This is a genomic window from Corynebacterium sp. UMB8791 (assembly GCF_054166365.1).
Genome location: NZ_JBSZCG010000062.1, coordinates 1 through 51,191 on the forward strand (window position 1 = coordinate 1; position 51,191 = coordinate 51,191).

General features: G+C 61.3%; 53 protein-coding genes and 1 pseudogene. 37 read left to right on the plus strand and 17 right to left on the minus strand.

The window, feature by feature from the left end:
• The 7 genes from ACXIUA_RS01575 to ACXIUA_RS01605 form a co-directional block, all read left to right on the plus strand.
• Positions 1 to 1,593: sulfurtransferase TusA family protein (locus ACXIUA_RS01575; RefSeq protein ID WP_070363095.1), on the plus strand; the 1,593-nt coding region annotated here is incomplete at its 5' end.
• Positions 1,586 to 1,810: a sulfurtransferase TusA family protein gene (locus tag ACXIUA_RS01580; RefSeq protein ID WP_070363094.1), complete on the plus strand. Its 225-nt coding sequence runs from the start codon at positions 1,586 to 1,588 to the stop codon at positions 1,808 to 1,810. The genes ACXIUA_RS01575 and ACXIUA_RS01580, both read left to right, overlap by 8 nt.
• A 27-nt stretch (positions 1,811 to 1,837) precedes the next feature.
• Positions 1,838 to 3,439, plus strand: coding sequence for an HlyD family efflux transporter periplasmic adaptor subunit (locus ACXIUA_RS01585; RefSeq protein ID WP_457975951.1), 1,602 nt, complete (start codon positions 1,838 to 1,840; stop codon positions 3,437 to 3,439).
• On the plus strand, positions 3,436 to 4,698 hold the full coding sequence (locus ACXIUA_RS01590; protein WP_284804090.1) for an ABC transporter permease: 1,263 nt from the start codon (positions 3,436 to 3,438) through the stop codon (positions 4,696 to 4,698). Before ACXIUA_RS01585 ends, ACXIUA_RS01590 begins: the two co-directional genes overlap by 4 nt.
• A 23-nt stretch (positions 4,699 to 4,721) precedes the next feature.
• Positions 4,722 to 6,224 carry a SulP family inorganic anion transporter gene (locus ACXIUA_RS01595; protein WP_288792419.1) on the plus strand — a complete coding sequence of 501 codons (1,503 nt, stop codon included), beginning with the start codon at positions 4,722 to 4,724 and terminating at the stop codon, positions 6,222 to 6,224.
• A 52-nt stretch (positions 6,225 to 6,276) separates the two neighbouring features.
• Positions 6,277 to 8,145, plus strand: coding sequence for a glutamine--fructose-6-phosphate transaminase (isomerizing) (gene glmS, locus ACXIUA_RS01600; RefSeq protein ID WP_071572781.1), 1,869 nt, complete (start codon positions 6,277 to 6,279; stop codon positions 8,143 to 8,145).
• Positions 8,146 to 8,162: 17 nt separating this feature from the next.
• Positions 8,163 to 9,206, plus strand: coding sequence for an LLM class flavin-dependent oxidoreductase (locus ACXIUA_RS01605; RefSeq protein ID WP_288792420.1), 1,044 nt, complete (start codon positions 8,163 to 8,165; stop codon positions 9,204 to 9,206).
• Here the strand turns inward: ACXIUA_RS01605 and ACXIUA_RS01610 are convergent.
• The gene (locus ACXIUA_RS01610; protein ID WP_288792421.1) at positions 9,203 to 10,069 is read right to left on the minus strand and encodes a carbohydrate kinase family protein; all 867 of its coding nucleotides are present in this window, start codon (positions 10,067 to 10,069) and stop codon (positions 9,203 to 9,205) included. The genes ACXIUA_RS01605 and ACXIUA_RS01610 overlap by 4 nt on opposite strands.
• Before the next feature lie 23 nt (positions 10,070 to 10,092).
• Here ACXIUA_RS01610 and ACXIUA_RS01615 point away from each other — a divergent pair, with 23 nt between their 5' ends.
• Both ACXIUA_RS01615 and ACXIUA_RS01620 read left to right on the plus strand, forming a co-directional pair.
• Positions 10,093 to 11,397: a glycoside hydrolase family 32 protein gene (locus tag ACXIUA_RS01615; protein WP_288792423.1), complete on the plus strand. Its 1,305-nt coding sequence runs from the start codon at positions 10,093 to 10,095 to the stop codon at positions 11,395 to 11,397.
• Positions 11,398 to 11,466: 69 nt separating this feature from the next.
• Entirely contained in the window at positions 11,467 to 13,449 is a 1,983-nt protein-coding gene (locus ACXIUA_RS01620; protein ID WP_288792424.1) for a sucrose-specific PTS transporter subunit IIBC, read from the plus strand.
• Positions 13,450 to 13,548: 99 nt separating this feature from the next.
• Here ACXIUA_RS01620 and ACXIUA_RS01625 read toward each other — a convergent pair whose 3' ends face one another.
• Positions 13,549 to 14,355 carry a formate/nitrite transporter family protein gene (locus ACXIUA_RS01625; RefSeq protein WP_288792425.1) on the minus strand — a complete coding sequence of 269 codons (807 nt, stop codon included), beginning with the start codon at positions 14,353 to 14,355 and terminating at the stop codon, positions 13,549 to 13,551.
• 256 nt (positions 14,356 to 14,611) lie between these two features.
• Between ACXIUA_RS01625 and rplN the strand changes: the two genes are divergently transcribed.
• The 4 genes from rplN to ACXIUA_RS01645 all read left to right on the plus strand — a co-directional run bounded on the left by rplN (position 14,612) and on the right by ACXIUA_RS01645 (position 16,834).
• A complete protein-coding gene (gene rplN, locus ACXIUA_RS01630; protein WP_070363083.1) occupies positions 14,612 to 14,980 on the plus strand; it encodes a 50S ribosomal protein L14 in 369 nt (122 codons plus the stop codon).
• Between the two features lie 2 nt (positions 14,981 to 14,982).
• Entirely contained in the window at positions 14,983 to 15,297 is a 315-nt protein-coding gene (gene rplX, locus ACXIUA_RS01635; protein ID WP_070363082.1) for a 50S ribosomal protein L24, read from the plus strand.
• A gap of 2 nt (positions 15,298 to 15,299) precedes the next feature.
• The gene (gene rplE, locus ACXIUA_RS01640; RefSeq protein WP_070363081.1) at positions 15,300 to 15,878 is read left to right on the plus strand and encodes a 50S ribosomal protein L5; all 579 of its coding nucleotides are present in this window, start codon (positions 15,300 to 15,302) and stop codon (positions 15,876 to 15,878) included.
• A 173-nt stretch (positions 15,879 to 16,051) separates the two neighbouring features.
• The gene (locus ACXIUA_RS01645; RefSeq protein ID WP_070363080.1) at positions 16,052 to 16,834 is read left to right on the plus strand and encodes a formate/nitrite transporter family protein; all 783 of its coding nucleotides are present in this window, start codon (positions 16,052 to 16,054) and stop codon (positions 16,832 to 16,834) included.
• On the opposite strand, the gene fdhD is transcribed toward ACXIUA_RS01645, so the two are convergent.
• The 3 genes from fdhD to ACXIUA_RS01660 are packed head-to-tail and all read right to left on the minus strand — an operon-like array spanning position 16,831 to position 19,175.
• Positions 16,831 to 17,658 (minus strand): formate dehydrogenase accessory sulfurtransferase FdhD, encoded by an 828-nt coding sequence (gene fdhD / locus ACXIUA_RS01650; protein WP_256007712.1) that lies wholly within the window; start codon positions 17,656 to 17,658, stop codon positions 16,831 to 16,833. The two genes, ACXIUA_RS01645 and fdhD, sit on opposite strands and share 4 nt — an antisense overlap.
• Positions 17,645 to 17,932, minus strand: a complete 288-nt coding sequence (locus ACXIUA_RS01655) for a DUF6457 domain-containing protein (protein ID WP_070477557.1) — start codon at positions 17,930 to 17,932, stop codon at positions 17,645 to 17,647. The genes fdhD and ACXIUA_RS01655 overlap by 14 nt, the downstream gene beginning before the upstream one ends.
• 10 nt (positions 17,933 to 17,942) lie before the next feature.
• A complete protein-coding gene (locus ACXIUA_RS01660) occupies positions 17,943 to 19,175 on the minus strand; it encodes an amidohydrolase (RefSeq protein WP_288792293.1) in 1,233 nt (410 codons plus the stop codon).
• A gap of 323 nt (positions 19,176 to 19,498) precedes the next feature.
• Between ACXIUA_RS01660 and rpsH the strand changes: the two genes are divergently transcribed.
• The 6 genes from rpsH to rplO are packed head-to-tail and all read left to right on the plus strand — an operon-like array spanning position 19,499 to position 22,182.
• Positions 19,499 to 19,897, plus strand: coding sequence for a 30S ribosomal protein S8 (rpsH, locus tag ACXIUA_RS01665; RefSeq protein ID WP_070363078.1), 399 nt, complete (start codon positions 19,499 to 19,501; stop codon positions 19,895 to 19,897).
• An 18-nt stretch (positions 19,898 to 19,915) separates the two neighbouring features.
• Positions 19,916 to 20,452, plus strand: coding sequence for a 50S ribosomal protein L6 (gene rplF, locus ACXIUA_RS01670; protein WP_070477559.1), 537 nt, complete (start codon positions 19,916 to 19,918; stop codon positions 20,450 to 20,452).
• 2 nt (positions 20,453 to 20,454) lie between these two features.
• The gene (gene rplR / locus ACXIUA_RS01675) at positions 20,455 to 20,859 is read left to right on the plus strand and encodes a 50S ribosomal protein L18 (protein WP_070363076.1); all 405 of its coding nucleotides are present in this window, start codon (positions 20,455 to 20,457) and stop codon (positions 20,857 to 20,859) included.
• 40 nt (positions 20,860 to 20,899) lie between these two features.
• Complete coding sequence (rpsE, locus tag ACXIUA_RS01680) at positions 20,900 to 21,535, plus strand: 30S ribosomal protein S5 (RefSeq protein WP_070363075.1); 636 nt, start codon at positions 20,900 to 20,902, stop codon at positions 21,533 to 21,535.
• A gap of 5 nt (positions 21,536 to 21,540) precedes the next feature.
• On the plus strand, positions 21,541 to 21,726 hold the full coding sequence (gene rpmD / locus ACXIUA_RS01685) for a 50S ribosomal protein L30 (protein ID WP_070363074.1): 186 nt from the start codon (positions 21,541 to 21,543) through the stop codon (positions 21,724 to 21,726).
• Between the two features lie 6 nt (positions 21,727 to 21,732).
• Positions 21,733 to 22,182, plus strand: coding sequence for a 50S ribosomal protein L15 (gene rplO / locus ACXIUA_RS01690; RefSeq protein ID WP_457975952.1), 450 nt, complete (start codon positions 21,733 to 21,735; stop codon positions 22,180 to 22,182).
• Between the two features lie 79 nt (positions 22,183 to 22,261).
• On the opposite strand, the gene ACXIUA_RS01695 is transcribed toward rplO, so the two are convergent.
• From ACXIUA_RS01695 to ACXIUA_RS01710, 4 genes are read right to left on the minus strand one after another with little or no spacing between them, the layout of a single operon-like run.
• Positions 22,262 to 22,864, minus strand: coding sequence for a TorD/DmsD family molecular chaperone (locus ACXIUA_RS01695; protein ID WP_457975953.1), 603 nt, complete (start codon positions 22,862 to 22,864; stop codon positions 22,262 to 22,264).
• A complete protein-coding gene (locus tag ACXIUA_RS01700) occupies positions 22,864 to 23,805 on the minus strand; it encodes a dimethyl sulfoxide reductase anchor subunit family protein (RefSeq protein ID WP_070363071.1) in 942 nt (313 codons plus the stop codon). The genes ACXIUA_RS01695 and ACXIUA_RS01700 overlap by 1 nt, the downstream gene beginning before the upstream one ends.
• A 3-nt stretch (positions 23,806 to 23,808) precedes the next feature.
• Complete coding sequence (locus tag ACXIUA_RS01705) at positions 23,809 to 24,453, minus strand: DMSO/selenate family reductase complex B subunit (protein WP_070363070.1); 645 nt, start codon at positions 24,451 to 24,453, stop codon at positions 23,809 to 23,811.
• A gap of 25 nt (positions 24,454 to 24,478) precedes the next feature.
• On the minus strand, positions 24,479 to 26,848 hold the full coding sequence (locus ACXIUA_RS01710) for a DMSO/selenate family reductase complex A subunit (RefSeq protein WP_457975954.1): 2,370 nt from the start codon (positions 26,846 to 26,848) through the stop codon (positions 24,479 to 24,481).
• On the opposite strand from ACXIUA_RS01710, the pseudogene rpoB reads away from it, so the two are divergent.
• Positions 26,829 to 29,606: pseudogene (gene rpoB / locus ACXIUA_RS01715) on the plus strand (DNA-directed RNA polymerase subunit beta); the annotation flags it as partial. The gene ACXIUA_RS01710 and the pseudogene rpoB overlap by 20 nt on opposite strands.
• 71 nt (positions 29,607 to 29,677) lie before the next feature.
• On the plus strand, positions 29,678 to 33,676 hold the full coding sequence (locus tag ACXIUA_RS01720; protein ID WP_070477529.1) for a DNA-directed RNA polymerase subunit beta': 3,999 nt from the start codon (positions 29,678 to 29,680) through the stop codon (positions 33,674 to 33,676).
• An 80-nt stretch (positions 33,677 to 33,756) separates the two neighbouring features.
• On the opposite strand, the gene ACXIUA_RS01725 is transcribed toward ACXIUA_RS01720, so the two are convergent.
• Positions 33,757 to 34,419, minus strand: coding sequence for an anaerobic ribonucleoside-triphosphate reductase activating protein (locus ACXIUA_RS01725; RefSeq protein WP_457975955.1), 663 nt, complete (start codon positions 34,417 to 34,419; stop codon positions 33,757 to 33,759).
• Positions 34,385 to 36,169 carry a ribonucleoside triphosphate reductase gene (locus ACXIUA_RS01730; RefSeq protein ID WP_288792841.1) on the minus strand — a complete coding sequence of 595 codons (1,785 nt, stop codon included), beginning with the start codon at positions 36,167 to 36,169 and terminating at the stop codon, positions 34,385 to 34,387. The genes ACXIUA_RS01725 and ACXIUA_RS01730 overlap by 35 nt, the downstream gene beginning before the upstream one ends.
• A 406-nt stretch (positions 36,170 to 36,575) precedes the next feature.
• Between ACXIUA_RS01730 and rpsL the strand changes: the two genes are divergently transcribed.
• From rpsL to tuf, 4 genes are all read left to right on the plus strand, one after another.
• The gene (rpsL, locus tag ACXIUA_RS01735) at positions 36,576 to 36,947 is read left to right on the plus strand and encodes a 30S ribosomal protein S12 (RefSeq protein ID WP_070363116.1); all 372 of its coding nucleotides are present in this window, start codon (positions 36,576 to 36,578) and stop codon (positions 36,945 to 36,947) included.
• A gap of 6 nt (positions 36,948 to 36,953) precedes the next feature.
• Positions 36,954 to 37,421, plus strand: a complete 468-nt coding sequence (rpsG, locus tag ACXIUA_RS01740) for a 30S ribosomal protein S7 (protein ID WP_070363115.1) — start codon at positions 36,954 to 36,956, stop codon at positions 37,419 to 37,421.
• Positions 37,422 to 37,661: 240 nt separating this feature from the next.
• Positions 37,662 to 39,782, plus strand: a complete 2,121-nt coding sequence (gene fusA / locus ACXIUA_RS01745) for an elongation factor G (protein ID WP_070363114.1) — start codon at positions 37,662 to 37,664, stop codon at positions 39,780 to 39,782.
• Positions 39,783 to 40,095: 313 nt separating this feature from the next.
• A complete protein-coding gene (gene tuf, locus ACXIUA_RS01750) occupies positions 40,096 to 41,286 on the plus strand; it encodes an elongation factor Tu (protein ID WP_070363113.1) in 1,191 nt (396 codons plus the stop codon).
• Between the two features lie 675 nt (positions 41,287 to 41,961).
• Here the strand turns inward: tuf and ACXIUA_RS01755 are convergent.
• The 6 genes from ACXIUA_RS01755 to ACXIUA_RS01780 are packed head-to-tail and all read right to left on the minus strand — an operon-like array spanning position 41,962 to position 44,954.
• Positions 41,962 to 42,522 (minus strand): Asp23/Gls24 family envelope stress response protein, encoded by a 561-nt coding sequence (locus ACXIUA_RS01755; RefSeq protein WP_070477533.1) that lies wholly within the window; start codon positions 42,520 to 42,522, stop codon positions 41,962 to 41,964.
• Positions 42,523 to 43,116 (minus strand): hypothetical protein, encoded by a 594-nt coding sequence (locus ACXIUA_RS01760; RefSeq protein ID WP_070477535.1) that lies wholly within the window; start codon positions 43,114 to 43,116, stop codon positions 42,523 to 42,525.
• On the minus strand, positions 43,103 to 43,888 hold the full coding sequence (locus ACXIUA_RS01765) for an Asp23/Gls24 family envelope stress response protein (protein ID WP_070477536.1): 786 nt from the start codon (positions 43,886 to 43,888) through the stop codon (positions 43,103 to 43,105). Before ACXIUA_RS01765 ends, ACXIUA_RS01760 begins: the two co-directional genes overlap by 14 nt.
• Positions 43,888 to 44,088 carry a hypothetical protein gene (locus ACXIUA_RS01770; protein WP_070363109.1) on the minus strand — a complete coding sequence of 67 codons (201 nt, stop codon included), beginning with the start codon at positions 44,086 to 44,088 and terminating at the stop codon, positions 43,888 to 43,890. The genes ACXIUA_RS01765 and ACXIUA_RS01770 overlap by 1 nt, the downstream gene beginning before the upstream one ends.
• 57 nt (positions 44,089 to 44,145) lie before the next feature.
• Positions 44,146 to 44,457, minus strand: a complete 312-nt coding sequence (locus tag ACXIUA_RS01775; protein WP_070363108.1) for a hypothetical protein — start codon at positions 44,455 to 44,457, stop codon at positions 44,146 to 44,148.
• Between the two features lie 2 nt (positions 44,458 to 44,459).
• The gene (locus ACXIUA_RS01780) at positions 44,460 to 44,954 is read right to left on the minus strand and encodes an Asp23/Gls24 family envelope stress response protein (RefSeq protein ID WP_070363107.1); all 495 of its coding nucleotides are present in this window, start codon (positions 44,952 to 44,954) and stop codon (positions 44,460 to 44,462) included.
• Positions 44,955 to 45,520: 566 nt separating this feature from the next.
• Between ACXIUA_RS01780 and rpsJ the strand changes: the two genes are divergently transcribed.
• The 12 genes from rpsJ (at position 45,521) to ACXIUA_RS01840 (ending at position 51,184) form a co-directional block, all read left to right on the plus strand.
• Entirely contained in the window at positions 45,521 to 45,826 is a 306-nt protein-coding gene (rpsJ, locus tag ACXIUA_RS01785) for a 30S ribosomal protein S10 (RefSeq protein WP_003848085.1), read from the plus strand.
• A 43-nt stretch (positions 45,827 to 45,869) separates the two neighbouring features.
• The gene (gene rplC / locus ACXIUA_RS01790; protein ID WP_070363106.1) at positions 45,870 to 46,526 is read left to right on the plus strand and encodes a 50S ribosomal protein L3; all 657 of its coding nucleotides are present in this window, start codon (positions 45,870 to 45,872) and stop codon (positions 46,524 to 46,526) included.
• A complete protein-coding gene (rplD, locus tag ACXIUA_RS01795; RefSeq protein WP_070363105.1) occupies positions 46,523 to 47,179 on the plus strand; it encodes a 50S ribosomal protein L4 in 657 nt (218 codons plus the stop codon). The genes rplC and rplD overlap by 4 nt, the downstream gene beginning before the upstream one ends.
• Entirely contained in the window at positions 47,180 to 47,485 is a 306-nt protein-coding gene (gene rplW, locus ACXIUA_RS01800) for a 50S ribosomal protein L23 (protein ID WP_070363104.1), read from the plus strand.
• A gap of 25 nt (positions 47,486 to 47,510) precedes the next feature.
• Entirely contained in the window at positions 47,511 to 48,350 is an 840-nt protein-coding gene (gene rplB / locus ACXIUA_RS01805; RefSeq protein WP_070363103.1) for a 50S ribosomal protein L2, read from the plus strand.
• 16 nt (positions 48,351 to 48,366) lie between these two features.
• Complete coding sequence (rpsS, locus tag ACXIUA_RS01810) at positions 48,367 to 48,642, plus strand: 30S ribosomal protein S19 (protein WP_070363102.1); 276 nt, start codon at positions 48,367 to 48,369, stop codon at positions 48,640 to 48,642.
• 3 nt (positions 48,643 to 48,645) lie between these two features.
• Positions 48,646 to 49,005: a 50S ribosomal protein L22 gene (gene rplV / locus ACXIUA_RS01815; protein WP_070363101.1), complete on the plus strand. Its 360-nt coding sequence runs from the start codon at positions 48,646 to 48,648 to the stop codon at positions 49,003 to 49,005.
• Positions 49,005 to 49,748, plus strand: coding sequence for a 30S ribosomal protein S3 (rpsC, locus tag ACXIUA_RS01820; RefSeq protein WP_070363100.1), 744 nt, complete (start codon positions 49,005 to 49,007; stop codon positions 49,746 to 49,748). Before rplV ends, rpsC begins: the two co-directional genes overlap by 1 nt.
• 3 nt (positions 49,749 to 49,751) lie before the next feature.
• Positions 49,752 to 50,168, plus strand: coding sequence for a 50S ribosomal protein L16 (gene rplP / locus ACXIUA_RS01825; protein WP_070363099.1), 417 nt, complete (start codon positions 49,752 to 49,754; stop codon positions 50,166 to 50,168).
• Positions 50,168 to 50,398, plus strand: a complete 231-nt coding sequence (gene rpmC / locus ACXIUA_RS01830) for a 50S ribosomal protein L29 (protein WP_070363098.1) — start codon at positions 50,168 to 50,170, stop codon at positions 50,396 to 50,398. The genes rplP and rpmC overlap by 1 nt, the downstream gene beginning before the upstream one ends.
• A 2-nt stretch (positions 50,399 to 50,400) precedes the next feature.
• Positions 50,401 to 50,685: a 30S ribosomal protein S17 gene (gene rpsQ / locus ACXIUA_RS01835; protein WP_070363097.1), complete on the plus strand. Its 285-nt coding sequence runs from the start codon at positions 50,401 to 50,403 to the stop codon at positions 50,683 to 50,685.
• Positions 50,686 to 50,815: 130 nt separating this feature from the next.
• Positions 50,816 to 51,184, plus strand: a complete 369-nt coding sequence (locus ACXIUA_RS01840; protein WP_218160230.1) for a DsrE family protein — start codon at positions 50,816 to 50,818, stop codon at positions 51,182 to 51,184.
• The last annotated feature ends 7 nt before the right edge of the window (positions 51,185 to 51,191 follow it).

Genomic DNA, 51,191 nt, shown 5'->3' on the forward strand with positions numbered 1-51,191 from the left:
ATGTCTCAGTCCGAGAATCTGCACCCGTACGCCCCAGACGCCAGCTTCGACGGTGGCGATCTGGACTGCGGTAACGGGTTGCTGTTATTGATCCGAAAGAACATCGATCCGCTCGAGTCTGGCCAGCTGCTGGAGATCATCTCCTACGACCCCACAGTCAAGGTGGACCTGCCTTCCTGGTGTAACTTGACTGGCAACGACCTGGTCAACGTGGTTGAGGAGCCAGAGCACAAGCGGTGGCGCTTCCTTGTGTCGAAGGGGGCGTTCACGAAGCCCGTGGAGGTTGCTGATATCCCGGCCGCTCCCGAGGCTGTGCGCCCGAAAAAGAAGAAGGGGCCGCGCAAGCGCCCGCAGATGCCGGTGACGCAGGAGGTCGTGGAGCCGACGATCGCCAAGGAACTGCCTGAGCCAGCTCCCGCGCCGGAGATTCCGGCGGGATCTGTGCTGACGATGGGCTCTTGGCCACGGTCTCCGTGGTTGTTGGATGCGCTGCACCGCCACCTCGAAGAGCGGATGGATGAAGGCACGTTCCAGGCCACAGCCGACGACGCAGTGCGCCTTGTGCTTGCGGCGCAGGAGCGGGCCGGAGTGGACGTCGTCACGGATGGTGAAATGCGACGCGACAACTACTCGAGCTTCGTCGCGGGGCGTCTGCAGAACTGCCAGCTGATCCCGATTACAGACCTGCTGCCGTACGTGGATGACCCTGAGGAGTTCGAGCGCGAGCTTCGCGCGTTGGACGTCCCGGCGGGCGAGGTGCGCCACCCGGCGGTCTTTGGCCCGCTTGGTCGCGATAAGCCACTGGTTGCGCACGAGGTTGAGTTTGTGCAGCAGCTTACCGACCGCCCGGTGAAGGTGTGCCTGCCAGGGCCGTACCTGCTCACGCGCACGATGTGGATGGAGTGTGTCTCCGACCGCGCGTACGAGAACCGCGAGGAGATGTCGAAAGACATCGTTCGCGTGCTACGCGAGGAGCTCCACGAATTGCTGGCGAAGGGAACGTCGCTGGTGCAGATCGATGAGCCGGTGCTTACTGAAGTCGTGTACGGGCAGGCAGGCGGGGGCGGCCGCACGTTTATGTGTGGCGCGCTCGACGGCCTGGAGGGCACGGTGGATGAGGAGCTGGAGTTCGCGAAGTCGTTGCTCGATGAGCTCACTGAGGGGCTGCCGAAGGAGCGGTTGGCGTTGCACGTGTGCCGCGGCAACTGGACCACGGATGAGTCCGCGGCGTTGACGGGCGATTACGCTCCGTTCGTTGAGCTGTTCGCCTCGCTGAACGTGGGTATGTTGTCCATGGAGTTGGCGACGCCACGTGCCGGCGATATCCGAGCCCTCGAGGGAATCCGCGACGACCAGCGCATCTGCGTTGGCGTGCTGAACCAAAAGCTCCAGGAGCTGGAGCCGGTCGAAGCAGTGGAGGAGCGCATCGAGCGCGCCCTGGACACGTTCGGAGCTGACCGAGTGGTCTTCTCGACGGACTGCGGTTTTGCAACGTTTGCGGATAACCCAATCGTGGCCGCGAACTTGGCTGAGCAGCAGCTCGCGCTCATTGTGCAGGCCCGCGACAACGTGATGGCACGCCGCAATGCATGAGGATCATTACTGGGACGCCCAGGACATCGCGTGCGGTGATGTCCTGGTGCGCCTCTTCCTCTTGTTCCGCGACCAGATCAAGGACGGGGAAGTGCTGCACTTGCGGTCCACGAACGAGGCGATCGATATCGATATTCGTGCCTGGTGCGGCCTGACTGGCAACACGTTGCTGCGCGCGGATCACCCGGAGTTTTATATCCGTAAAACTTCTGATTGATGTGAAACTTCGGCTATCCTTAGCGCTGTGAATAAAGGACTGCGCCGAACGAACCATGTCGTTTCCCGGACCCTTGCCACCGTGGGGCTCGGGCTTTGTATTCTTGCCTCTACCGCTGCGTGCGGGTTTGGGGGCGGTCAGCCGGTCATGGCAGCTGATACGACAGAGCTCGCTCCTCGTGATGTTGCTGCCAAAGTGCCGGTCACCGCGACGGTGGAGGCTGCCACGGTGACCGCGTTGACGACGCACCTGACCGGCCCGGTCACAGCCCTGAACGTGAAGGTGGGACAGCGTGTCGAGGCGGGCCAGGTCGTCGCGGTCCTGGATACGTCGGGGGTCCAGCGTGAGATTGATACGCAGCGGGCACAGCAGATTTCGGCGGATGTCGCGGCGCAGAACCAGCTTGAGCAGGCCCAGCAGGCCTACCAGCAGTCGAGCGACGCGATGCAGCGTGGCCTGAACCCACAGGTGACGCAGGCGGAGGCGGCGCTTCGCCAGGCTGATGGCCAGTTGCAGGAGGCTACCGCAGTCTTCGAGCAGCGAAAGAAGGCAGTTGCGGCGGGCCTGGACAGCACGCTGCTCACGCAGGCGCAGGGCGTGGACTCGGCGCGTCGTGACGCGCTGACGGCGGCCCTGGAGTCTGTGCGCGGCAACCATGGCATCTTCCAATCTGGGATGGCGCAAGACGATGCTGTGCAGCCGTTGCTGAGCAAACTGGAGGCCGACGAACGCTACCGAGGCGCGAAGCACAACCTTTCTGCGGCGCAAAAGGCGTACGACGCCGCCCTCAACGACACCGATGCGGATCTTGCGGCGAAGCAGCGCGCGGTTGCCCAGGCATTTGACGCGAAGGCGGAGGCTGCGGTTGGGCTCGAGGTGGCGAAGCTTGCCGCCCAGCAGCAGCTCGATTCCCAGGCGGCGGCTGTGCAGCAGGCACAGCGTGGGGTGCAGGCGGCGCAGGCGGCAGCTGGCCAGTCAATCGCGCAGCTTGAGGTCGATGTGGCGTCGGGCCAGGTGCGTGCTCCGATCGCGGGTGTGGTCGCGGAGGTAGCGGTGAAGCAGGGGCAAACGCCGACGGGCTATCTGCTCTCGGTGGCGGACCCGAACCGGCTGGTGCTGCGCGCGAGCGTCAAGGAGCTGGACTCGGCGAAGATGAAGCCGGGCGACGCCGTCACGTTCACCACGCCTGGCACCGGCGCAAAGAAGTTCAAGGGCCGTGTGCTGGATGTTTCCTCGGTTGCGGAAGCGCAGCCCGCGGCGGAGGGGGCGTCGGCACAGGCGGCGCGCCCGGAGTTCCCCGTGGAGATCGAGGTTCTGGGTGATACCGAGGGCCTGAAGATCGGCGGGACGGCCAAGGCGCAGATCACCACGGAGTCCGCGAAGGACGCGCTCGCTGTGCCGCGGGAGGCCGTCGTCGACGAGAATGGCAGCTACTCGGTGTACACGCTTCGCCCGAAGGATGACGGGGACAAGTTCGAAGTCGTGAAGACGGCGGTCAAGGTTGGGCTTGTGTCGGATTCGGATGTGGTCGTAGAGGGCGTCGAGAAGGGGACGCGAGTGCTGAACAAACCTGCCGAGTATCGCGAACGCGTCGGTGCCACCGTGACCTTGGTTGAGGAGCAGGAGTGAACCCGCGCGAATCTGTCAGACTCGCTACGGTGAGCCTGCGGGCGAACAAGATGCGCTCGGCGCTGACGCTGCTCGGGGTGATCATTGGCATCGCCTCGGTGATTGCGATTATGACGCTGGGTAAGGCGATGCAGAAGCAGACGCTGGACAGCCTGGAGCAGTTCGGCATTCACGACGTCCACCTTGAAGTCAAGCCCCGCCAGGAGGACGACAGCGAGGCCGCCCGCTACATGTTCCAAGAAATTGACGACGCCTCGAAACTCACCCCCGACATGATCGAGGACCTGCGCGCCGAACTCGGGACGCGGGCGAAGGGTATCGCGTTTGAGTTGGATAGCTCGACAGCTCAGGCGACACGCGGGCTGGCGCACGGCACCACGATGGTGAGTTTTGTCAACGCTGACCAGCTGGAGATGCAGAACCTGCCGCTGACCGCCGGGCGATTTCTGACCCAAGACGACATTGAGGCGAACCGCGCCGTGGCGGTGGTCTCGCCGGAGGTTGTGGAGCAGCTGTTCAATAACGACCCCGATTCGGCGATCGGGCAGGAAGTCGAGCTGGACATCGGTGGGCAGTACGCTTCGGTGCAGGTGGTCGGCGCGTACGGGCACTTTGAGAAGCAGGGAGTGCTGGTCGGGGACTTTTCGCAGTCGATGATGGCGGTGCCGTACACGGTGCAGCCGGACATGATGCGCACGCCGGTGCCTGGCGTGGACAACGTGAGCGTGCGCGTCGCGGACGGCGCCGACACCGATCAGGTGGCCAAGGACGTCCAGGCGTGGGCGGACCGCGCCTATGAGGATGACCCCGATTACAAGGGGAAAGTGGCCGACATGAAGCGTGACATCGATCAGCTCAACCAGACGTTGACCATGATGAGCGTGGTGGTCTCCGCAATCGGCGGTATCTCGCTACTCGTCGGCGGTATCGGCGTGATGAACATCATGTTGATTACCGTGACGGAGCGCACCCGTGAGATCGGTGTGCGCATGGCGCTGGGCGCGACGCGTCGGATGATCCGCACGCAGTTTGTTACCGAGGCGATGATCGTCTGCCTCATCGGCGGGCTCTTCGGCGTGGTCGTGGGCGCGGGCTTCGGCATGCTGGGCGCCCTGCTGCTCAACGCCTTCGTGTTTCCTCCGATCTCGGCAGTGCTACTCTCACTGGTATTCGCGCTGCTGATTGGCCTGTTCTTCGGCTACTACCCGGCCAACCGCGCCTCGAGAATGAACCCGATCGAAGCCCTGCGCTACGAATAACAACAACGTTTGGAGTGACACATATGGCAGCCACCGTGCTGACCACGGAAAACACGCGCCGGTACAAGCCCGAGCCATCAGTGGCGACAGCGCTGAAGACACCGCGCATCCTGACGAAGGAGGTCCTCGCCGGGCTGGTTGTGGCGCTGGCGCTGATCCCAGAGGCGATCAGCTTCTCCATCATCGCAGGAGTGGACCCGAAGATCGGGCTGTACTCCTCCTTCATCATGGCGATGGTGATCGCGATTACGGGTGGGCGCCCCGCCATGATCGCGGCCGCCACCGGTGCAGTCGCCCTGGTGATTGCGCCACTGGTGAGGGATTACGGCTACGACTACATGGTGGCGGCCATCATGCTCGCCGGGGTGTTCCAGATTGTGTTGGCGGTAGCTGGCGTCGCAACGCTGATGCGCTTCTTGCCGCGCAGCGTGATGATCGGCTTCGTGAACGCGCTGGCGATCCTCATTTTTGTGGCGCAGCTGCCCGAAATCATCGGCATTCACTGGGCGGTATACCCGCTGCTGGCGCTGGCCATCGTGATCATGGTGGTGATGCCGAAGTTTACGCAGGCGGTCCCGGCACCGCTCATTGCGATTCTGGTGGTCACGCTCATCGCAGTCGCAACGAAGGCACCCGTGCCGACGGTCGGGGACCGCGGCGAGCTGCCGAGCAGCCTGCCCGAATTCTTTATCCCACACGTGCCGCTGACCTGGGAGACGCTGCGGATCATCGCACCGTACTCGCTCGGCGTGGCGCTTGTTGGCCTGATGGAGTCGCTGATGACCGCGAAGCTGATTGACGAAGTCACGGACACGCACTCCAACAAGACTCGCGAGAGCTGGGGGCAGGGCGTCGCGAACATTGCCACCGGCCTGTTCGGCGGGATGGGTGGCTGCGCCATGATCGGCCAGTCCATGATCAACGTGAAGGTCTCCGGGGCTCGCACCCGGATTTCCACCTTCCTGGCGGGCGCGTTCCTGCTGATTCTGATGCTCGCGTTCGGCGAGTACGTCGCCATGATCCCGATGGCTGCGCTGGTTGCCGTGATGGTGATGGTGTCGGTGGGCACGTTCGACTGGCACTCGGTGATGCCGAGCACGCTGCGCAAGCTGCCGGCTTCGGAAACCGTCACGATGCTGATCACGGTTGCGGTGGTGCTGGCGACGAACAACCTGGCTATCGGCGTCGTGGTGGGTGTGCTTGTGGCGTCGGTCATCTTCGTGCGAAACGTCGCCCACCTGGTGGAAGTGACCCGCGAAGTTGTCGACGGCGTGGCCCACTACGTGGTGTCCGGCCAGCTGCTGTTTGCCTCCTCCAACGACCTGACCACTCTGTTCATGTACTCGGAGGACCCGGAGGAGGTTGTCGTGGACCTGCACCGCGCGCACGTGTGGGACGCGTCGACGGTCGCGGCGCTCGACAGCATTGAACAAAAATACGAAGAGCGCGGCAAGCACGTGCGCTTCATCGGCATGAACCCGAGTACCACGGAGTTTCACAGCAAGCTCACGGGCTCGCTGGGATAGGGTTCGGCGGTGTCACTTTTTCAGGAACTACGCCGCGTGTAAAATTCGCCCCATGTGTGGAATCGTTGGATACATAGGTGGCGAGCGTGCACGCGAGCACGACGCCCTCACCGTCATTATTGATGGGCTTCGCAGGCTCGAATACCGCGGTTATGACTCGGCCGGGGTAGCAGTCATGCAGGGCGACACCATCGCGTGCAGGAAGAAGGCAGGCAAGGTCGCGGACCTAGAGCAGGCCATCGCAGAGGCGCCGCTTGCGCCTTCCAACCTGGGCATCGGGCACACCCGGTGGGCAACCCACGGCGGGCCTACCGACGCCAACGCCCACCCCCACGTCGTCGGCGACGGCGCACTGGCCGTGGTGCACAACGGCATCATCGAGAACTTCGCGGCACTCCGTGCTGAGCTGAGCGAGAAGGGCTACACGTTCCGCTCCGAAACTGACACCGAGGTAGCAGCCACGCTGCTGCTGGACATCTTCAATACTGAGGCGAACAAGGACCTCACCGAGGCAATGCGCTTGACCGCCCTGCGACTCGAGGGCGCGTTCACGCTGCTGGCCATCGAGCAGGAATTCCCGGACCGTATCGTTGCGGCGCGCTGGAACTCACCGCTGGTGATCGGCCTGGGCGAGGGTGAGAACTTCCTCAGCTCTGACGTCTCCGGCTTCATCGAGTTCACCCGCGACGCGGTGGAGATGGACAACGGGCAGATCGTTACCCTGACCGCCGACAGCTACGACATCATTGACTTCGAAGGCAACCATGCCGAGGGCAGCCCGTTCCGCGTCGAGTGGGACGTCACCGCCGCAGAAAAGGGTGGGTTCGATTCCTTCATGGCGAAGGAGATCCACGACCAGCCGGCCGCCGTTCGCGACACCCTCTACGGCCGCTTCGACGCCGAGGGAAAGCTCACGCTCGACGAACTACGTATCGACGAGTCCGTGCTGCGCAGCGTCGACAAGATCATCATCGTGGCCTGCGGTACCGCTGCGTACGCGGGGCACGTGGCGAAGTACGCGATTGAGCACTGGTGCCGCATCCCGACGGAGGTCGAACTGGCGCACGAGTTCCGCTACCGCGACCCGATCGTCACCCCGAACACCCTGGTTGTAGCAATTTCGCAGTCCGGCGAGACCATGGACACCCTCATGGCGGTGCGTCACGCGCGCGAGCAGGGCGCGAAGGTCATCGCGATCTGCAACACGGTCGGCTCCTCCATCCCTCGTGAGGCCGACGCCTCCCTGTACACCTACGCTGGCCCAGAAATCGCAGTGGCGTCGACGAAGGCGTTCATCTCCCAGATCGTGGCGTCCTACCTGTTGGCGCTGTACCTGGCGCAGGTTCGCGGCAACAAGTTCACCGACGAAATCCAGACCATCATTGCTGAGCTGGAGGAGATGCCGGAGAAGATCCAGTGGATCCTGGACAACGAGGCAGAAATCCAGGAACTTGGCCGCGAGCTCGCCGACGCGAAGTCGGTGCTCTTCCTCGGCCGCCACGTCGGCTTCCCAGTCGCGCTCGAGGGGGCACTGAAGCTCAAGGAGGTCGCCTACCTGCACTCCGAGGGCTTCGCCGCAGGCGAGCTCAAGCACGGCCCGATTGCGCTGGTTGAGGAGGGGCAGCCGGTGTTCGTCATCGTGCCGTCGAAGCGTTCGCGCCACAACCTGCACGCCAAGGTTGTCTCGAACATCCAGGAAGTCCGCGCGCGTGGTGCCGTCACCATCGTGATCGCGGAGGAGGGCGACGAAGACGTGAACCGCTTCGCCAACCACGTGATCCGCATCCCGCAATCGGCCGGCCTCATGCAGCCCCTTTTGTCGACGATCCCGCTGCAGATCTTCGCCTGCACCGTTGCGCAGGCACGTGGCCTGAACGTGGACCAGCCGCGCAACCTGGCGAAGTCCGTCACGGTGGAGTAGCGCGCTAGAGTGGCCGCATGAAGAAGTTTGGGTTCCTTTCATTCGGCCACTACGCACCGCCCGGACGTCAGGGGATGACCGCCCGCGAGGCGCTACAGGACACTGTGGAGCTCGCGCGCCAGGCGGACGCGATTGGTGTCAACGGCGCCTACGTGCGCGTGCACCACTTCGCGCCGCAGTTCGCGTCTCCGATTGCTCTGCTCGGCGCGATGGCGTCGGCGACGAAGCACATTGAAGTGGGCACTGGCGTCGTGGATATGCGCTACGCCAACCCGCTGCAGCTCGCGGAGGACGTCGCGGCGCTCGATTTGCTAAGCGACGGCCGCCTTGCCTTCGGCGTCTCCCGCGGGTCACCGGAGCCTGCGGACCGGGGGTGGCGCGCTTTCGGCTACGAGTCGGAGGCCGCGAACGGTTCTGACCTGGCGCGTGCACATTTCCAGCGTTTCATTTCCGCGCTGCGCGGGGACCCGATGGCGCTCGCCGCATCCCTTGAGGAGCAGTACCCGCAGATGTACCCGCCTGCCAGCCCGCTTGCGGTACTGCCGCACTCCGAGGGTGCGGCACGCCGGGTGTGGTGGGGAGCAGGTACCTTCGCCAGCGCCGAGCAGGCTGCCCGCGACGGCGTGAACCTGATGAGCTCCACGCTGATTTCGGAAGCCGACGGCCGCAGCCTCGGGGAGCTGCAGGCGGAACAGATCCAGCACTACCGGAAGGCGTGGGCGGACGCGGGCCACGACTGGGAACCGCGCGTTTCTGTTTCTCGTTCTATCTTTCCGATCGTGGACGAGGACACCGAGCGGCTCTTCGGACTGCTGGATACCGAGGAACAGATCGGACAGATTGAGCGTGGTGTGTACACCACGTTTGGCAAGACGTACGCCGCAGAGGCCGACCAGCTTATCGAGGAGCTCGGTAATGACCCAGCAATCCAGGCCTCGGACACGCTGATGCTCACCGTTCCGAACCAGGCCGGGGTGGACGTGTGCATGCAGATCCTGCGCGGGTTCGCCGAGCACGTCGCGCCGGCGCTTGGGTGGGAGCCAGCGTACGCGGCTTCCTAATCCAGCTCGTGGGCGAAGGGGGTGTCTGCGCCGGTGCGCGACACCGTGATCGTGGCCGCGCGGGTGGCGAACGTGAGGATCTCGCGCCACTCCTCCTCGTCCAGGGCGAGCAGGCCGTCGCGGTCCAGGCCGCGGGCGTCGAACTGGTGGACCAGCGCCGCCATCACTGTGTCGCCGGCCCCAATCGTGTCCACGACCGTGACCTTCGGTGAGGGGACCGTGACCGTGCCGAACGGCGCGCGTACCCGCAGGCCGTCGGCGCCGAGCGTGGTCACCACGACTGGCACGTGGGAGGTGTCACCGAGGAACTCGACTTCCTCGTCGGAGAGTTTGAGCACCGTTACGGAATCGAGCAGCCCCCGCAGGAACAGGCGGTGTTTCTCGGAGGCGAACGCCGGGCGGATATTCGGGTCCAGGCAGACGATCGCGCCGTGCTTTGCCGACTCAGAGGCGGCCTCCGCGTAGCGCAGCGACGCCGGTTCCAGCGCCAGGGACAGGGTCCCGAACACCGCGTAGCCCTCCTTTACTGGGACCGGCTGTGCGAAGCGGTCGGCGGTGCCGTCGACGTAGAACGTGTACGTTGCCGAGCCGTTCTCCGCCAGGGCAGTGACAGCCAGGGTGGTGGGCTCGTCCCCGCGACCGCAGTTGGTGAGGTCCACGTGGGCGTCGAGAAGCGATTGGGCGAGTGCCTCCCCGAAGTTGTCGCGAGACAACCGTGACTGGAAGGAGACGTCTGCGCCGAGTCTGCCCAGCGCACGGGCCACATTGAACGGGCCGCCACCGAGCGCGGGCACCAGCGGCGCGAGCGGGGAACGGTCCTGGGGGACAAGGTCAACGAGGGCTTCGCCGTACACAGTGATCATGGTTCCACCGTAGACTAAGTCGCATGACGTACCGGCCAACATTTCACCTGTCCCCGCCGCAAGGGCGCCTCAACGACCCGAACGGCGTCACGCTCATCGGCGACCAACTCCACGTGTTTTACCAGCATGATCCGTGCTTTCCGCACGCTGCGAAGCGCACCGGTTGGGGCCACGCCGTCACCACAATTGGGGGTGAGGAGGGCCTGGGCCAGTGGCGCCACCTTCCGGACGCGCTGTATCCGGACTTCCCGTACGACACGCACGGGTGCTACTCCGGGTCCTCCGTGGTCCACGACGGTGAGGTCATGCTGTTTTACACCGGCAACGTGAAGGAGGATGGGTGCCGCCTGACCACGCAGAACCTGGTCCGCGTTGAGGACTTGGAGGGCCCGATGGGCGGTGTGTACCACCGTGCGCCGGAGAATCCGCTCATTGACGGCCCAGCCCTCGGCTTTACCGCCCACTACCGGGACCCGCACGTCACTCAGAATGAGGACGGCTCCTGGCGCATGGTGCTCGGTGCGCAGCGTGAGGAGGAGCGCGGCGCGGTGGTGCTCTACGAGTCACCGGACCTGCTGAACTGGTCGTTTGCTGGCGCGCTGCAGTTCGAGGGGCTGGACCCGCGCGTTGAGGCCGCCTACATGTGGGAGTGCCCGAACCTGCTGCGGATGCGTGACCACGCGACGGGGCAGTGGCGCGAGGTACTCGTGCTGTGCCCGCAGTACCCGGGCTCGGACGAGTGCGGCTACGTCGTCGGTTCGCTTGATGGCCTGTGGTTTCGCGTGGAGTCGCAGTTTCGCCCGCTCGATTTCGGGCATCAGTTTTACGCGCCGCAGATGGTCGCCGAGGGCGATGGCGATGCGCTGTTGCTCGGCTGGATGGGACTGCCTGCCCGCGATGACACCCCAACGCTTCAGGCAGAGGGCTGGGTACACCAGCTGACGTTGCCTCGCAGGCTCCAACTTGTCGACGGCCAGCTTCGCACCGAACTCCTCCTCCCAGCCGATCCCGCGGGGATGGTCGTGCACCGCGAAGTTCTCAGGGGACAGCCGTGGGAGGCCGACCTGGTCGACGATGCCGGTGGCGTTGGTGCTCACGTGGCGTGGCGGCCTGGCGAGGCCGGGCGTGGAACGCTGAGCGTGACGGTCGGCGGTGACGAGCGCCGCGCCGAGTGCGCGCAGGGCGAACTCGTGGTGTGCGCTGACGGGGCGGCGCTCGAAGTTGTTGCCGGAGACGGGGAAGTGGCGTTCTCCTCGGCGGTCTTCGGTACTGAGGGAGCCCCATGGGTCGCTGTGGAAGTACGTGAAATCGGCCACAACCGGGGGTAATCGGACGCAAGTAAGCTGATTTATGCCCGTATAGATGTTTGACTGTGTGGGAAGAGAAAGGATTCCCACATGGACCACAAGGAAGTAGCCCGGCGGGTCCTCGCCGGGGTAGGGGGCGAGGAAAACATCGTTGGCGTCGCCCACTGCGCGACGCGACTGCGTTTCGTGCTTAAGGACGTCGACAAGGTTGCGCAGGATACGCTGGAGAACGACCCTGATTTGAAGGGCACGTTCGCAACCGGCGGCATGTTCCAGATCATCGTCGGCCCCGGCGACGTAGATATTGTCTTTGATCAGCTCAACGGCATGACCAGCAAGAGCATCGCCGTCTCCACGGAAGACCTGAAGGAAGTAGCGGCGAACCAGGGCAACTGGTTTACGCGCTTCATCAAGGTCTTCTCTGACATCTTCGTGCCGCTGATCCCAATCCTGGTCGGCGGCGGTCTGCTCATGGCACTCAACAACGTCCTGACCGCCGAGGGGTTGTTCGGGGAGAACTCCCTGGTGGGGATGTTCCCGCAGATCCAGGGTCTGACGGAGATCATCAATGTGCTGGCCTCCGCACCGTTCGCGTTCCTGCCGGTGCTGGTGGGGTACTCCGCGACGAAGCGCTTCGGTGGCAACGAATACCTCGGCGCCGGCATGGGCATGGCGATGGTTCACCCGGCGTTGGTCAACGGCTACGACGTGGCGAACTCCGTTGCCGACGGAACGATGCCGTTCTGGGACCTGTTCGGCTTGCCAGTCGCGCAGGCGGGTTACCAGGGTGCGGTGCTGCCGGTGCTGGCGGTCGCGTGGATCTTGGCAACGATCGAGAAGTGGTTCCACAAGCGTCTGAAGGGTACGGCGGACTTCCTGATTACTCCGCTGGCAACCCTGCTGATTACGGGCTTCATTACCTTCATCGCCGTCGGCCCGTTTGTCCGCTGGCTCGGCGACCTGCTGATTGTCGGCCTCTCCAGCCTGTACGACTTCGGTGGCCCAATCGGTGGCCTGCTCTTCGGTCTGGTGTACTCGCCGATCGTGATCACTGGCCTGCACCAGTCCTTCCCGCCAATCGAGCTCGAGCTGTTTAATCAGGGCGGCTCCTTCATCTTCCCGACGGCCTCCATGGCGAACATCGCGCAAGGCGCAGTGGCCCTTGCCGTGTACTTCCTGGCGCGCAACGCAAAGCTCAAAGGTCTAGCTGGTTCCTCGGGCATCTCGGCCGTATTTGGTATCACGGAACCCGCCATCTTCGGCGTCAACCTGCGCCTCCGCTGGCCCTTCTTTATCGGCCTCGGCGCGGCCGGTATTGGTGCAATGCTGATTGCGATCTTTGATGTCAAGGCAGTTGCGCTTGGTGCGGCGGGCTTTATCGGCGTGGTCTCCATCCGCGCGAATGACATGGTGACCTTCCTGATCCTCGGTGTCATTACGTTCGTGATCGCCTTCGTGGCGGCCTACGGGTACGGGCGCTACCTGGTGGGCAAGCATGGCAGCATCGATCCGGACGCAACCGAGGATCCAGCCGCCGATGCCGCTGTCGAGCAAGCGCTGCTCGAGGCGTCCGACGAGGCGCTCCACGTCGTGGCGCCACTCGAGGGCAACGCCGTGCCGCTTGCGACGGTCAGTGACCCGATGTTTGCCCAGGGCAAGCTGGGGAACGGCGTGGCAATCGTGCCGACGGTTGGAGAGCTGCGCGCACCCGTCGCCGGTACGGTTGCGGTCACGTTCCCGTCCGGCCACGCCTACGCAATCCGCGCCAAGGGGACCGATGGCAAGAACGTGGACATCCTTATGCACATCGGCTTCGACACGGTGAACCTCAAGGGCGAGCACTTCACCGCACACGTGGAGAAAGGTGACGTCGTGGAAGCAGGCCAGCTCCTCGCGACGTTCGATATCGATGCCATCCGCGACGCAGGATACGAAGTGACGACTCCGGTCGTTGTCTCGAACACCAAGCGTGTTGGGGAGATTGGGGCGTCGAGAATCCTTCCTGCAGACACGAAGTTTGGCGACGCCCTCTTCTTCGTCGAGCCGAAAAAGATAGCCGAAGAAGCAAAATAAAAGTTGTTGGAAAACTGGCAACAACCATAAATTAGTTTGCCGCTTCTGTTGCGCCCCTTCCCTTCGCGGGGAACGGGGCGTTTTCTTTCTGCTTGGGGGTTAGCGGCGTGTCGCCAGCGGGGTTGCCGGGGTGCCGCCCTTGTTTAGCCAAGCATAGACGCCGCCCATGATGAGGCCACCACCGATGTAGTTGCCGACCCACACGATGAGCCAGTTCATCAGGCCATTCGTCAGTGTGAACCCGGCGAAGTGCTCGGCGCCGATGCCGTAACCCGCCAGGGAGAAGACGACGAAGCTGGCGATGGAGTGCTCGTACCCCATTGCGGCGAATGCAGGAACGATCAGCATGATGGCGAGGAACTTCGCGGTGAAGTCCTTGCCAGCTTGGATGGCGAGCAGCACGCCGATATTGACCACGATGTTGGCGAAGATGCCTTCCATGAACAGCAAGCCGTCCGGCTTTGCGAGCTTGGTCTCAACGGTCGCGGCGAGGAAGCTGTCCATCCCGATCGGCTGGAACGCCGTGGCGTGGACCAGGAACACGGCGGTGATGAGGACGCCGAGCAGGTTGAAGATCGTGCAGGTGGAGACCATCAGGAATCCCTTGAGCCAGGGGAGGCGTCCGGAGGCGCTGCCGTAGGTCATGAACATCATGTTGCCGGTGGCGAGCTCCGCCCCCAGGACAACGATGACGTACAGCGAGAGACAGAAGATAGCTGCGAACACGAAGCGGCCGTAGCCGGGGGCGCTGCTTTCTACTTGGGTGGAGGTGACGGTGGCGAATGCCGTCATGATCGTCAAAAACATGCCGGCGAGCATGGAGCGTACCGCGAACTTGGGGAGTTCGTAGGTGTAGAGGTACGACTTGAAGCCGATTGAATCCGCAAGTGTGCCATCGAAGTTCATAGGTATGACCATACCAAAGGTCAGAACCGGGCACGAATCCACACAATCAAAAGCCACGGTTTGCGGGCGGGAATTTTCCGTGCTTTAATGTTCCAGTTGTCCTTTGCTGCGTGTTTGCTCTGCGCGTTTCCGAGCTGGGCATGTACGCCTACGGTGCCGAAGGTGCCGTCGACAAGCGAAAAGACATCGAAGACATTGACCACGTGCGTATAGGACGGAAATCTAACGCACATCGACCCAGGTCAGGAGACCAATAGTGATTCAGAAGGAATCGCGCCTGAAGGTCGCCGACAACACCGGTGCACGTGAAATCCTGTGCATCCGTGTCCTCGGCGGATCCGTTCGGCGCTTCGCCGGCATCGGCGATACGATCGTCGCCACTGTGAAGGAAGCTGCCCCAGGCGGCAACGTTAAGGAAGGCGAAGTCGTTAAGGCCGTCATCGTTCGCGCGAAGAAGGAGACCCGTCGTCCGGACGGCTCCTACATCGCGTTCGACGAGAACGCTGCAGTGCTGATCAAGAACGACACCGAGCCACGCGGCACCCGTATCTTCGGCCCAGTTGCTCGCGAGCTGCGCGACAAGAAGTTCATGAAGATCGTTTCTCTCGCACCGGAGGTGATCTAGGGATGAAAATCAAAAAGGGCGATATGGTCCAGGTCATCTCTGGCAAGGATAAGGGCGCGCAGGGCAAGGTTATTGAGGCATACCCGAAGCGTCAGCGCGTTCTCGTTGAAGGCGTGAACCGCATGAAGAAGCACGTCGCGAACTCCTACAACGAGCGCGGCGCAGAGTCCGGCGGCATTGTCACCCAGGAAGCTCCGATCCACGTCTCCAACGTGATGGTCCTGGATTCCGACGGCAAGCCGACGCGCGTGGGCTACCGTTTCGACGAAAACGGCAAGAAGGTCCGCGTTGCAAAGTCGAACGGGAAGGACATCTAAGCATGGCTGAGAACTACACCCCTCGTCTGAAGACCCAGTACAAAGAGGACATCCGTACCAAGCTCAACGATGAGTTCAAGTACGACAACGTCATGCAGATCCCAGGTCTGACCAAGATTGTTGTCAACATGGGTGTCGGCGACGCTGCACGTGACTCCAAGGTCATCAACGGCGCACTCGAGGACCTCGCCGCGATCACCGGCCAGAAGCCACAGCTTCGCCGCGCGAAGAAGTCCATCGCTAACTTCAAGCTCCGCGAAGGCATGCCGATCGGCGCGAAGGTTACCCTCCGCGGCGACCGCATGTGGGAGTTCCTGGACCGCCTGCTGACGGTTGCTCTGCCACGTATTCGTGACTTCCGTGGCCTCAGCGACAAGCAGTTCGACGGTGCAGGCAACTACACCTTCGGCCTGACCGAACAGACGATGTTCTACGAAATCGACATCGACAAGATCGATCGCGTCCGCGGTATGGACATCACTGTCGTCACCACCGCAACGAACGACGACGAGGGCCGCGCACTCCTGCGCCACCTCGGCTTCCCGTTCGCTGACAAGGATGGCAAGATGCAGCGCGCATAACGCGTCACTGCTTTTCGACGAACACCCCTGCGACCCAACCGGGTTGCGGGGGTGTACGTCTTTTGGGGGAACCTGCAGAGCACACCCGAAAAGTACGCATGTACTGCTTTTGGGAAACGTCGGATAGACTGACATTCTGCAACAATCTCTCAGGTGAATTTGAGGAGGCCACAATGGCTTTGCAAGAAATGGTCCACGCTGGGGCCAAAAAGAAAGAACAGCTTCTCGATAATGAGATGCCGCGGTTTTTCGTCCGCGCGATTCTCGCCGGCATTTACCTGACCGCCGGTACGGCGTTCGCCGCGGTGGCGGGAAATGCGGTCAATGAATATGCGCCGGGGCTCGGCTCGGTTGTGTTCGCCTTGCTGTTCGGGCTTGGCCTGTTCGCGATCGTCATCCTGAACGCGGAGCTTGCAACGGGCGACATGATGTTTGCGTCCTGGGCGGCGACAGACAAGGTGTTCAGCTGGGGCAAGGGTATTTGGCTCGTCGTTGTGGTGACGGTGGCGAACCTGATCGGTGCGATCATTTTCGCGGCTGTGATGAGCCAGTCGGCCAAGTTCGGCTCGATGGATAACAGCCACCTGATTGTCACTCTGGTTGAGGGCAAGTTGGCGAAGCCGTTCTTCGGCGCGCTGCTTGAGGCGATCTTCGCGAACTTCATTGTCAACATGGCGATTGTTGGTGCGCTGCTGGCGAAGGAGTTCATCTCCAAGTTCGTCGTGATCCTGCCGCTGATCGCTATCTTCGTTGGTCTGGGCCTCGAGCACGTTATTGCGAACTTCTCGCTGTTCTCCCTGGCGTTCCTGTCCAGCACGCCACCTGAGGGATTCACCGCCGCTGCAATCCTGAGCAACTGGGTTGCTGTGTGGATCGGCAACTTCATCGGCGGTGGCCTGTGCATCGGCGGTGTCTACGCTTGGTTGAACAAGACGAAGACGGTGTACAAGGACTAGTCTGCAAGCTCCCCGGAGTACAGATTGAAGCGCTCGCCGCGCACAAAGCCGGCGAGCGCCATTTTTGTTTCGCGGGCCAGTTCGACGGCGAGCGAGGATGCCGCAGAGACCGCAACCATTGCCGGGAAGCCCGCCATCGCGGCCTTTTGCACAAGCTCGAATGATGCGCGGGAGCTGACAACCAGGATCAGGTCGCTGGCTGGCAGGAGCCCTTCGAGTAGTAGGTGGCCAATGACTTTGTCGGTCGCGTTGTGTCGACCGATGTCCTCGCGGATTACTACAGGTTCGCCGTCCAAGGTAAACGCACCGGCCGCGTGGATGCCGCCTGTCTTACGGAACTGCTTTTGGCCGGTTGCAAGGGCGCCGGGTAATCGCATCACCAGGTCCGGGTCCAAGCGGACGGGAGTGATTGGCGCGGGCACCTTGCCCATGATGTCGTCGATCGATTGCGTGCCGCACACGCCGCATGCGCTCGTGGTAGTGGTCAGGCGAATGAACTGCGGTGCAGCGGGGGAGGCCGCGGGCCCGAGGTCGATGTCGAGCGTGTTGTACGTGTTTTCGCCGTTCGGCCCGACCGCACCCGCGCAGTAGCGCGCGGAACGAACGTCCTCTGCGCTGCTGATCAGCCCCTCCGCGAACATCCAGCCGTGTGCCAGCTCGATGTCGTGTCCGGGGGTGCGCATCGTGGTGGTCAGCGTGTCGCCGGTGGCGCGGATCGCCAGCGGCTCTTCCACGGTGACGGTATCGGCGCGAGTATCGCGCGCGAAGCCGCTGTCGGTGCGGGTGACTTTCGTGACGGCGAAGCGTCGATTAATCCTGCTCATACGTTTCCAGGAGCTTCGCTACCTTGGCAAGCGCCTCGCGCGTCGTTGCTGAGTCCGCATCAGTATCGCCCTGGAGCGCCGCACCGGTTGCGACGCCTACGACGAACGCCGTTGTCGGCGCCGCCGGGCGCGACGGGCCGTTGTGCGCGACGTCCGCAGTCATCTTCAGAATGTCGCCGACCAGTGAGCGCGTGAGATCCGGGGAAACGCCGAGCGTACGGGAGACCTCTTCGAGCCACTCGTGTGTTGATTGCAAACCTTCGTTGTTAGCCATGTGTGCCACCTTAGTCGTCGTTCTTGTTGATGAGCCACGCGCTCGCAGCCGTGACCATCGCTTCGGCGCCGCGGTCGAGCGTCGGCTGGAGGTCGGGCGCGAACGCTGCGCTGTGATTGCCCGGCGCATGCGGGTAGCTGGCGAAGCCGCCGAGGCCCCAGAACGTGTACGGCACGCCGAGCGCGTCCGGGATGATCGAGAAGTCCTCGCTGGCAGGGACCTGCGCCAACGTCTGCGCTTCATCACCGAATCGCGCCTCGAAGGCGTTGCGTACCCGCTGCGTTACTGCGGCATCGTTGCTGGTGAGCGGGTAGGCGTCGTAGTACTCGAACTCGGGCAGCTGCGGGCTACGCGTTGCCTCGCACTCAGCGCGCACGATGCGTTCGATGGCCTCCTTGAGGTGCGCGCTCGTCGCCTCCGAATAGGCGCGGGTATTGATCAGCAGCTCCGCGCTATCCGGGATGACGTTGGATTTTGCTCCCGAATGGATCGCGCCGACCGTCAGCACCGCGGTTTCGGAAGCAGCAATCTCTCGGGAGACTACGGTGTGCAGCCTCGTCACAATTGTCGACGCCAACAAGACCGCATCGACGCCCAGCTCAGGCATGGATCCGTGCGAACCCACTCCGTGTACTGTGACCTTCACCGAGAACGCCTGGGAGAGCACCGGGCCCGGCCGGGTCCCCACATGGCCCAACGGCAGCGTGCCGAGCACGTGTTGGCCCAAGTACACGTCGGGGTGGGGGATCGCGTCGGCGATACCGTGCTCAACCATCGAACGTGCGCCGGAGGCTGTTTCCTCGCCGGGCTGGAATACGCCCACCAGCGTGCCGGACCAGGCGTCGCGGCAAGTGTTGAACGCGACGAGGGCCGCGAGCACCGAGCAAATGTGGAAGTCGTGCCCACACGCGTGGGATACAGGCACTTCTTGCCCCGTCGCAGCATCGACTTGGGTTTGCGTGCAGGCGTAGTCCTTGCCGGAATCCTCCTTGACTGGGAGGCCGTCAGTATCGCCGCGCAGGGCGACGACGGGCCCGAGGCCGTTTTCGATGGTGGCGACGACGCCAGTTTCGCCCAATACCGAATATGGGATCCCGGCTGCCTCGAGTTCCTGAACGATGTGTTGTGAAGTCTGGGTTTCCTGCATAGAGAGCTCAGCGTGTTGGTGGAACCAGCGGTAGAGCTCCTCGCGGTGCGTGCGGGTGGCGGAGAGGGCGTCGAAAAGTTCGTCGAGGTGCTTCATGGCACCGACTATACGGCGCAGCGACCGGGCCAACGTGACTTGTTTCTTGTATAGAGGGAGTGTAAAGTGGCCAAACGGACTTGTGCACAGATGGTTGTCTGCGCGCAAAATCCGAGAGAATATTGTACATCCAACTTTGTTGCAGGCCCCCCGCCGAGAAGCGGACCGCGTGCAAGGGAGGCGGCGAGCGCCCCGCGTTATTGAGCGTGGGGAGCGTGAAGTAGCCCCCGACAGATCATGCGGAAAACGCGACCTGGCACGACATAGTCTTGCTGGTCAGGTGGGTAGGGAACCGCAACGAGAAAGGTAAACGGTCACATCTTATGACGATGACTGATCCAATCGCAGACATGCTGTCTCGCGTGCGCAACGCGTCGCACGCACAGCACGAGAGCGTGACAATGCCTTCCTCCAAGATCAAGGCAAACATCGCCGAGATCCTGAAGCAGGAAGGCTACATTGCTGATTACAAGGTTGAGGACGCCAAGGTTGGCAAGCAGCTGACCCTGGACCTCAAGTACGGCCCGACCCGTGAGGCTGCCATCGCTGGCCTGCGTCGCGTGTCCAAGCCTGGTCTGCGCGTGTACGCAAAGTCCAACGACCTGCCGCAGGTGCTGGGTGGTCTGGGTGTGGCGATCATCTCCACGTCCCAGGGTCTCCTCACTGACCGTCAGGCCCAGGAGAAGGGTGTAGGCGGAGAAGTTCTCGCCTACGTCTGGTAAAGGGAGGTTGAAAAGACTATGTCGCGTGTAGGTAATGCACCCATCGCCATCCCGAATGGTGTCGAAGTTAAAATTAACGGTCAGGTCGTAGAGGTCAAGGGCCCTAAGGGTTCCCTCAACTTCGAGCTGCCTGAGCCAATCACCGCTGCGGTTGAGGACAACGAGATTGTCGTCTCCCGTCCGGACGATCACCGTAAGCACCGTGCGCTGCACGGTCTGTCCCGTTCCATGGTCAACAACCTCGTTGTTGGCGTGACCGAGGGCTACAAGATCAACATGGAGATCTTCGGTGTCGGCTACCGTGTCCAGGCCAAGGGCAAGAACCTCGAGTTCTCGCTCGGCTACTCCCACCCGATCCTCATTGAGGCTCCGGAAGGGATCAGCTTCGCAGTCGATGGCAACACCAAGTTCTCCATCGAGGGCATTGACAAGCAGCAGGTTGGCCAGATCGCGGCTAACATCCGCCGCCTCCGTAAGGATGACCCATACAAGGGTAAGGGCATCCGCTACGAAGGTGAGCAGATTCGCCGCAAGGTCGGAAAGACGGGTAAGTAATCATGAGCAATTCTGCAGAGAACACCAAGCGCACCCCGGTCGGCAAGGATATTTCCTCCCGCCGCCGCGAGGCTCGTGCACGTCGCCACTTCCGTATCCGCAAGACGCTGCGCGGCACCCCGGAGACCCCACGTCTCGTTGTGCACCGCTCTTCGCGTCACATCCACGTCCAGCTGATCGACGATCTCGCTGGCCACACGCTCGCAGCGGCATCCTCCATCGAGGCTGACGTACGCGCAATGGAAGGTGACAAGAAGGCAAAGGCAGCCAAGGTTGGCCAGCTGATCGCTGAGCGCGCCAAGGCTGCAGGCATCGAAGCTATCGTCTTCGACCGCGCAGGTTACAAGTACCACGGTCGCGTCGCAGCTCTTGCCGACGCCGCTCGTGAAGGTGGTCTGAAGTTCTAATGACCACCGCAATCATCACCATCAACGGAAGGATCGCGTAATGGCCGAACGTGAACGGCGTGACGGCGGACGCTCCGCCGACAACCAGAACAAGAAGAATGAGCGCAACAACCGCGGTGGCCGTGGCCGTCGCGATGATCGTCGCAACCAGAATGATGACCGCGACAAGTACATCGAGCGCGTCATCACCATCAACCGTGTCGCAAAGACCGTGAAGGGCGGACGCAACATGTCCTTCACCGCTCTCGTCGTCGTTGGCGACGGCAAGGGCATGGTCGGCGTTGGCTACGGCAAGGCAAAGGAAGTTCCTGCCGCTATCCAGAAGGGTGCAGAAGAAGCACGTAAGAACTTCTTCCGTGTCCCGATGATCGGTGGCACCATTCCTCACCCAGTCCAGGCAGAAGAGGCAGCAGGCATCGTTATGCTGCGCCCGGCTGCACCAGGTACCGGTGTTATCGCCGGTGGCGCAGTTCGCCCAGTGCTCGAGTGCGCTGGCGTCCAGGACATCCTTGCTAAGTCGATCGGTTCTGACAACGCTCTGAACGTTGTTCAGGCAACGGTTGCAGGTCTCAAGCAGCTCGTACGCCCTGAGGAAGTCGCTGCGAAGCGCGGCAAGGACCTCGAGGACGTCGCACCTGCTCGCATGCTGCGCGCACGCGCAGGACAGGAGGCGTAAGAACAATGGCTTTGAAGATCACATTGCACCACGGCAAGGTTGGCGAGAAGCCACTGACCCGTAAGAACCTCGAGGCTCTCGGTCTGCGCAAGATCGGCCAGTCCGTCATTAAGAAGGACAACGCCGCAACCCGTGGACAGATCCTGAAGGTTCGCCACCTCGTTACCGTCGAAGAAGTTGCAGGGGAGTAGAACAACATGGCTGAAATTATCAAGCTCCATGATCTGCGCCCAGCAAAGGGCGCTAACAAACCAAAGTTCCGCGTAGGTCGCGGTGAAGCAGGCAAGGGCGGCAAGACCGCTGGCCGCGGTACCAAGGGCACCAAGGCCCGCAAGCAGGTTTCCGCAGCATTTGAGGGTGGCCAGATGCCACTTCACATGCGTCTGCCGAAGCTCAAGGGCTTCAAGAACCCGAACCGCGTGGAGTACCAGGTAGTCAACGTTCAGGCGCTCGCAGAGGCGTTCCCGAACGGTGGCACCATCACCATCGACGACATCGTCGCAGCTGGCCTGGTTCGCAAGAACCACCCAGTCAAGGTGCTGGGCAACGGCGACATCAACGTCAAGTTGGACGTCACCGCTACCAAGTTCTCCAAGTCTGCGGCTGAGAAGATCGAGGCTGCTGGTGGTTCCACCACCCAGGCATAAGCCTTCATCTTCGCGCCACAGCGCATAGCAAAGCTCCCCACTCGTCACGGACGGGATGGGGAGCTTTTGCGTGCGCGCGCTATAGGGATTTGACTGCGTTGAGCACGCCCCGCGCCAGTCCGGGAAGCGCCCGGTAGATCGCGGTGTTCGCATGCTTGTCGACGCCACCAAGCACCTGCTCAGCGAACCGGGCAGGGTGGTTGGCGGTGAAGGAGCGAAGAACCGCCAGCGCTGCGGCTTTATCGGCCTCGGAGGACGCGTTGAGTGCCAGGGCGCACATGTGGCTGATACAGCGGAACTCCAGTCCGATGTGGTCCGGCGGGAGGTTATCGGCGCCGGGGTCAAAGCCGACCTGGTGGTAAACGGCGGCGACTGCCGCGGCGTCCTCATCCATGACGAGTCCGTCCTTGGAAAAGTACGGGGACTCGTACGGCTGGGCGAGCGGGGAGCTTACGCCGATGAACAGGTAGAGGTGGTCGCGCTGCAACGCTTCGGCGGTGTCGCGCTCCGTTTCCAGCAGGGCGTTGATGGCGTGCTGCGAGGCGTCGTCCTCGAGCGGCCATGATTGCAGGAAGGAAGGGTCGGAGAGGGCGTCGAGAAGCGGGCCTTGCGGCTCGTCGAGGAAGAGCTGCCCCACGATGTCTGCTGCGATGTGGCAGCGTTCAACTAACTCTGTGTGCATCAGATTCCGATCCGGTCGACTGCGCCGTAGAACATGAAGCGGCCGAGCAGCTCCGCGATGACCACCAGGATGTACGCGACGGTGATCCATAGCATTGCGCTCGAGGTGGGGCGGCGGGTGCGACCGCCGAACGCCAGGATGAGGCCCACGATGAACGCACCGACCAGCAGGAGCCCAATGCGGATGACGAATGCGGTCATGTTGAACTCAAACTGCGCCGGGTTCGGGCCCGCGGGGCGGCCGTAGTTGAACACCATCACGATGAAAATGAGCGGCACGACGACGGTCAGCGCGATGCCGATCCAGCGCAGCGAGGCGTGGATGAGGTCCCAGACCTCTTCCTTCTGGGCGTCTGTCTGGTCTTCGTTGCGCGCGGACGGGATGAGCTTCTTGATGAGCTCGGAGTCTTCGAGCCAGTTGTACGCCGTGAGCGCGACCGCAATCGCGAGCAGACCTGTGACCGCGGCGGAGAGATAGAACGCCGCCGGGGTAGTCCAGTGGTTCCACGATGGGATCGTGGGCAGCATGTAGAGGCGCGCCATGGTGGCGATGAACCCGATGCCGGCAATCGCGGTGATGACCGCGATGGTTGTGCGGGTGCCCACGGAGCCCCAGTCGAAGAACTGACAGGCCGCGAACAAGAAGCCGAGCGCCGCGAAGATGCAGCCGCCCACGAGCTCCTGGGTGAGTCCGGAGGAACTGATGTGGCGCATCACGTTCAGCGCGTTGATCGGGTTGCCGAGGTGGAAGAACGCGAGGCAGAAGCCTGCGATCATGATTGGGCCGATTGCGTAGAGCGCCGGCACACAAATGCGGTTAATCGCGTTCGCGGAGTAGCGGGTGCGTCCCACCATTGTGATGACGCCGAGGACGAAGAACGCGCCGACTGCCATCTGCCCGAACGTGGTGAAAAACGTGAGGGGCCATTCGTGCATATTCATGAGTTAGACCTCTTCCGGGTTCATGATCTCGCCGGCGTCCAACGCGTCCCAGCGCTTTGCGTCCTTGTGCGGCTTGATGGTCAGGCGTGGTTCGGTAAACGTTGGGTCCGGCAGCGGGGCGATGCCGGCGACGTCGCCGTGTTCCTTGCGCAGCTCGTCGATAGGCCCCCAGTCGAGCGCGCGCGACGGGCACGCGGCCACGCACGCGGGGTCTTTGCCCTCGGCGCGGTAGTCGGCGCACAGGTCGCACTTCGTCATGACGCCCTTTTCAGGGTTGAACTGTGGCGCGGAGTAGGGGCACGCCCACTCGCAGTAGCGGCAGCCCACGCACTTGTGCGGGTCGACGGAGACGACGCCGTCCTCGCCGATGTGCATCGCGGTGGTCGGGCAAACCTTGGTACAGATCGGGTTGTCACAGTGGTTGCAGGACACCGATGTGTAGTAGGTGAACGTATTGGTGGTCAGCTCGCCGTCGGCGTTGCGGTTCCAGTCGCCGCCCGAGTACTCGACCACGCGGCGCCAGTTCACGCCGATCGGTGTGTTGTGCTTGTCCTTGCAGGCGATCTGGCAAGCTTTGCAGCCGTTGCACAAGGTCTGGTCGAAGAAGAAACCAAGGCGCTTGCTCGGCTTGTCGTTGTTGTTAGCCATGTTGTTGTTTCACTCCTTGGTGTTGTTATTTCGCTTTTTCAACCTGGCACAGCGCCGTGTGCTGCGCGTTGCCCTTGGCAAGAGGGGAGGGATGCCAGCTGGTCAGCGTATTGACGGATGCCCCTACGTCCACGCCGCCGTCCTTCGGGTTGAACCAGGAACCCTGCGGCACCGAGATGACACCCGGTGCGATTCGCGGGGTGACGCGGGCGATGGAGCGGATCCGGCCACGCTTGTTGTAGGCGTAGACGGGGTCGTCGTTCTTGATGCCGCGTTCCTTGGCGTCGATGGGGTTGATCCAGAGGACCTGCGGGTGGGCGTCGTCACGCAGCCAATCGACGTTGCCATAGGAGGAGTGGGTGCGGCCCTTGGTGTGGTGGCCGATGACCTGCAGCGGGTACTCCTTGTTCTCTGCGGCTTCCTCGGCGCCTTCCCAAGTTGCGACCTGCTCCGGCAGCGGTGTCAGCTTGTCGCCTGCGATGTTCGGGTCAAACTCCCACTCCTTCGACATCTCGTAGAGCTCGGAGGAGAAGATCTCGATCTTGCCGCTCGGGGTCTCCAGGGGGTTGGCCACTGGGTCCTCACGGAAGTCTTTCAGTGCGACCGTGGTTTCGCCTTCTCGACGCCACACACCCATCTTCTTGAGCTCCTCAAAGGACGGAAGCTCCGGGATCTCCTTGCGGGATTCGTCGAGGGTGTAGCGCAGCCACTCTTCCTGGGTGCGGCCTTCGGTGAATTTGTCGCGCACACCGAAGCGTTCAGCGAGGTCGGCGATGACGTCGTAAATCGGCCGACAGTCGTACAGTGGCTTGATCGCGCTGGAGGCCAGGATGGTGTACTCCAGGTTGCCCGCCGAGCCTTGCTGGATGATGTCGGTTTGCTCAGCGGTGGAGCAGTCCGGCAGAACGTAGTCCGCGTAGCGCGCGGACACCGTCATCTGGATGTCGCTGACGACGATGAGTTCGGCCTTGGAGTCGTCGCGAAGCAGCTCGACCGTGCGATTGAGGTCGCCGTGCTGGTTCGTGTTGGTGTTGCCGGCGTATTGCCAGATCATCTTGATCGGGACGTCGAGTCTGTCCTTGCCCCGTACGCCGTCCTTGATCTTGGTCATTGCTGGGCCGTGGTCGACGGCTTGTGGCCACATCGCCACCGAGATTGAGGTCTCCACCGGGTTCTCGTACTGCGTGTTGAACGGGTACGTCATCGGCAAGCTTGCCGAGCCCTCGCGAGCGCCGGTGCCGCCGCCAGAGATGCCGATCTGCCCGAGCAACGCCGCCAGTGTGAACACCGCGCGCGACTGGTTTTCGCCGTTCGCGTGGCGCTGCGGACCCCAGCCCTGGGTAATTGCGGTCGGCTTCGCGGTGCCCATCTCGCGGGCGAGCTGCCGAATCCTCTGCGCAGGCACACCGCAGACGCGGGCGGCCCACTCAGGAGTCTTTTCGACGCCATCCGGCCCCTTGCCCTCAATGTAGGAGCGGTACGAGCCGTTCTTCGGCGCGCCCTTCGGCATGTGGTCCTCGTCAAAGCCGACGCAGTACTTGTCCAGGAACGCTTGGTCGTGCAGGTTCTCGGAGAGCAGTACGTGCGCGATACCTGCAACGAGCGCTGCGTCGGTGCCCGGGCGGATCGGAACCCATTCGTCGCCAAGGCCGACTGCGGTCTCGGAGTATCGCGGGTCGATCACGATGGTCTTCACGCCGTACTTGCGTTTCGTCTGCTGGGTGACGAACGTTTCGCCGCCACCGGACATGCGGGTCTCCAGCGGGTTGTTGCCGAACATGACCTGCAGCTTGGAGTTCTTCACGTCGTCGAAGGAGTTCGACGTGACCCAGGAACCGTAGTGGTACGGGTAGGCTGCCGTGATCTGCGCGGTGGAGTAGTCGGCGTAGTGGTTCAGGTAGCCGCCGATGAGGTTCATAAACCGTGCGAAAGGAGTCTCGACAGGCGGCCAAGAGCGCGCGACGGTGCCGCCGATGGTCCCCGTGCCGTACGCGAGGTAGATCGACTCGTTGCCGTACTTGTCCAGGATTCCCTTCATCTGGTCGGCGATTTCGTCGAGCGCCTGCTCCCAGGAAATCTCGATCCACTCACCGTCGCCGCGCTTCGTGCCCGGCTTGCGCTTCAGCGGGGTCTTCAAGCGGTCCGGGTTGTAGATCCGGTGGCGGATCGAGCGTCCACGCACACATGCGCGGATCTGCTGCGAGCCGATGGAGTTGTCCCCGCCATCGTCCGGAAGGACGCGGGTGACGCGGCCGTCTTCGACCTGCAGGCGCAGTGGGCAGCGTGAGCCGCAGTTGACGGTGCAGGCCGACCAGACGAACTTCGAGTCGGTGCTGGAGCCTTCCGCGGCTTCGGCGGCGCCGACACCTGGGGGCTTCGGCTTCTCCGAGATCATGATGTCCACCCTCGAGAATGACGGTGTGGCGAACACCGACGAGGCGCTGCTGGAGATTTACCGCAAGCAGCGCCCGGGCGAGCAGCCGACGCGCGACCTCGCGCAGTCCCTGCTGGAGAACTCGTTCTTCAAGGCGAAGCGCTACGACCTGGCACGAGTTGGCCGTTACAAGATCAACCGCAAGCTCGGTCTTGGCGGCGACCACGACGGCCTGATGACGCTGACCGAGGAAGACATCGCGACGACCCTCGAGTACCTGGTGCGTCTGCACGCGGGTGAGCACGAGATGACTTCCCCGGAGGGCGAGGTTATCTCGATCAACACGGACGACATTGACCACTTTGGTAACCGTCGTCTACGCACGGTGGGCGAGCTCATCCAGAACCAGGTTCGCGTTGGTCTGTCCCGCATGGAGCGCGTTGTGCGCGAGCGCATGACGACGCAGGACGCGGAGTCCATCACCCCGACCTCGCTGATTAACGTCCGCCCGGTTTCCGCGGCGATCCGCGAGTTCTTCGGCACCTCGCAGCTGTCTCAGTTCATGGACCAGAACAACTCTCTGTCTGGTCTGACGCACAAGCGTCGTCTGTCGGCGCTGGGCCCTGGTGGTCTGTCGCGTGAGCGCGCCGGCATTGAAGTCCGAGACGTGCACCCGTCGCACTACGGCCGCATGTGCCCGATTGAGACGCCGGAAGGCCCGAACATTGGTCTGATCGGTGCGTTGGCTTCCTATGCACGCGTCAACGCGTTCGGCTTCATTGAGACGCCGTACCAGAAGGTCGAAGACGGCAAGCTGACTGATACGGTCCACTACCTGACCGCGGACGAAGAGGACCGCTACGCAATTGCGCAGGCGGCCACCCCGATGGATAAAGACGGCAACCTTACCGGTGAGCGTATTGAGGTCCGCCTGAAGGACGGCGACATCGGCGTCGTTGGCCCGAAGGGCGTGGATTACCTCGACATTTCCCCACGCCAGATGGTGTCCGTGGCAACGGCGATGATTCCGTTCCTCGAGCACGATGACGCGAACCGTGCACTCATGGGTGCGAACATGCAGAAGCAGGCTGTGCCGCTGCTGCGTTCTGAGGCCGCGTACGTGGCCACCGGTATGGAGCAGCGTGCTGCATACGATGCTGGTGACACGATTATTTCGGCGAAGGCCGGCGTCGTCACGAATGTGACGGGTGACTTCATCACCGTCATGGACGACGAAGGCATCCAGGACACCTACATGCTGCGCACGTTCGAGCGCACGAACCAGGGCACCTGCTACAACCAGGTTCCGATCGTTGACCACGGTCAGCGTGTTGAGGCTGGCCAGGTGCTGGCTGACGGCCCAGGCACCAAGAACGGTGAGATGGCGCTCGGCCGCAACCTCCTGGTTGCGTTCATGCCGTGGGAAGGCCACAACTACGAGGACGCGATCATCCTGAACCAGCGCGTGGTTGAGGACGACATTCTGACCTCCGTGCACATCGAAGAGCACGAGATCGACGCCCGCGACACCAAACTGGGTGCAGAGGAAATTACCCGCGAGATCCCGAACGTGTCCGAGGACGTGCTGAAGGACCTCGACGAGCGTGGCATTATCCGCATCGGTGCGGACGTGCGTGACGGCGACATCCTGGTCGGTAAGGTCACCCCGAAGGGTGAGACCGAGCTGACTCCGGAGGAGCGTCTGCTGCGCGCCATCTTCGGTGAGAAGGCCCGCGAGGTCCGCGACACCTCCCTGAAGGTGCCGCACGGTGAGACCGGTAAGGTCATCGCGGTTCGTCGCTTCTCCCGCGAGGACGACGACGATCTGTCCCCAGGCGTCAACGAGATGATTCGCGTCTATGTTGCGCAGAAGCGCAAGATCCAGGACGGCGACAAGATGGCTGGCCGCCACGGCAACAAGGGTGTCGTGGGCAAGATTCTGCCGCAGGAAGACATGCCGTTCATGGAGGATGGCACCCCGGTGGACATCATTCTGAACACCCACGGTGTGCCGCGTCGTATGAACATTGGCCAGGTCCTTGAGGTACACCTCGGTTGGTTGGCGAAGGCTGGTTGGACGGTCAACCCGGACGATCCTGCGAACGCTAAGCTGCTCGAGACGCTGCCTGAGCATCTGTACGACGTCCCGCCGGAGTCGCTCACCGCGACCCCAGTGTTTGACGGCGCGACGAACGAGGAGATCGCTGGTCTGCTGGCGAATTCCAAGCCGAACCGCGACGGTGACGTCATGGTCGATGAGAACGGCAAGACCACGCTGTTCGACGGCCGCTCCGGCGAGCCGTTCAAGTACCCGATTTCCGTCGGCTACATGTACATGCTCAAGCTGCACCACCTGGTTGACGAGAAGATTCACGCTCGCTCCACTGGTCCGTACTCCATGATTACCCAGCAGCCGCTCGGCGGTAAGGCCCAGTTCGGTGGCCAGCGCTTCGGCGAGATGGAGGTGTGGGCGATGCAGGCATACGGCGCCGCCTACACGCTGCAGGAACTGTTGACGATTAAGTCGGATGACGTGGTTGGCCGCGTGAAGGTGTACGAGGCCATTGTGAAGGGCGAGAACATCCCTGACCCGGGTATTCCGGAGTCGTTCAAGGTGTTGCTCAAGGAGCTGCAGTCGCTGTGCCTGAACGTTGAAGTCCTTTCGACGGACGGCACCCCGATGGAGCTCGACGGCGATGATGACGACTTTGATCAGGCCGGTTCCTCCCTTGGCATCAACCTGTCACGTGACGAGGGCTCCGCGGCGGACACCGCCTAAGCCAGGAACGAACGAAAGAATCTATCCAACTGCAATCCTCCCCGTCGTTGGGGAGGTGAAAGGGAATTTACGTGTTTGACGTAAACCTCTTCGACGAGCTTCGCATCGGCCTGGCTACTGCTGACGACATCCGTCGTTGGTCGCATGGTGAGGTCAAGAAGCCCGAAACGATTAACTACCGCACGTTGAAGCCGGAAAAGGACGGCCTGTTCTGCGAGCGCATCTTCGGTCCTACCCGTGACTGGGAGTGTGCGTGTGGCAAGTACAAGCGTGTCCGCTACAAGGGCATCATTTGTGAGCGTTGTGGCGTCGAGGTCACTAAGTCGAAGGTTCGCCGTGAGCGCATGGGCCACATTGAGCTGGCCGCGCCGGTGACCCACATTTGGTACTTCAAGGGCGTCCCGTCGCGCCTCGGCTACCTGCTGGATCTTGCTCCGAAGGATCTGGAGCGCATCATTTACTTCGCCGCAAACATCATCACCAGTGTTGATGAGGAGGCGCGTCACAACGACATGTCGACGCTCGAGGCGGAGATGCTGCTCGAGAAGAAGGAAGTCGAGCAGGACGCGAATGCCGAGATTGCGGAGCGTGCGCAGAAGCTGGAGGAGGACCTCGCTGAGCTCGAGGCTGCCGGTGCGACTGCTGCTGCCCGCAAGAAGGTGCAGAACGCTGCTGACAAGGAGATGCAGCACATCCGCGAGGCCGGCGAGCGCGAGGTCGAGCGCCTCGACGAAATTTGGTCCACCTTCCAGAAGCTTGCTCCGAAGCAGATGATTATCGACGAGTTCCTCTACGAAGAGCTCGTGGACCGCTACGAGGACTATTTCACCGGCGGCATGGGCGCTGAGGCGATCCAGACGCTGATCCGCAACTTCGACCTCGAAGCTGAGGCGGAGGAACTGCGCACCATCATCGCTGAGGGCAAGGGCCAGAAGAAGGTCCGCGCACTGAAGCGCCTGAAGGTTGTGGCTGCGTTCCAGCGTTCCGGCAACGATCCTGCCGGCATGATCCTGGACGCGATCCCGGTGATCCCACCAGAGCTGCGTCCAATGGTGCAGCTCGACGGTGGCCGTTTCGCCACCTCGGACCTGAATGACCTGTACCGTCGCGTAATTAACCGCAACAACCGTTTGAAGCGCATGATTGACCTGGGAGCCCCAGAGATCATCGTGAACAACGAGAAGCGCATGCTGCAAGAGTCTGTCGACGCCCTCTTCGACAACGGCCGTCGTGGCCGCCCTGTCACGGGCCCAGGCAACCGTCCGCTGAAGTCCCTGTCTGACCTGCTGAAGGGTAAGCAGGGTCGCTTCCGCCAGAACCTGCTGGGTAAGCGTGTGGACTACTCTGGCCGTTCGGTCATCATTGTTGGTCCGCAGCTGAAGATGCACGAGTGTGGTCTGCCGAAGCTGATGGCGCTCGAGCTGTTCAAGCCGTTCGTGATGAAGCGCCTCGTGGACAATGAGTACGCGCAGAACATTAAGTCGGCGAAGCGCATGGTGGAGCGCCAGCGCCCTGAGGTGTGGGACGTCCTCGAAGAGGCGATTTCCGAGCACCCAGTGCTGCTGAACCGTGCACCAACCCTGCACCGCCTTGGCATTCAGGCGTTCGAGCCGAAGCTGGTCGAGGGTAAAGCAATCCAGCTGCACCCGCTGGCCTGTGAGGCGTTCAACGCTGACTTCGACGGTGACCAGATGGCAGTCCACCTGCCACTGTCCGCGGAGGCGCAGGCAGAGGCCCGCATCCTGATGCTGTCCTCGAACAACATCCTGTCCCCGGCATCCGGCAAGCCACTGGCGATGCCTCGCCTGGACATGGTGACCGGCCTGTACTTCCTGACCATGGAAAAGGGCGAGGACGAGATCGGCGGCGAGGGTCGTTTCACCCCAGCCGACGAGAACGGCCCAGCCAAGGGCGTGTACTCCTCCTACCGTGAGGCCATCATGGCTTACGACCTGGGTGTACTTGGCCTGCAGGCACCGATCAAGGTGCGCATCGACCACCTGCGTCCGACGATTGAGATTGAGGCTGAGCAGTTCCCAGACGGCTGGTCGAAGGGCCAGGCTTGGATGATGGAGACCACCCTTGGTCGCATCATGTTCAACGAGCTGCTTCCGTTCAACTTCCCGTACCAGGAAGGCGCGATGGTCCGTAAGGGCGGCGGTGCCGGCAAGGTGCTGTTGGGCGACATCATCCAGTCGATGGTGGAGAAGTACCCAATGATTACCGTTGCCCAGACGCTGGACAAGCTGAAGGACGCCGGTTTCTACTGGGCGACCCGTTCCGGCGTGACCATCTCCATGTCCGACGTGTTGGTGCTTCCGAACAAGACGGAAATCCTTGAGCAGTACGAGCAGCGCGCCGAGGAGATCGAGCGCAAGTACTGGGAGAAGGGTGCCCTGACCGAGGAGAACCGCTACGACCGTCTCGTGGAGCTGTGGCAGGACGCCACGAACCAGGTCGGTGAAGCAGTTGAGGCGCTGTACCCGGATGACAACCCGATTCCGATGATCGTGAAGTCTGGCGCTGCCGGTAACATGCGTCAGATCTGGACCCTGGCCGGCATGAAGGGCATGGTCGTGAACTCGCGCGGTGAGTACATCACCCGCCCGATCAAGACCTCCTTCCGCGAAGGCCTGACAGTGATGGAGTACTTCAACAACTCCCACGGTTCCCGAAAGGGCCTGGCGGATACGGCACTGCGTACCGCAGACTCCGGCTACCTGACCCGCCGTCTTGTCGACGTCGCCCAGGACGTCATCGTCCGCGAGCACGACTGCGGCACCCGCCAGGGAGTCAAGGTTCCAGTTGCGCAGCTTGCCGGTGAGAAGTTCGTCCGCGACGAGTTCGTCGAGACCTCCGTCGCTGGCCGAGTACTGGCATCCGACGCGAAGGACGCCGAGGGCAACGTTGTGCTCGAAGCCGACGCTGAGCTTTCGGAAGAGCGTATCGACGCCCTCGTCGCCGCCGGTGTCGAGGAAGTCAAGGTCCGTTCCGTCCTGACCTGCCAGACCCCAACCGGCGTCTGCGCGAAGTGCTACGGCAAGTCCATGGCATCCGGCAAGCTTGTCGACATCGGAGAAGCTGTCGGTATCGTGGCTGCACAGTCGATTGGTGAGCCTGGTACCCAGCTGACCATGCGTACCTTCCACCAGGGTGGTGTCGGCGGCGACATTACCGGTGGTCTGCCACGTGTTCAGGAGCTGTTCGAGGCCCGCGTGCCGAAGAACTGCGCCCCGATCGCATCCGTGGCCGGCACCGTCACCCTCGAGGACGAAGGCAACTTCTGGACGCTCACCATCCACCCGGATGACGGCTCCGACGTTGTGGTCTACGAGAAGCTGTCGAAGCGCCAGGGCCTCGCACAGGTCCGCCGCCCGATGGAGTCCAACCCGAACGCGATGATCGAGCGCTCCCTACGTGAAGGCGACCACGTCAACGTGGGCGACCGCCTCCTGCGCGGCGCTGCTGACCCGCACGACGTGCTCGAGGTTCTCGGCCGCCGTGGTGTGGAGAAGCACCTCATCGACGAAGTGCAGGCCGTGTACCGCACCCAGGGTGTGTCCATCCACGACAAGCACATCGAGATCATCATCCGCCAGATGCTGCGACGCGGCACCGTCATCGACTCGGGTACCACCGAGTTCCTGCCGGGTACGCTCGTGGACCTGTCGGAGGCACGCCAGGTCAACGCTGCGGCTGTCGCCGACGGCGGCGAGCCAGCAGAGATGCGCTCCGAGATCATGGGTATCACCAAGGCCTCCCTGGCAACCGAGTCCTGGCTGTCCGCCGCCTCGTTCCAGGAGACCACGCGTGTGCTCACGGACGCTGCTATCAACAAGCGTTCTGACCAGCTGATCGGTCTGAAGGAGAACGTGATCATCGGTAAGCTGATCCCGGCTGGTACCGGTATCTCGCGCTACCGCAACATTACGGTCAAGCCGACGGAAGCCGCCCGCTCCGCCGCCTACTCGATCCCGTCCTTCGGCGACGGCATCTACGGCGACGAGGCATACGGCGACTACACCGGCGCCTCCGTCCCACTGGAGGAATACGGGTACGACCAGATCTAGTGACTCTGGCTTATAGCTAGGTCTGCTACCCCAGCACCAGCGCCCCGCCCCCTGAACCCAGGGAGGCGGGGCGCTTTGCCTTAGGCGCTGTACACGCCGTGGGCGTCAACTCCGCGAGCCCACTGCAATACCAGCGCGTGGCCCCGCTGTGCGGCGGCGTCCTGCAGCTGGTCGATGTTTTGCTCGATGACGGACCCCGGCCACAACGTAGTACGCAGCTGCAGTCCCATGCCATGTTCGCGGGCCGCGGCGCACACGATGTCGAGGCTTTCCCACATCCGTGCGGCCACCACGCTGGTGACACCAGCGACCGAGGGTAAGTGCTCGGGAAGCGCCTTGACGTCGAACCCGATCCAGTCGGGGCGGGTAGCCGAGTCAGCGAGAATGGAACCCAGCCTCGCGGGAACGTAACCACTCGTGTGTAGCCCGACGGGAAACCCGATCTCATGGGCCGCGGCAATCGCTTCGCCGAGGCCTGCGCATGCGAGTGGTTCGCCGCCGGAAATGACGAGGGCGTCAATAAGTCCGTGTCGAGCCCGCAGTAAGTCGAGCACTTCCGAGAAATCGTGGGGAGCAGGAGTAAATTCCTGCAAGCTAGGGTTGTGGCAGTAGCTGCAGCGCAGTGGGCAGCCTTGTGTGAATGCCGTGACCGTGAGACGGCCGGGCCAGTCGGTGGCGGAGAACGGAATGATCCCCGCCACCGGCAGGTTAGGCGAAGGCTTCTGCGAAGTAGTGACGCTCAGCGAACTCACCCTTCTTCCCAGTGTTGAAGCTTTGCACGGGCCGGAAGTAGCCCATTACGCGCGTCCACATTTCGGTGGCGCTTCCGCAGTGCGGGCATTCGGGGTGCTCGCCGGAGATGTAGCCGTGGTTTGCGCAGATGGAGAACGTCGGCGTGATAGTGATGTACGGCAGGCGGAAGGTTTCTAGGCTGCGTCGTACGAGCTTGGCGGTTGCTTCGCCACTGGACATTGCTGCGCCCATGTACAGGTGAAGCACCGTGCCGCCGGTGTACTTCGTTTGCAGGTCCTCCTGGGCAGCGAGCGCCGCGAACGGATCTGGAGTGTGCGCAACAGGCAGCTGGGAGGAGTTGGTGTAGTACGGCTGCTCCTCGGTACCTGCCTGGATGATGCCGGGATAGCGGGCACGGTCCTCGCGTGCGAAGCGGTACGTTGCGCCTTCCGCGGGGGACGCTTCTAGGTTGTAGAGGTGCCCTGTACGTTCCTGAGCTTCCGTGATACGGGCATTGATGTGGTCGAGCAGGCGCGCCACAAGTGCGTGGCCTTGGGGGTCGGTGATGTCGTAGGCGTCGTGCGTGAAGTTGCGTACCATTTCGTTGCAGCCATTGACCCCGATGGTGGTGAAGTGGTTGTCAAACCCCGGTAACCACCGTTTCGTGTACGGGTATAGCCCCTTATCGAAGCAATCTTGCACAAACGCGCGACGCCGCTCCAGCGTATCGACAGCCACCTCGATCAACTCGTCAACCCTGCGCAGTAGCGCAGCCTCATCGTTGGGGAAGAGGTACCCGAGGCGCGCGCAGTTCAGGGTGACTACGCCAATGGAGCCAGTGAGCTCCGCGGAACCGAACAGACCGTTTCCGCGCTTGAGTAGCTCACGCAGGTCGAGTTGGAGGCGGCAGCACATCGAGCGGATCATGCCTGGGTCCAAATCCGAGTTGAGGAAATTTTGGAAGTAGGGGAGGCCGTACTTGCCAGTCATGTCGAACAGGGCTTTCGCGTTTGGCGAGCCCCAGTCGAAGTCCTTGGTGATGTTGTACGTCGGGATGGGGAAGGTAAATGGTCGGCCGTCGGCGTCGCCTTGGGACATAACCTCAATGAACGCGCGGTTGATCATGTCCATCTCTTCTTGGAGCTCGCCGTAAGTGAAGTCGACAGGGTCTCCACCGATGAACGGAGTCTGCTCAGCGAGGTCCTGAGGGCACGTCCAGTCAAATGTAAGGTTTGTGAACGGAGTCTGCGTCCCCCAACGCGAGGGAACGTTGAGGTTGAAGACGAACTCCTGCATGTGTTGCAAGACGTCCTCGTAGGTGAGCGAGTCCAGCCGCACGAATGGTGCCATGTAGGTATCGAAGCTGGAGAATGCCTGCGCGCCAGCCCATTCGTTCTGCAGTGTGCCGAGGAAGTTCACTACTTGTCCGCACGCGGAGGAGAAATGTTTTGGTGGCAGAGAAGATATCGTGCCAGGTACCCCTCCGAACCCTTCTTCAAGGAGCTGCCTCAATGACCACCCTGCGCAGTACCCGGAGAGCATGTCGAGATCGTGGATGTGGAGGTCGCCGTTGCGGTGGGCATTGCCGGCGACGTCGGAAAACACTTCGTCCAGCCAGTAGTTGGCGGTGATTTTGCCGGCGGAGTTGAGAATCATTCCGCCGAGCGAGTAGTCCTGGTTGGCGTTTGCGTTGATGCGCCAGTCAGCGCGGTGGAGGTATTCGTTGATGGTGGCTTGGGGGTCGACGTTGTTGGCGGCCATGCTGCTTCCTTTCTCTCGGTTCGTAACTAACGTAGCTGTAATTCCATTGGTCGTATTTAGTAGATATGGACACAAAGAGTCACTGAGGTACAACATGTGGTAGCCATGGGGGTGTGTGCCCTTGGTGGACGTCGGACGATAGGGGTAGGTGTAGTAGCGTTGCTATGCATCTTCAGCACACCCTCGAATAGGGGTATGTGCTGTGGAGGAAGTTTCGGTCTTGCAAAGCTGGGGTGGTTCGTGATACTCTGTCGGACGGTTCACCACCTCAAGGTGAAGTGTCTGATCGTTTTCGCATAAACGTGGCGGAGCGTTCTGGACGTGCGGCAGGGCCCCGGGAAAGAGCCCTCATTTTTGCATGTTCAGGCGATTGTCCGCCTCAGCGTAAAAATTAGAAGGAAAATCTATGCCAACTATCCAGCAGCTGGTCCGCAAGGGCCGCCACGACAAGCGTGGCAAGGTAGCAACTGCAGCGCTGAAGGGTTCCCCGCAGCGTCGTGGCGTGTGCACCCGCGTGTACACCACCACGCCGAAGAAGCCGAACTCGGCGCTTCGTAAGGTTGCTCGTGTTCGTCTGACCTCCGGTATTGAGGTCTCCGCATACATCCCAGGTGAGGGCCACAACCTCCAGGAGCACTCCATGGTGCTTGTCCGTGGTGGTCGTGTGAAGGACCTCCCGGGTGTTCGCTACAAGATTATTCGTGGTTCCTTGGATACCCAGGGTGTCAAGGATCGTAAGCAGGCTCGTTCCCGCTACGGCGCAAAGAAGGGACAGTAATCAGAAATGCGTAAGCAGCAAGCTCCGAAGCGTCCCATCGTTAAGGACCCGGTATACAACTCTGAACTCGTGACCCAGCTGGTCAACAAGGTGCTTCTCGACGGCAAGAAGTCCACCGCTGAGCGCATCGTCTACGGTGCGCTCGAGATCTGCCGTGAAAAGACCGGCACCGATCCGGTTGGCACCTTGGAAAAGGCACTCGGCAACATCCGTCCTGACCTTGAGGTTCGCTCCCGTCGTGTCGGTGGCGCTACCTACCAGGTTCCAGTCGAGGTGAAGCCAGTTCGTGCAACCACTCTGGCTCTGCGCTGGATGGTCACCTTCACGCGCCAGCGTCGTGAGAACTCGATGATCGAGCGTCTCGCTAACGAGATCCTGGACGCATCCAACGGCTTGGGTGCATCCGTGAAGCGTCGCGAGGACGTCCACAAGATGGCCGAGGCAAACCGCGCGTTTGCTCACTACCGCTGGTAGTCGCCGGTAGGTCATATATGAGACAAAACGCCCGGACCATGCTGACACGGACAACGTGTGCACAATTGCATACGTGGTTACCCACCAATGTGGGTGCACGTGCGGCGTCCGGGTTTTTGTTTTGAGGTGACTTGCAGGCCGACTCTGCCCATCTTGGGCAAACAGTGGCACAATGAACTAGGTAAATATTCGCCAAGACGTGTGCAGCACGTCGACGACTTTTAAGTTGGGGTAAATAACGTGGCACAAGAAGTGCTTAAGGATCTGCACAAGGTCCGCAACATCGGCATCATGGCGCACATCGATGCTGGTAAGACCACCACGACAGAGCGCATTCTGTTCTACACCGGTATTAACCGCAAGGTCGGCGAGACCCACGACGGTGGCGCAACCACCGACTGGATGGAGCAGGAGAAAGAGCGCGGCATCACCATTACGTCCGCAGCAGTGACCTGCTTCTGGAATAACAACCAGATCAACATCATCGATACGCCGGGTCACGTGGACTTCACCGTTGAGGTTGAGCGTTCCCTGCGCGTGCTCGATGGCGCAGTTGCTGTGTTCGACGGCAAGGAAGGCGTTGAGCCGCAGTCCGAGCAGGTCTGGCGTCAGGCTGCAAAGTACGACGTTCCGCGTATCTGCTTCGTCAACAAGATGGACAAGCTGGGCGCTGACTTCTACTACACCGTTGGCACGATCGTCGATCGTCTCGGCGCGAAGCCGTTGGTAATGCAGCTTCCGATCGGTGCTGAGGATGACTTTGACGGCGTCGTTGACCTTCTTGAGATGAAGGCAATGCTGTGGCCGGGCAAGGTCGAGACCGGCACCCCTGCGCAGATCACCGAGATCCCGGACGATCTGAAGGAAAAGGCTGAGGAGTACCGTGAGAAGCTCGTCGAGACCGTTGCTGAGTCCGACGAAGAGCTCATGGAGAAGTACTTCGGCGGCGAAGAGCTCACGATCGAGGAGCTCAAGGCTGGCATCCGTAAGCTGACCGTTAATTCGGAAGTTTACCCAGTGTTCTGTGGTACTGCGTACCGCAACAAGGGTGTCGAGCCTGTGCTGGACGCCATCGTCGATTACCTGCCTTCTCCGCTGGATATCGGCGAGGTTCACGGCACCTCCGTCGACGGTGAGGAAGACCTCACGCGTAAGCCTTCCGTTGATGAGCCGTTCTCTGCACTGGCGTTCAAGATTGCTGTGCACCCGTTCTTCGGCAAGCTGACTTACGTGCGCGTGTACTCGGGCCAGGCTATCCCGGGCGAGAACATGATGAACTCTACCAAGCAGCAGCGTGAGCGCGTGGGCAAGCTCTTCCAGATGCACGCGAACAAGGAGAACCCGGTTGAGCACGCTGACGCCGGCAACATCTACGCGTTCATTGGCTTGAAGCACACCACTACTGGTGACACCCTGTGCAACCCTGATCACCCGATCATCCTCGAGTCCATGGACTTCCCGGATCCGGTTATTCAGGTTGCTATTGAGCCGAAGACCAAGGCTGACCAGGAGAAGCTGGGCACCGCTATTCAGAAGCTTGCTGAAGAGGACCCAACCTTCACCGTTCACCTGGATGAGGAGACCGGCCAGACCGTTATCGGCGGCATGGGCGAGCTCCACCTCGACGTCCTCGTTGACCGCATGAAGCGCGAGTTCAAGGTCGAGGCGAACATTGGTTCTCCACAGGTTGCGTACCGCGAGACCATCCGCAAGAAGGTGCAGTCCCTGGACTACACCCACAAGAAGCAGACTGGTGGTTCCGGTCAGTTCGCAAAGGTTATCGTTTCCATCGAGCCTTACAACCCGGATCCAGAGACCCTGGAAGAGGGCGAGAGCGCAACCTACCTGTTCGTCAACGAGGTCACCGGTGGTCGCGTGCCGAAGGAGTACATCCCTTCCGTGGATGCCGGTATCCAGGACGCGATGCAGTACGGCTACCTCGCTGGCTACCCGCTGGTCAACATCAAGGCAACCCTCGAAGACGGCGCTTACCACGAGGTTGACTCCTCCGAAATGGCCTTCAAGATGGCCGGTTCGCAGGTGCTCAAGGAGGCCGTCGCTAAGGCGAAGCCAGTGCTGCTCGAGCCGCTGATGGCTGTTGAGGTTGTCACGCCTGAGGAGTACATGGGTGACGTCATCGGTGACCTGAACTCCCGTCGTGGCCAGGTCAACTCGATGGACGACCGCTCTGGCGCCAAGGTTGTCAAGGCTGTTGTTCCGCTGTCGCAGATGTTCGGCTACGTTGGTGACCTGCGCTCCAAGACGCAGGGTCGCGCGAACTACACCATGGTGTTTGACTCCTACGGTGAAGTTCCGTCCAACGTCGCTCAGGAAATCATCGACGCCCGCAACGGCAACTAATCGCTGCTCCCTGCTTCTCGACGGCCTGCTCACGTGCCAGTGAGCGTGACCGGTAGAAGGGAGCAGGGATGGCCGCTAGTAGCGGTCGCGCTGGAATCGCCACAAGATTGAAGTGGTGGTTTGAGCCGGCCGTTACTCGCGACGAATGATCCCGGAACTTTCGGTCTGACGGTTTGAAAATCAGACTGGGAATCTCTAGGATCAGGTAACTGGCACATTGTGAATGAGCCGACGCCTTTTCGAAGGCAAAGGCAAATGTAAACCACGTGGCTGCGAAGGTCGTAGCCACCATGAAGTCCTAGGAGGACATACAGTGGCAAAGGCAAAGTTCGAACGTACAAAGCCGCACGTCAACATCGGTACCATTGGTCACGTCGACCACGGTAAGACGACCACCACGGCTGCTATCACCAAGGTGCTCGCTGACAAGTACCCGGAGGAGAACAAGTCCTTCGCGTACGACGCGATTGACAAGGCGCCGGAAGAGCGCGAGCGCGGCATTACCATTAACATTTCCCACGTCGAGTACAACACTCCTAAGCGTCACTACGCACACGTGGATGCTCCAGGCCACGCTGACTACATCAAGAACATGATCACCGGTGCTGCTCAGATGGACGGCGCAATCCTCGTGGTTGCTGCTACCGACGGCCCGATGCCTCAGACCCGCGAGCACGTTCTGCTTGCTCGCCAGGTTGGCGTTCCTTACATCCTCGTTGCCCTGAACAAGTGCGACATGGTCGACGATGAGGAAATCATCGAGCTCGTCGAGATGGAAGTTCGTGAGCTTCTCGCAGAGCAGGATTACGACGAAGAGGCTCCAATCGTTCACATCTCCGCTCTGAAGGCTCTTGAGGGCGAGGAGAAGTGGGTTGACTCCATCGTTGAGCTCATGGAAGCTTGCGACAACTCCATTCCGGACCCAGTTCGCGAGACCGACCGTGACTTCCTGATGCCGATCGAGGACATCTTCACCATTTCCGGCCGCGGTACCGTTGTTACCGGCCGTGTTGAGCGTGGCGTCCTGAACCTCAACGACGAAGTTGAGATCATCGGTATCCGCGAGAAGTCCACGAAGACCACCGTCACCTCCATCGAGATGTTCAACAAGCTTCTCGACACCGCTGAGGCTGGCGACAACGCAGCTCTGCTGCTTCGTGGCCTGAAGCGTGAGGACGTTGAGCGTGGTCAGGTTGTCATCAAGCCGGGCGCTTACACCCCTCACTCCAAGTTCGAGGGCTCCGTCTACGTCCTGTCCAAGGACGAGGGTGGCCGTCACACGCCATTCTTCGACAACTACCGTCCTCAGTTCTACTTCCGCACCACCGACGTTACCGGTGTTGTGCACCTGCCTGAGGGCACCGAGATGGTCATGCCTGGCGACAACGTCGACATGTCCGTCGAGCTGATCCACCCAGTCGCTATGGACGAGGGCCTGCGCTTCGCTATCCGCGAGGGCTCCCGTACCGTCGGCGCTGGCCGCGTCACCAAGATCCTCGGCTAATTCAGTCCGATAACGTGACGTAAAGGTCACTCCCCATCGGGGAGTGACCTTTTTTCATGCCTACAGTGCGTTGGGAAGGCAACGGTTCTAGGACCACTATGTCCTGCAGCTGGTCACCGTGCTGTTACTTCAGTGCATTGGGCACCGCCGACTTAAGGGACATTTTGTGTGTAACTAGCCGCGTCCAGCCCACCCCTTTCTCACGGCTAGACCGGGGTTGCATTGACGATCATTGCCAGTATTGAATTCTTTCAGCCGCCCATTCAGTGCACCGCTGTGTGCAAGATCGTCTCTCGCCCCGCAGGCTGTATGGCAGCTCAGTTAGCGGCATACCCCACTTGCTTCCCGGTCATGTTCGTGCCCTGGCCAGTATCGTGCACGCCAGGGCTTTGCTCGTCCCCCTGGCAGTATGCGATCGCCCAACGCGTAGAGAGACCGGTTCTTGTTCTCTAGAGCCACCAATCTCGCTGCGCTACCCGCAGACTCGATACATCCCACACGTCAGACGTCATCCGGCGTTCAATTCTCAAGACCGGCGAATGGAACTGTTTTGAAAACCATATCGGCAGTCCGGGAAACCGAATAGATATATACACACAAAATGTCCCTTAAGCCGCACCGTCTGGACACGAAAAGCTCCCCACCTGTTGGTGGGGAGCATTCGCGTGAGTACTTTTAGGCGCTAACCTGGTCGAAGTGCAGCTTCCACAGGGTATCCACGTTCATTGTGTGGTTTGCCATTCGGAAGTCCTGATCGGCGCGTTCGAGAACGTCAACGACTTCGTCAAGCGAGAATGCTGGGTTGGCAATCGCAACGAATTCAACGGTCGGCCTGGTCTCGACCATCGCAACTTTGGCGTCGGCAGAGTTGATGATGGGGTCCATAGCCAAGTGGTGGCACGCCGCTTCGGCGACGCGTTTGACGTTGATTTCGGTTGTGCCATGCTCGGCGTCGGCCGCGGTGATTGCTCGGGTCGAGAATCCGCGGCTGCGAATATTTGCGATGACAGCCCACAGTCCAAGAAGTACCAGCACGACAGCACCGACGATCAGCGCTGTGTTGTACCAGGAACGGTAGGGAAGATTGCTGATCACGACTGGATCGACCTGCTGGATCCATTCGCTCACGTAGGGGATGTCCCAGAAGTACGTGAGTGGGATAAACCCGACGCAGAGCAGGAGAACGCCAATGATGAACACGAGCAGGCGGTCAAAGAACGCAAGTGTCTTGGTCATTTACTTCGCCTCCTGTTCAGCAACTGGTGCTGGCGCTTCGGTCTTGATGGTGATGGCGGGTACCTGCTCCAGACGCTGGAACTCACCAACGAGAGTTTCGTGCGCTTGCTGCTCGACATCGGGCCGCTGGACGTCGGTCTGCATTGTGAGCGTCAATTTGTTCCGGTCCGCTTTGGTACGCGCATGGTTTGCGCCAAACTGAGACGTTGCAAGGAACGTCGACTTCCGCGCAATATCCACGGGTCGCGTCCAGATCGAAACCGGTGACTGCACGCGTAGATGAGTTTTCTGGCGTGGCTTCAACGACGCAATCACGAGCGCAAGCCCCACCAACATCACAACGATGCCGACGGCGACGGCTACCCACGTAATGTCAATGAGATTCAACGTCAACTGGTCGTAGAGCTCGGGGAGCCATTCGGTTTGGCCATCTGCTTCTTGGAGGCGGACCCAAACGTCGTGCCCGATAACAACGGCGCCCCCGAGGAACGCCAGGCCGGCGAGCACGGTGATCCAGCGTGCAACTGGGCTAGCTTTCGGTGCGGCAGCCGGGTGCGGGCCTACTGGGGCGACGGGCGTATTAGGTTCGGTCATAGTACTTCACCGCCGGTTTGATCGTAATTTCACGAAGCGGCTGAGGTTGCGGTGCCGATACCGTCGTCGGTGCCGCAGTGCGCTTCACGCGAATGGGCTTGAGCGGCGCAGGTTGCGGAACGCTCGGGCTATATACGCGCTGTTTGCGTGTTTGCACGCCAAGCAGTCGGGCAGGCTCCGGCGTTTGTGGACGGAAAACCCGCGTGGGCTGTGCTTCGAAGCCCTTGGTACGCACGGGGTACGGAGTCGGAGCGGCAATGGATTTCACAGAGACTGGCTCTGGAACGTGGGTGTCCGTCAGGTCGTCGACAAGCGAGCGAGCGACGATATCGTGCAACGGTTCCGGCTCCTTCGTCGTCGGGGACTCTACGTCCAAAGGCTTGACCTTCAGCGGAGTCGGGATGATGAACGACTGGTGGTTTGCAACGTCGTCCCACGAGACGGGTTCACCGGCGTTCGCGGTGACGTTTGCCACCTCGATATTGACGCTGGAGACGTCAAGCCCAGTCAAGGTCCGGATGTGCGAGATGATCGTTGAACGCACCGCGTCCGTGATGGCAGCAATGGGGGCAGGGTAAGTAGTAGCGATCTCGGCTTCGACGGCCGCGGTGCCTGAAACTCGGTCCAGGCGGACATCGATTTGGGGAAAGCTGCGGCCTGCCAAACCTGCAAGCTTTGCGTCCATTTCGATCGTGCCGGGCACTGACGAAGCCGCCACCTCAGCAATCTGCGCGATGACGCGCTCACTGAGATGGAATTGGTTCGACGCCATTAGCTACGACCCTTGCCCGAGCTGGTGCTCAGGATTTCTGCGAGGTCCAGCTTGCCATCAAGCTGGGCGCCGACGACACCACCAATGACGGAGAAGAGAACGAGCCAAAGTAGCCCGAGTCCGCCGCCAAAGGTGACGAAGAAAGCAACGATAATGCCGATAATGACACCGGTTAACGCTTTGTTAGATAAAAGATTCATTGTTCACCACTTACTTGTAGTTGTGGGTACGCAACGCGGACGCCCTAACGGGCGTTCCTATTCGGCGTCGGCGACAACAACGTCGACGAAATCGACATCGGTGGCGCGCAGGGTAGCGGTGCGTACGTCGTCGGCGACGGAGTGAATGTCCCGTTCGCTCGAAACGTCGTAAATAAAGTTGACTTCAAGGCCGCGGAGGTTGGGGTCTGAGGATCGCGTCGCGGGTTTGAGCCCTTCGATCCGCTCGCCGGGTAGCAGGAGGGCAACTTCACCGAAGAACCCGCCATGCATACCCGCAACGCCGGGGACAGCCAAAATGGCGTCCCGGGCGGCTTCGGCCACCTCGCGGCTAACGGAGGTGTACGCCATAACTACTGAGCCAGCGCCTGGTTAGCGTTGTAGGCGGCCTCGTTGGACTCCTCGTTGTCCTGCTCCGGCAGGTGGACGTCGTGAACAGTGACGTCGACGCGGTCAACGATAAGGCCGGTCATGCGGGTCACAGCAACAGTGATGTTCTCGCGGATGGCGTTTGCGAGCTCGTGGATGGCGACGCCGTACTCCGCAATAATTGCAACAGCGACGGAAGCGTGGCCGTCCTCGACAACGACATCGACGCCCTGCTGAACATTGGTGGAGGAGGTCAGCGACTCGCGAACAGCACCCCACATGCGTGCAGCGCCACCGCCCAGGTTGTAAACTCCGGAAACTTCGCGGGCGGCGATGCCGGCGATCTTGCCGACGACGTTGTCGTCGATCATCGTGGTGCCGTGCTCAGTCTCAAGGTTGGAGTTGCGGGTGCGAACCTGCTCTGTCTCCTTTGCCTCGGTGGTGGCAGGAGTGTTCTCGGTTGCATTGTGGTCGGCCATGGAAAATCCCTTCGTCTATATATTGGGTAAAGAAAAGTACGACGGACAGACGCCCGTGTAAACACCCAGGGTACACAGCAACCAGCTAGCTTGCCTGAATCGATGCAAAAATTTCCGAATGGATATCACTCTGCAACCAAACTGAAATGTTCGGAGAAGGGGTTGCACTTCTTGCAAGAACGTGTTTTAATACTCGGGTTGCCTCGACATGATGGCCGCAAGGTTGTGATGGTGGGGTAAACATGACACCTTCCAAAGAAGGTTTTTATCTAGGTTAACTAGGTGAGAAACCGGAGAAGGGACATGGCAAATAAACAGCGGCAGTACGCAAGGGTCACGCACCCTTCCGAGTCTGACACCCCGATGCACGTGTGCACCGAGGCGGAAGCACTGAAGTAAGCGCGCAGTTTATTGTCGCGTTACTCACCTTCCGGAAGTGTCAAACAGTCAATGAAAACGACACTGGCGTTGAGCCATGGGCCCAGCCCGGACAACGTTATAGAGAAACTAGAAGCTACAACCCCACCGCTTCGTTCAGAATGTGGGGATGCGAGGAAGAGGTAAGCGTGGCGGGACAGAAGATCCGCATCAGGCTGAAGGCCTACGACCACGAAGCGATCGACGCATCTGCGAAGAAGATCGTTGAGACGGTCACCCGCACGGGTGCCCGCGTCGTTGGACCGGTGCCGTTGCCCACAGAGAAGAACGTGTACGCCGTTATTCGTTCTCCCCACAAGTACAAGGACTCTCGCGAGCACTTTGAGATGCGCACGCACAAGCGTCTCATCGACATTCTCGATCCGACGCCGAAGACGGTTGACGCGCTCATGCGTATCGACCTTCCTGCAAGCGTTGACGTGAACATCCAGTAATCACTAGAGATCCGACAACCTGTAAGTAGTGGAGAACTAATACATGTCTGATAACCAGATCAAGGGCATTCTGGGCACCAAGCTCGGCATGACCCAGATCTTCGACGACGAGAACCGTGTTATCCCGGTTACCGTCGTTGAGGCTGGGCCGTGCGTGGTCACCCAGATCCGTACACCAGAGACTGATGGCTACTCCGCCATCCAGATTGCTTACGGCGACATCGATCCCCGTAAGACGAACAAGCCAGAGGCTGGCCACTTCAAGAAGGCTGGCGTCACCCCACGTCGCTACGTAGCTGAAATCCGCATGGATGACACCTCTGCGTACGAACTCGGCCAAGAGATCACCGTCAATCTGTTTGACGGCGACGTCTTCGTCGACGTTGCTGGCACCACCAAGGGCCACGGCTTCGCTGGCGCAATGAAGCGCCACGGCTTCGCGGGCCAGGGTGCAGCACACGGTAACCAGGCTGCTCACCGTCGCGTTGGTGGCATTGGTGGCGCGTCTACGCCGGGTCGCGTGTTCAAGGGCAAGCGCATGGCTGGCCGTATGGGCGGTAACCGCGTTACTACCCAGAACCTGAAGATTCAACGCATCGACGGCGACAACAACCTCCTCCTCATCAAGGGTGCAATCCCTGGTGCGAAGGGTTCTGTTGTTACCGTCAAGACCGCAGTGAAGGGCGGTGCTCACGCATGACGAACCTGACGTTGAACGTCCACACCGCAGACGGAAAGACCAACGGTTCCGTTGAGCTTCCGGCAGAACTTTTTGACCGTGAAGCTTCCATTCCCCTGATGCACCAGGTTGTGACAGCTCAGCTGGCAGCCGCTCGTCAGGGCACTCACGCCACCAAGACCCGCGGCATGGTCCGCGGTGGTGGTAAGAAGCCATTCCGCCAGAAGGGCACCGGTCGCGCTCGTCAGGGCTCGATCCGCGCGCCACACTTCACCGGCGGTGGCATTGTCCACGGTCCGCAGCCGCGTTCTTACGCGCAGCGCACCCCAAAGAAGATGATCAAGGCTGCACTTGCTGGTGCACTCACTGATCGTGTTCGCAACGAGCGCATCCACCTCATTGAGGAGCTTGTTCCGGGCCAGAAGCCTTCGACCAAGTCTGCTCGTGCGTTCATTGAGCGTCTGACTGACCGTAAGTCGGTGCTGCTCGTGATCGGCCGTGAGGATGTTAACTCCCGTCTGTCCGCAAGGAACCTGCCGGGCGTCACCATTCTTGAGCCGGCGCAGCTGAACACCTACGACGTGCTGAACGCCGATGACGTTGTGTTCTCGGTTGAGGCGCTGCACACCTTCATCAACCGTGGCAAGGCTGAAGCTGCGGAGGAGGAGAAGTAAATGGCTAAGATCGTGAATTCCCGCGACATCATCATCGCGCCGGTCCTCTCTGAGAAGACCTACGCGCTGATGGAGCAGAACACCTACACGTTTTTTGTAGCGAAGTCTGCTAACAAGACCCAGATCAAGATTGCCGTGGAAGAGATTTTCGGCGTCGACGTCGCTTCGGTGAACACCGTGAACCGTGAGGGCAAGCGCAAGCGTTCCCGCACTGGTTTCGGTAAGCGCAAGGACACCAAGCGCGCCTACGTTACTCTCCGCGAGGGCAGCGATCCCATCGACATCTTCGGCGGCGCAGCCGTCTAAGTGACTCGATAGAAAAGGACAAAATATGGCTATTCGTAAGTACAAGCCGACAACCCCGGGTCGCCGTGCCAGCTCTGTTTCGGAGTTCGAGGAGCTTACCCGCTCCACTCCGGAAAAGTCGCTGCTGCGCCCGCTCCCGAAGAAGGGTGGCCGCAACACGCACGGCCACATCACCACTCGTCACCGTGGTGGCGGCCACAAGCGTCGCTACCGCGTGATTGACTTCCGTCGTTCGGACAAAGACGGCGTGCTGGCAAAGGTTGCTCACATCGAGTACGACCCGAACCGCACCGCTAACATTGCTTTGCTCCACTACTACGACGGAGAGAAGCGCTACATCATCGCTCCGAAGGGCCTGAAGCAGGGTGCCGTCGTTGAGGCTGGTCCTAACGCCGACATCAAGGTTGGTAACAACCTCCCACTGCGTAACATCCCGACCGGTACGACGATCCACGCTGTTGAGCTCAAGCCTGGTGCAGGTGCGAAGCTTGCTCGTTCCGCAGGCGCTTCTATCCAGCTGCTCGGTAAGGAAGGTTCCTACGCAGTGCTGCGTATGCCGTCCTCCGAAATTCGCCGCGTGGACATCCGCTGCCGCGCAACCGTTGGTGAGGTCGGCAACGCTGACCAGATCAACATCCGCTGGGGTAAGGCTGGCCGTATGCGCTGGAAGGGCTGGCGCCCAACGGTCCGCGGTGTTGTCATGAACCCTGTGGATCACCCACACGGTGGTGGTGAAGGTAAGACTTCCGGTGGTCGTCACCCAGTGTCCCCATGGGGCAAGAAGGAAGTTCGCACCCGCAACCCAAACCGTTACTCAAACAACATGATCGTGCGACGCCGTCGCTCGAAGAACAAGAAGCGTTAAGAGGAGGTAGTAAGACATGCCACGTAGCCTAAAGAAAGGCCCGTTCGTCGATGAGCACCTCCTCAACAAGGTGGACGCTCAGAACGATGCAGGCACCAAGCAGGTAATCAAGACCTGGTCTCGCCGTTCGACCATTCTCCCAGATTTCATCGGACACACTTTCGCCGTCCACGACGGCCGCAAGCACGTCCCGGTGTTTGTCGACGAGTCCATGGTCGGCCACAAGCTCGGCGAGTTTGCACCAACCAAGACCTTTAAGGGTCACGTCAAGGAACAGAAGGGACGTCGATAAGCAATGGCTGACACCATCACCACTGCATCCGCGACGGCCAAGTTCGTTCGTGTTTCCCCGATGAAGGCGCGCCGCGTGCTCGCCCTCGTCCGTGGGAAGTCCGTCTCCGAGGCTCTCGCAGTCCTGAAGTACGCACCACAGGGTGCTGCGAAGGACGTCGCCAAGGTTGTTGCATCTGCAGCCGCCAACGCTGAAAACAACTTCGGTTTGGACCCGCGTACGCTGGTCGTCTCCGAGTGCTGGGCAAACGAAGGTCCGACCATGCGTCGCTTCCAGCCACGCGCTCAGGGTCGCGCATTCCAGATCCGGAAGCGCACCTCGCACATCACCGTAGTTGTCGAGTCCAAGGAAGGGGCGAAGTAATGGGCCAGAAGATTCACCCACACGGCCTGCGCCTGGGTATCACGTCCGACTGGAAGTCCCACTGGTACGCCGACAAGAACTACGCTGATTACGTCGCAGAAGACATCAAGATCCGCGAGTTCCTGTCCAAGGGCCTCGAGCGCGCCGGTATCTCCGACGTTGTCATCGAGCGCACCCGTGACCGCGTCCGCGTCGACATTCACACTGCCCGCCCGGGCATCGTGATTGGCCGTCGTGGCGCTGAGGCTGACCGCATCCGCCGTGAGCTCGAGAAGCTCACCGGCAAGATGGTTGCGCTGAACATCCTCGAGGTCAAGAACGTCGACGCCGACGCGACGCTCGTTGCTCAGTCCATCGCTGAACAGCTGGTCAACCGCGTTGCGTTCCGTCGTGCGATGCGCAAGGCAATCCAGTCCGCTATGCGTAACCCACAGGTCAAGGGCATCAAGGTCATGACCTCGGGTCGTCTCGGCGGCGCTGAAATGTCCCGCGTTGAGCGCTACCACGAAGGCCGTGTGCCACTGCACACCCTTCGTGCTGAGATCGACTACGGCATCGCAGAAGCACACACGACCTTCGGCGTCATCGGCGTCAAGGTTTGGATCTACAAGGGCGACGTCGTCGGTGGCGTGCGCGAGTCCGAGCTCAACGCTCCGTCGAACGAGCGTCGTGGCCGTGGCGATCGCCGCCCACGCCGTGGTGGCCAGCGCCGCCAGCGTGCAGAGCAGAAGCAGGAGGGCTAATCAATGCTTATTCCTAAGCGTGTGAAGTACCGCCGCCAGCACCGCCCGACTCGTTCTGGCGTGTCCAAGGGTGGCAACACGATCAACTTCGGTGACTACGCTCTGCAGGCTCTCGAGCCGGCGTACATCACCAACCGTCAGATTGAGGCGGCTCGTATTGCGATCAACCGCCACGTCAAGCGTGGTGGCAAGGTCTGGATCAACATCTTCCCGGACCGTCCGTTGACGCAGAAGCCGCTCGGTGTTCGTATGGGCTCCGGTAAGGGCCCTGTCGAGAAGTGGGTCGCTAACGTAAAGCCGGGACGTATTCTCTTTGAGATGTCCTACCCGAACGACGCAACCGCTATCGAGGCACTGCGCCGCGCAGGCGCGAAGCTGCCTTGCAAGGTTCGCATCATCAAGAAGGAGGACCAGTTCTAATGGCAAACGGTACCCCCGCATCCGAGTTCCGCGAGCTCAACGACGAAGAGCTGCGCGCTCGTCTGTCCGAGGCAAAGGAAGAGCTGTTTAACCTGCGCTTCCAGCTTGCTACCGGCCAGCTGACCAACAACCGCCGCATCTCCACCGTGAAGCGCGACATCGCACGTATCTACACCGTGCTGCGCGAGCGCGAGCTCGGCCTGTCCGTTGTTCCGGGAGCTGAGGCTTAATCATGAGTGAGGCAAACGTGAACGAACAGACCAACGAGAAGCGTGTTCAGAAGAACCGCCGCGGCTACGTCGTCTCCGACAAGATGGACAAGACCATCGTTGTCGAGGTCGAGGACCGCAAGTCCCACGCCCTGTACGGCAAGATCGTCCGTACCACCAAGCGCGTGAAGGCACACGACGAGGAGAACACCGCCGGTGTTGGCGACCTCGTCCGCATCCAGGAGACGCGTCCGCTGTCCAAGGACAAGCACTTCCGTCTCGTGGAGATCATTGAGAAGGCACGCTAAACCCATCCGGTAGACGCGTCCGACTCAAGGACAACTCAGCACCACCCCCGAGTTTCGCAACTTGGGGGTGGTGCTTTTTTGCGTTTCGGTACACTTTCTGGTGTTCGATACAACCAATTTGAAGGAGTCCATGATGGGTACTGGTAAGTTTTGCGTCACCGTTGCACACGCGAAGGATAATGAGGACCTGGCGACGCTCGGCTTCGTCGTCGCCAATGCTGCTGTTGGTTCCGCGCAGGACACGATGGTGTTCCTGTCCTCTGAGGGTGCTCGCCTGGCGGTGAAGGGCTACGCGGACGACATTCATGAGGAGGGCTTCGCTCCAATCAAGGAGTTGATTGAGAACTTCGTTGCTGCAGAGGGCAAGCTGTACGTGTGCGCGCCTTGTGCCAAGAAGCGTGGCTTCGGGGAAGAGGATCTTATCGACGGCGCCACCATCGTCGGCGGCGCAAAGCTGGTTGAGTTCCTGGCAGACGGCACCCCAAGCGTTTCCTACTAAGGCAACG

Coding starts and splice junctions, on each gene's coding strand:
- ACXIUA_RS01755 (WP_070477533.1), bottom strand. CDS start 42,522: ATGACCAAGACACTTGCGTTCTTTGACCGCCTGCTCGTGTTCATCATT.
- ACXIUA_RS01765 (WP_070477536.1), bottom strand. CDS start 43,888: ATGGCGTCGAACCAATTCCATCTCAGTGAGCGCGTCATCGCGCAGATT.
- rplO (WP_457975952.1), top strand. CDS start 21,733: ATGGCTGAAATTATCAAGCTCCATGATCTGCGCCCAGCAAAGGGCGCT.
- ACXIUA_RS01695 (WP_457975953.1), bottom strand. CDS start 22,864: ATGCACACAGAGTTAGTTGAACGCTGCCACATCGCAGCAGACATCGTG.
- rpsE (WP_070363075.1), top strand. CDS start 20,900: ATGGCCGAACGTGAACGGCGTGACGGCGGACGCTCCGCCGACAACCAG.
- ACXIUA_RS01625 (WP_288792425.1), bottom strand. CDS start 14,355: ATGAACTTCGATGGCACACTTGCGGATTCAATCGGCTTCAAGTCGTAC.
- rplB (WP_070363103.1), top strand. CDS start 47,511: ATGGCTATTCGTAAGTACAAGCCGACAACCCCGGGTCGCCGTGCCAGC.
- rpsL (WP_070363116.1), top strand. CDS start 36,576: ATGCCAACTATCCAGCAGCTGGTCCGCAAGGGCCGCCACGACAAGCGT.
- rplC (WP_070363106.1), top strand. CDS start 45,870: ATGTCTGATAACCAGATCAAGGGCATTCTGGGCACCAAGCTCGGCATG.
- ACXIUA_RS01705 (WP_070363070.1), bottom strand. CDS start 24,453: ATGGCTAACAACAACGACAAGCCGAGCAAGCGCCTTGGTTTCTTCTTC.
- ACXIUA_RS01595 (WP_288792419.1), top strand. CDS start 4,722: ATGGCAGCCACCGTGCTGACCACGGAAAACACGCGCCGGTACAAGCCC.
- ACXIUA_RS01730 (WP_288792841.1), bottom strand. CDS start 36,169: ATGGCCGCCAACAACGTCGACCCCCAAGCCACCATCAACGAATACCTC.
- ACXIUA_RS01580 (WP_070363094.1), top strand. CDS start 1,586: ATGCATGAGGATCATTACTGGGACGCCCAGGACATCGCGTGCGGTGAT.
- rpsQ (WP_070363097.1), top strand. CDS start 50,401: ATGAGTGAGGCAAACGTGAACGAACAGACCAACGAGAAGCGTGTTCAG.
- rpsG (WP_070363115.1), top strand. CDS start 36,954: ATGCGTAAGCAGCAAGCTCCGAAGCGTCCCATCGTTAAGGACCCGGTA.
- rplR (WP_070363076.1), top strand. CDS start 20,455: ATGAGCAATTCTGCAGAGAACACCAAGCGCACCCCGGTCGGCAAGGAT.
- rplF (WP_070477559.1), top strand. CDS start 19,916: ATGTCGCGTGTAGGTAATGCACCCATCGCCATCCCGAATGGTGTCGAA.
- ACXIUA_RS01660 (WP_288792293.1), bottom strand. CDS start 19,175: ATGAAGCACCTCGACGAACTTTTCGACGCCCTCTCCGCCACCCGCACG.
- ACXIUA_RS01620 (WP_288792424.1), top strand. CDS start 11,467: ATGGACCACAAGGAAGTAGCCCGGCGGGTCCTCGCCGGGGTAGGGGGC.
- rpsH (WP_070363078.1), top strand. CDS start 19,499: ATGACGATGACTGATCCAATCGCAGACATGCTGTCTCGCGTGCGCAAC.
- ACXIUA_RS01655 (WP_070477557.1), bottom strand. CDS start 17,932: ATGGCTAACAACGAAGGTTTGCAATCAACACACGAGTGGCTCGAAGAG.
- rplE (WP_070363081.1), top strand. CDS start 15,300: ATGGCTGAGAACTACACCCCTCGTCTGAAGACCCAGTACAAAGAGGAC.
- rplX (WP_070363082.1), top strand. CDS start 14,983: ATGAAAATCAAAAAGGGCGATATGGTCCAGGTCATCTCTGGCAAGGAT.
- ACXIUA_RS01775 (WP_070363108.1), bottom strand. CDS start 44,457: ATGGCGTACACCTCCGTTAGCCGCGAGGTGGCCGAAGCCGCCCGGGAC.
- ACXIUA_RS01700 (WP_070363071.1), bottom strand. CDS start 23,805: ATGAATATGCACGAATGGCCCCTCACGTTTTTCACCACGTTCGGGCAG.
- rpsS (WP_070363102.1), top strand. CDS start 48,367: ATGCCACGTAGCCTAAAGAAAGGCCCGTTCGTCGATGAGCACCTCCTC.
- fdhD (WP_256007712.1), bottom strand. CDS start 17,658: ATGAGCAGGATTAATCGACGCTTCGCCGTCACGAAAGTCACCCGCACC.
- rpmD (WP_070363074.1), top strand. CDS start 21,541: ATGGCTTTGAAGATCACATTGCACCACGGCAAGGTTGGCGAGAAGCCA.
- ACXIUA_RS01610 (WP_288792421.1), bottom strand. CDS start 10,069: ATGATCACTGTGTACGGCGAAGCCCTCGTTGACCTTGTCCCCCAGGAC.
- ACXIUA_RS01760 (WP_070477535.1), bottom strand. CDS start 43,116: ATGACCGAACCTAATACGCCCGTCGCCCCAGTAGGCCCGCACCCGGCT.
- ACXIUA_RS01840 (WP_218160230.1), top strand. CDS start 50,816: ATGATGGGTACTGGTAAGTTTTGCGTCACCGTTGCACACGCGAAGGAT.
- ACXIUA_RS01645 (WP_070363080.1), top strand. CDS start 16,052: ATGGCTTTGCAAGAAATGGTCCACGCTGGGGCCAAAAAGAAAGAACAG.
- ACXIUA_RS01615 (WP_288792423.1), top strand. CDS start 10,093: ATGACGTACCGGCCAACATTTCACCTGTCCCCGCCGCAAGGGCGCCTC.
- rplP (WP_070363099.1), top strand. CDS start 49,752: ATGCTTATTCCTAAGCGTGTGAAGTACCGCCGCCAGCACCGCCCGACT.
- rplV (WP_070363101.1), top strand. CDS start 48,646: ATGGCTGACACCATCACCACTGCATCCGCGACGGCCAAGTTCGTTCGT.
- rpsC (WP_070363100.1), top strand. CDS start 49,005: ATGGGCCAGAAGATTCACCCACACGGCCTGCGCCTGGGTATCACGTCC.
- ACXIUA_RS01605 (WP_288792420.1), top strand. CDS start 8,163: ATGAAGAAGTTTGGGTTCCTTTCATTCGGCCACTACGCACCGCCCGGA.
- ACXIUA_RS01770 (WP_070363109.1), bottom strand. CDS start 44,088: ATGAATCTTTTATCTAACAAAGCGTTAACCGGTGTCATTATCGGCATT.
- ACXIUA_RS01780 (WP_070363107.1), bottom strand. CDS start 44,954: ATGGCCGACCACAATGCAACCGAGAACACTCCTGCCACCACCGAGGCA.
- glmS (WP_071572781.1), top strand. CDS start 6,277: ATGTGTGGAATCGTTGGATACATAGGTGGCGAGCGTGCACGCGAGCAC.
- rpmC (WP_070363098.1), top strand. CDS start 50,168: ATGGCAAACGGTACCCCCGCATCCGAGTTCCGCGAGCTCAACGACGAA.
- ACXIUA_RS01710 (WP_457975954.1), bottom strand. CDS start 26,848: ATGATCTCGGAGAAGCCGAAGCCCCCAGGTGTCGGCGCCGCCGAAGCC.
- rplD (WP_070363105.1), top strand. CDS start 46,523: ATGACGAACCTGACGTTGAACGTCCACACCGCAGACGGAAAGACCAAC.
- rplW (WP_070363104.1), top strand. CDS start 47,180: ATGGCTAAGATCGTGAATTCCCGCGACATCATCATCGCGCCGGTCCTC.